Here is a 56,144-nt window from a genome sequence, read left to right as displayed (position 1 = left end):
AGAGGCTTGATTCACGTAGTAGAAATAGCATGCTTCTTCTGCCAGTGTGTAACCTTGCGGCCAAATGTACACCACGCGATCAACACCCGATTTATCTAAGAACTGATAATCAGGAATAGCGACAAAATGAGCACTGTTTGGGTGCTGCTGACCGATGATGCAAAAATCACTGCCTTTGCACGGCACGTCAATTTTCGAATAACCTCTGGCTGGTAGATCGATTTCTAACAAAGCTCGAATACTATCGGCACTCGCTTCTGGCATGCCTTTGCGTGTTTTGACATGTCGGCCAATGTAGTGAACGTGCTCTTGGCTGTAAGCGTTATCAATCACTGATTGAGCATGAAAGAATTTGAGAGCCGTACCCAAAGAAGACTGAGAACTGTGCAGCATCGCAGCGTATGCTTGGCGATGAATATCGAGTAATACTGGTAAAGCAGCTAATGCGATGAAAGCCAAAGTGGTAAGCACTATGGTGATTTCCATCAGCGTAAATCCCTTTGATTTCACGTTTCTTATCTCAACTAGCCCAAGACAATAGCCCCACATCCATGTGAGACCGAGCCAATATATCGCCAATTTCTTACGATTAAAGGCTTAAGGGGTAAGAAGAGACAAACACCACTCAAACTTGAGAACAGCAGCCAAAGAGCAGTGTAACAAAACGACGCTATGTGTCAGATATTAGACGGTTTTTTACTCTCTAGTTACTGAGTAAAGGCACATTATTTCGCACCAGACCACGACGAACATTCGTGCACATTTTGCCAAAACGACGAATCTCATCGAACTGCGGAACAATGCCGCGCTCCATGGCTGACTCCCAATAAGTGACTTCTGAATCGACCATTTCCAACAATTTCTTCGGACAGCCAATGCACTGCCCTTCTGGTCCACATACAAACGTTTCTGGTTCATAAATTGGTAGTTCCGCTTTTACTTGCTCGATGATGCTACGCATGGCGGTCATTCGATCTGGCTTTACCTTCATCATTCTGCTCCACGGATTAAGATGAAGCAGATTGTACCCACTGGTACGAAAATGTCCCTACCCAATTTAGGTATATTCTGTTTGAATCGATTTCTTTATCGTCAGATCCGGCTTTTTAACCACCAAATACACCGCCGTAGCTGCCAGTACGAAACCAGAAATCCCCATCCAATCAAATGACTCTCCAAACGCGAGCCAAGCCTGAATCGCCGTCGTTGGCGGCACCAGGTAGAATACAGAAGCTACGCTCGATGCAGCACCGTTCTTAACCATGTACAACAGCAGTAGAATAGCTACACAAGAGAGCACGACGACCAACCACAACACAGTCAAAATAAACTCCAGTTCCCACTGCACTTGCATGGTTTCAAACTGCATCGCAACGGGCAGAAACATGACGAGAGCGGCCAAATATTGCACCGTCGCACCACCCACCATATCCACTTGTTGGCAATGTTTTTTCTGATAAAGCGTCCCTAGCGTGATACCAACCAAAGCCAACAAACACAAACCAATGGCCAACACTTTATGCTGCTCGGATTGCCACTCCATTTTGCCCATCAACACCATAGCGATACCGACAAAACCAAGAGCCAAACCCAACCATTGCGAGGGTTTAAATTCCTCACGAACAAACGCCACCAGCAAAGCCGCGGTTAAAATCGGTTGAATACCCACCAGCAACGAACTCAACCCAGCAGGCATACCCAAGGCGATAGCGAAATAAGTACCGCCCAGATAGAAACCGTGGATCAACGCACCAACTACACAGCTGTGCCAAAAATCTTTTCCTGTCGGCAACCTTCTACGCAATACCGCCACAAGAACCAAAAACAATAAGACATTGAATGCCATACGGATAGAAAGTAGTGTCGCTGGCTCGGCATATTGCAAACCAAAACGCGCACCAACGAATCCAGAAGCCCAAAGGATGACAAATACAAAAGGGATGGCTCGGATTAACATGATCGCCTCACTCACGCTTGTTTTATGTTTTGAGATACTGCTAATGTAATTAGGTACAGTGTTTTCAAAAAGTGACAGATGGAAGTGTTTTTATGGGTACAGATTTATTGGGAAGCGGTGAAGGGAATAAGTACCTCGTGGTGGAAAAACACCTCAAACAAGCCATCAATGGTGGCGTTTATCAGGCGGATGATCGACTGCCCTCCATTCGCTCGTTGAGCCAAGAATTAAACGTCAGTAAAAATACCGTGATTCGTGCGTATCAAGAGCTGGAAGCACAAAACTTGGTTTACTCGGTTCCCAAATCGGGTTATCGAGTTAAAGTCGCCTTGCCGACCTCTCGCTCAATTCCGGATCCGACTCGCGTGGATTTGCTCTCGATCTGCAAAGAAATCCTCACGTACCCTGAATACCAAGAGCGTTTGCCTACCGGTTCTGCCCACCCAAACATTGACTCCCCCGCGATCAAAAGCTTGTACGCCGAGATCGGCCGCCACAGCCGCCAGCAAACGCATGTACCGAGCCATTACCAATTACCACCCGGTGATCACCTCTTAATCAAACAACTAGCGAAAATCACACAAGATTTGGGCACGCCAGCCAAGTTGGATGAGATCATGGTGACGCACGGCGCGCAACAAGCCATTAGCCTAGCGCTGCGCGCAACGACACAAAAAGGCGATATCGTCGCGGTGGAGTCCCCTTGCTATTTTGGCAACTTATTGATGCTAGAATCACTCGGCCTCAAAGTGGTGGAAATTCCGAGTTGCCCACGCGACGGTATGTGCCCCGAAGCCTTAGCAAAAGCAATGGCGACATGGGACATAAAAGCGATAATCGTAACGCCAAACTTCACCAACCCTACTGGTGCCATGATGCCGCTAGAAAAGCGCCAGCGATTGCTCTTGGCATCTGGCAATATTCCTATTATCGAAGACGATGTGTTTGGCGGGTTAAGCTATGACAAGCCGTTACCAAGCTTGAGATTGCTCGATGACAAGCAACGCGTAATTTACGTGAATTCGTTATCCAAAACGCTCGATTCGCGTTTGAGAATTGGTTGGATGTTGGCGGGGCGATATCGAGATCAGATTGAGCAATATCTACTGTGTGAGAACATGGGCAGTTTGAACCTGATGCAATCCGCCGTGGCAACGTTTCTAACGTCAGGCAAGTATCGAACGCATACTGCGCGAATGGGTCGGGTTTATCAAAACAACATGCGCCGATTTATCCAGATGCTTCATCAATACTTGGATGAATACGAACCTCTAAAAAATCGATACCAGATCAACGCCGTGCAAGGTTCGTTCTTGCTTTGGTTGCGACTGCCCGAAGACACGGACAGCTATGCGTTGTATCAAGCATGCAATAAGCACAGAATCAGCCTACTTCCCGGCACCGTATTTGGCACTCAAGGGCAATATCGGCATTGCGTACGCCTCAGCGTGGCAAACTTTGGTCATGAAACCGATTGGGGTCACGCGATGCAAACACTGGCAAAATTGATAGCAAAGCATGCCTGTTAACTCGCTCTTACTAAATGAACTTATGCCGACACACGCAAACAGGTAACAACAAAAAACTCCACGCAAAGGTGGAGTTTTTCATATCGTCATCGCTTTCAGTGCGACTTAATTTGCCACATTCTCGCGACGTTTTCGGCTAAATTGGCAACGTTGACGTCGGCCTCTTTCATGGCCTCAGGTAAGCTCATCGCCCTTGGTACACAAGCAAACACCGCATCAATGCCGCACTCATAAACCGCCTGATAGTTGTCGCCCACACAGCCTGCTAATGCAATGACTGGTAAATTACACTGCTTGGCGACCTGAGCAACGCCCATCGGCGTTTTGCCATGTGCGGTTTGATGATCGATTCGACCCTCGCCTGTAAATACGATATCCGCATCCGCAACATGCTGAGCAAGTTTGACCGTTTCAAGCACAATCTCAATTCCCGGTTGCAAACGTGCTGGCGTGTACCCGAGCAAGGCCGCGCCCATACCACCAGCAGCACCCGCCCCTTCACGAGTCAGTACATGCTTACCCGTCGCTTGTTCCGTCAACTCGCCAAACTTGCGCAATGCGTTATCGAGCAGAGTGACGTCTGATACGGTCGCTCCCTTTTGAGGGCCAAAGATAGCCGACGCGCCTTTGTCACCACAGAGTGGGTTATCAACATCGCACGCTACCAACATTTCGCAAGTTGCTAAACGAGGGTCAAGACCAGAAATATCGATGGACGCAAGCGCCGCTAACCCGCCTCCATTTGGGGTAATTGCATGACCAGATTCATCAAGAAACGCCACCCCCAACGCGGTCAACATGCCCACGCCACCATCATTGGTAGCGCTGCCGCCCAAACCAATGATTAAGCGTTGAATACCTCTATCTAGCGCGTGTTTGATCAGCTGTCCAGTACCAATGCTGCTGGTCAGTTTTGGGTCGCGAGCATCACTCGGCACAAGGTGCAGACCACTGGCCTCCGCCATTTCAATAACCGCGGTTTCGCCGTCGCCGAGGATGCCATAAAACGCTTCAACATCATTCCCTAATGGCGCGGTCACCGTTGTGAAGACTTGTTCGCCTTGAGTTGCATCTATCAAAGATTGAACCGTGCCTTCGCCACCGTCTGCGACCGGAACCGTAACAAACTCAGCATCATGCCATACGCGAGCAAGACCTGTTTTGATCGCCTCGCTCACTTGTTTGGCGGTTAAGCTTTCTTTAAATGAATCAGGTGCAATTACCACTTTCATACGTATTTCCAGAGACTTATAAGAGAACGAGGCTCAAAATGTACACCAATGCCATTGCCGTGACACCTTGAACGAGCGTAGCCATGGTTTGCGCGCGGTACGCTAGGCCCACCGACATTCGACTAAACTGCGAAACTACCCAGAAGAAACTGTCGTTTGCATGAGAAACCGTCATCGCACCTGCACCGATCGCCATCACCGTTAATACGCGGCCCATTTCTGAATCGAGCCCCAATTGCGTGAGCATAGGCGCAACCAAAGCCGATGTGGTCACCAATGCAACCGTTGATGATCCTTGCGCCGACTTTAGCGCAGCCGCAACGATAAATGGCATGAAAATACCCACACCCAGCGCCGATAGCGTTGTACCTAAGTATTCACCTAGCGGCGTGGCTTTTAATACCGCGCCAAATGCGCCACCCGCACCGGTAATCAAAAGAATAGGCGCAGCAGCCGTAATACCTTGGCTGATTCGCTCGCCAAATTCTTCAATCTTGTTGTCTGATTTGAGTAGGCGAACAGAAAGGAACAGGCCAATCACTAATGCCGTTAGTGGCTGTCCTAAGAAAGTCAGAACATCAAACACAAAACCTTCGCCCAGCGGTAGGCTTGGGAATTTCGCGATAGAGCCAAAACAGATCAATAAGATAGGAACAAAAATAGGAGCGAATGCTTGGTTCGCCGTTGGCAATTTGCCGTAAGACGCTTTGAGTGCTTGCCAGTCTTGCTGAATTTCTTCTACGGCTTCAATGCCATCTGGTTCAACATGTTGGAATCGGTTCGCCCACAACATACCCGCTAACGCCGCAACCGCTGCAACAAACACACCCACACCAATCACTAAACCAAGGTTAGATTCCAGGCCTAAGTTACCCGCAGCGGCAATCGGGCCAGGAGTTGGCGGCACAAACGTGTGCGTTGCGTATAAGCCAGTTGCCAACGCCACACTCATCGCAACGCTTGAGGTTTTTAAACGCTTCGCGAGTGATTCTTTGAGCGAGTTCAGAATGACAAAGCCTGAATCACAAAATACCGGAACAGAAACGATGTAACCTATGATGCTCATAGTCAATGTTGGGAAACGCTCACCCAACACTTTGATGACCGTATCGGCCATGGTGATCGCCGCACCACTTTTTTCCAAAATAACACCGATGATGGTACCTAAAACGATAACCAAACCAATGTAACCAAGGATGCCGCCAAAGCCAGAAGCAATGGTTTTGGCAATGCTATCTGCCGGTAAGCCGTAAGCAAATGCCGCAAGGAACGCCGCGATGATCAGCGCTAAAAAGGGATGTAATTTGAATTTGGTGGTCGTGAGCACAATAAATGCGATCACCCCAAGCAGGATTAATATAAGGTTCATGATAACTCCATTTATTCTTATTTTGCTGAGCGAGTCCGTGTTGGCTCACTCAACATGTAGGGACGCATGAATTATTAATCGTTTGCTTTCGAATTCCTTTAGGCGGAGTGACAAATGATGTGGTCAAAAAATAACGCGTATTGTGCAAATGCACAACATCACGACATTTTTGAGAGCCGAGTCGCAATATAAAGCTCCGCTAACCCCACAAAATTGGTGGTTGGTAGCCCTGTTATCTCGGTGATTTTCTCTAACCGATAGCGCAGAGTGTTCCGGTGAATAAACAGCATTTTAGAGCATTCTGTTACATTGCCATTGCATTCAAACAGTGCATCTAGGGTTTTCAGTAATTGCCCAGATTTGTCTTTCTCTTTCAACCGTTTCACACCATCAATAATTTGTTCACCTTGCCAAATATCCGCCAACGGCGCTAACAAAACAGGCAAACGAAGTTCATCGAACAGGTACTTACGTTTCTCTGGGTAGAACTGCTTGCCAATAGCTAATACCTGCTTCGCACTTTGGTATGACAACGCGACATCTTTAGGCTCATTAAACAGCTGCCCTAGCGCAATGTGAAACGTATGCGAATCGTGATCGCTTAAACGCGACATCAACTTATCAATGCGCTCACTTTCAACTTGGCTATCCCACTGCTTGGCGGAATGACACGGTTTCAACACCACAATTTCATTCACTGAGACAATCGCAACTAGGTTGTTACGCTCTGGGTATTCAAGCAGCTCAACAATATTGCGCACACTCTTCATGCTTTTCGAGGCCGACGGCGTCGAGACTTCAATCACCGTTGCCACCCGTGGTTGAGTAACATCGATAGAAAGACGCATCGCCCAATCTTTCAGCTCTTCATCGGTCAATTTGCCATTGATCCAAGCCAGAATAAACTCTTCACGATGACGTCTGTCCCACTGAAATTTTTCCACCAGCGCAGCTTGCTCGATTGTTAGTTCAGCGGTCATTTTAACCAGTTTTGCAAAATCTCGGATTTTCTCCGGCTCTCCTGTGACGCCAACAATACCGACCACGTCGCCATGTAATTTCAACAACATATTGATACCGGGTTTGACACCCTGCAACGTCAAACATTGCTGCTCATTAAGCTCTAGCGAATCGCCATGATTCAGCGCCAGTACCGCGCCATCATGCACTTGCCCAACACGTTTAGAGTCGCCACTGCCAATGATTATACCTGCCGAGTTCATCACATTCACATTGTGACCAATGATGGACATGGTTCGATCAACAATTTGTTGTGCTAAAGCGTGGTCGAGAATCACCATTTCGAGTTTCCAAATTGACCGTTTAATCACTCAATAAATCACAAATGGCAAACTATCGCGATGCTGCGGCTCTAAATAACGGAAGCAGCTCAAAGCATTATCCAATTACCCACACTTAAAAAGAGTATTAAACCTTCATTTTTAGCAGAGGGTTATATACTTAGAACAAAGGTTACCAATGCATTCTTCACTGTGCATTGATGCCACTCGTCTACCTACAGAGGAGAGATCAACATGGAGTTACGGAATAAATCGGGGGAAGTTGCAAATATTGCTGATAACCTCACTTTGAAGGAAATCACAGAAATGGGCTACACCGTAGATTTATGCGATGAAGCATTTGCTCCTGGAGAGCATTGGAAAGCGGAAGGTAAAACGCAAGGTATGGGCGAGTATCCAGAGGAGTAAACGTCCTGACGAGCCAGCGCACAAAAGCGTTCCACAAACAGAAAAACCGAGCGACTTAACGCTCGGTTTTTTACTTTTGAACTTCTTGAATAAACAAGCTCATCTCTTCTAGATAATTGCCGTTTGAGCATCCCCAGTCGGTGACCTCAATCAACTCAGTAACTAACTGTCCAGACTCATCATCTTGCACTCTCTGCACAAACGCTTCAAAATGTTCCAGTTGCGCCTGACTCTTAACGCCATGCACGGCATATTCTACAAGCAAGCCGTTGTACGTCTGCCAGCGCTGATCGCCCGCAACATCATTGCTTAAAATCACAGAACACTTTTGTTGAATGCTTTCAACCGCATCATTTCTTGGTGGCGCGACTGTGGAACATCCAACTAAAATCGTACCTACCGCCAATAACGTAACTTTTGTCTTATTTATCATATCGTTTCCAACTGTATCGCCACGATATGGAAATCTTATTACACCTGATAAGGATCATCGATAGCGCACCGCAGATTAATTACTTAATAAACTGTAAACTCCATACCAGTCTTAACACTGCAAGCTCATAACTCCTATTAACTCACCCAAATGTAAACAAATAGTAAAATCACCTTTACGCGATGCAAAATCGACAAATGAGATTAGCGTTCCTTTCTCGCGACCAAGCGTGCAATAATCAACTGTCTACATAACGAAACCATTTGAAGGATCAAAATGACCGCAACGGATTACCTCAACGACCTCAATCAACGTTACCTTGCGATTCACCGCACCAAAGAAGATTTCTTTTGGGAAACTTACATGGGGATCAGCGATGACCATGATGGCTCGACGCAAGCACAAACGGCATGGACAAGCTTTTTAAGCAACGCCGAGCAAATTACTGACATCAAACAACAGATTGAAGCCGCGGACTCAATTACCGACCCACAAGAGAAACAACAAACCATTACGGGTCTATCTGGTTGGCTGGCGATGTTTGAATCTCACGCTATCGAGGGCGAAAAAGCACAAGCGTTGAAAAATCAGCTCATTGCCTTTGAAGCTGAGCTCTTCGAGAAAAAACAGAACCACGTACAAACATTTACCGATGAGAACGGCGAGCAAGTAGAAGGTTCACTTCCAGTATTAAGCTCAACCATTCGCACCAGCAATCATGAAGAAGTTCGCCAATCGGCTCATCAAGCGTTGCTGAACCTTGAACAATGGCTACTGCAAAACGGCTTTATTGAACTGATCAAACTGCGCAACCAGTTCGCTCGCTCACTGGGTTATGCGACTTTCTTTGATTACTCCGTGCAAAAAACGGAAAACATGAGCACTGAGCAGCTATTCGAGATTTTGGAAGATTTCGAACAACGCACGCGAGATGCGCACCTCAACAGCTTAGAAAACTTGGCGAAAGAGAAAGGCGCAAGCGCACTCACCGGCTTCAACTTTGTTTACTCGTTCGCGGGTGACGTCATGCGTGACCTTGACCCATACGTGCCGTTCTCTAAATCTCTGAGACGCTGGGTAGAATCGTTTGGTCGTCTGAATATTGATTACTCTGGCGCGACGCTAACGCTGGATTTGTTAGACCGCAAAGGTAAGTACCCGAACGGGTTCTGCCACGGCCCTATCCCTTCATTCTACAATCAAGGCGAATGGGTCGCAGCACAGGTGAACTTCACCAGCAATGCCAAACCAGACCAAGTGGGCAGCGGCTACGATGGCATAAACACGCTGTTCCACGAAGGTGGTCACGCAGCACACTTTGCGAACGTAAAAATGAACGCGCCTTGTTTTTCGCAGGAGTTTGCGCCGACGTCGATGGCTTATGCAGAAACTCAGTCGATGTTCTGTGACAGCCTGTTAACCGATGCCGATTGGCTAAAACAGTACGCACTGGATGATGAAGGGAATTCGGTTCCTAATGAGATCATTCAAGCGATGATCAACAGTCGTCAGCCATTCAAAGCTTATGAAGAACGTAGCATCTTGGTTGTGCCATATTTTGAGCGCGCGTTGTATCAATTGAGCGATGACGAGTTAACGCCAGAGCGCATCACTAAGCTCGCTCGCGATTGTGAAAAACAGATCCTTGGTTTGGAATGCAGCCCTCGCCCACTGATGGCGATTCCACATTTGCTATCCGACGAAGCAGCTTGTGCGTATCAAGGTTATCTACTCGCGCACATGGCGGTGTATCAGACCCGTGCATACTTCCTTGAGAAGTTTGGTTACCTGACGGATAACCCAGAAATTGGCCCACTGCTGGCAAAACACTACTGGCACGCAGGCAATCACTTGTCGCACAACGAAACCATTGTCAGCCTGACTGGCGAAGGCTTCAATGCCAAATACCTTGCAGACGTGTGTAACCTGTCGCCAGAACAGGCATGGGAAGTGCAGCAGAAGAAAATCGACTCACTTGCGACGCGAGAGCGAGCATCAGTCGCTTCACTGAACGCCGCGATTAAAGTCGTCGACGGCAGTAAAGAGCTGGCAAGCAACACCATCTCTGACGAACAAATGTGTGACGATTTTGAACGTTACATCGTAGAGACTTACGGTCGATAACACGCAGAAAGCCAGGAGCTCGCCTTCTGGCTTTTTATTCTTTAGCTAATGCAATAGGAAGGAAGATCCATGTACCAAGAAGTCATCAAATTTTGGTTCGAGGAGCTATCGCCCCAAAATTGGTTTGAAAACAACCCAGAACTGGACAAGCGTATTGCATCGCGATTTGCCTCGGTATTAGAACAAGCCGCTCGTTGTGAACTGTTTAATTGGCGTAACAGCGCACAAGGACGATTGGCCGAAATCATCGTCCTCGACCAGTTTTCACGTAATGTGTATCGCAACACCCCAAAAGCGTTTGCACAAGACCCACTCGCATTAGCATTGGCTCAAGAGGCAATTCGGTTAGGTCACGACAAAGAATTAGCGCCTGAGCAGCTAAGTTTTTTGTACATGCCATTTATGCATAGCGAATCTCGCCTCATTCATGTCGAAGCTGAAAAATTGTTTCGCGCATCAGGGCTTGAAAATAACTACGATTTTGAGCTAAAACACAAAGCCATCATCGACCAGTTTGGGCGCTATCCTCATCGCAATGCGATACTGGGAAGAAAGAGCACTCCCGAAGAGTTAGCGTTTTTGCAACAACCTGGGTCAAGTTTCTAAATAACAATGAATAATGAGTTAACCATGAGAGACCACGCAGTATGCTGGCCATGCTTGCTAAAACTAGACGGCGACGATGAGCTGATCTACACGCATTCCCAGTCCGACTTAGACTCTGAATGCGAAGCCCTCATTTTTGGGCAAGATGATTACGTTATTGACTCAAATGGCAACACGTTCGAATTGAAAAACAATGGTTCGAACACCACTCTTTTACACCCAAAAGAACGAACGCTGTCCGTAGAAGAGGTTACGTCATTAATCCAATCGCATGAATTCAGCCTCGCGCAACGGTGCATTATCAAGATTCATTTCACCTCGGTGAGGCAAGCTGTTGAGGCCTTAGCTCACTAAATCAATCCCAATACGCACATCATTAAATAAAATTATCATTTTTATAATTTATGATAATTTCATGTAATCAATATCACGCCATATACTCTCCCACATCGAAACAAGACAACGTTCAAACACACATGTTGGGAGCAAACAAATGAAAATGAATCATGTCGGTATTATGGTCGGAGATATGGACAAAGCGGTTGAGTTTTACACGCAAGCGCTAGGTCTAAAAGTCGTTATGGGCAACACGAAAGTGATTGAAGAACGCGAAACGGCAATTGGCAGAATGTGTATTGCGGTCTTTGGGGAAGGCTTTAAAGGCTTCAACATTGCGCACCTTGTGACAAGTGATGGCATCGGCCTTGAGTTATTCGAAATGAAAGAGCGTCAAGAGCGCCATGAAGTGGATTTTTCTCGCATCGGTATCTTCCATTTCTGTTTGCAGACAAACGATTTTGAAGGTGCTATCAAACGCACCGAAGCACTAGGTGGCAAAGTTCGCATGGACATCATGCGTTACCACCCAGAAGACGATAATAAGCCTGCGAAAATGGTTTACCTAGAAGACCCATTCGGTAACCTATTCGAGCTTTACTCACACTCTTACGAAGAAACTTACGCTTCTGATTACGAGTAATAGCCCCATCCATATACCAAAAGGCTAGCAATACGCTAGCCTTTTTTGTTTGCTTTAAGTTGCAGTGTTTCTGCACTCGCTCTAGCAAAAAAACGTCTGGAATTTGATCATTTCTCTCACCACTTTTAAGGTCACTTTATACTTACCTCAACACAATGCAAAAAGGAGTGAAGCATGCCCACCAAAAATCCAATCGCCATCAAAGCGCTTGATCATGTTGTTTTAAGGACCTGTAACCTCGATGCTATGTTGCATTTCTATCGAGACATTTTGGGCTGCCCTGTCGAGCGCCAAGTAACGGAACTTGGTTTAACTCAACTTAGGGCAGGTAACGCATTGATTGATGTAGTGACGGTAGACAGCGAATTGGGTCAACTCGGCGGAAAGCCACCAGTTCAAAATGGTCGTAATATTGATCATTTTTGCCTGCAATTGGCGCCTTTTTCCGAGGATGAATTACTGGAATATCTGCGTTCGAACGGCATTGAAACCGAAGAGTTTGCGAAACGCTACGGCGCACAAGGATTCGGTCGCTCACTCTATATTCATGATCCGGAAGGAAATATCGTCGAGTTAAAACCTCAAGTGATTGATGAGTAAGCGAGTAAAAAAACCTTGTTATATTCTGAAAATAACAAGGTTAACTTCTAAAATAATTATTGAAGTAAGAACATATTATTAAGTCAAAATTCTAGCTGGCTCACCTGTTTCTTTTTCTCGCCACCATTGTTTATTTATCTGTTTTTTATGAACGAAAAAACTCTCCCCCGGCATTGGCGTCAGCAGCGTTATATGTTCTTTTTGACAATGGGCAAGCAAATCTAAAATCGGTTCGTCCCAGCGGTGAGTAAACAGCTCGTATGTAGCCCAATGTACTGGCAACAGTTTTTTCGCATTTAAATCGCGAAACGCTTGCACGGTATGATGAGCCTGCATGTGCCCCCAGTTTTCGACCGGATAACCTTGGCCTTTCACATCGGCAGCCACTTCCAAACAGGCAATGTCGATTGGTCCACATCGCTGTGCTATCTCGGAAAAATGCGAATCGTAAGCTGAATCGCCACTAAAATAGAGCGTCTCTTCTTTTCCTTTGATGACCCAAGAAGCCCACAGGGTCGCGTTTTTATCGAAATAAGTACGACCCGAATTATGGTTAGCAGGCGTACAAATCAGTTCGATTCCGGCATAGTGCACGCTATCCCACCAATCGAATTCCACGATGTTGTCTGCGCAAACGCCCCACTTTATCAGATGCTTGCCAACCCCTAAGGGCACATAAAACGTCACGGATTTATCAGCGTAGAAACGTATGGTCGATGCTTCTAAATGGTCGTAATGATCGTGCGAAATCACGATAATTTCAGGAATCGGCAAACAATCTCTGGCGTAGGTATTGGGAATATTGCGTTCAAACCACGCTTTTGCGACGAACGGAGAAGCGTAATCAAATACCGGATCAGTCAGAATTCGAATGCCATCGACCTCCACCAGCATGGTGGAATGGCCCAGCCAAGTAACGCGCATCGATTCACTTCGCTGCGCAAACTGCGTAGGTTGAATTGGGAAATGTGGCAGATGTTCGTTAGGACTCAATGGCGTTCTACCACCAAGATAGCTCCAACACACCTGCCAGAATGATTGCGGGCTAGGGACATTTGGCATCTCGTTTTTAACTCGGCCGTTTTCAAATTGAGGCGAGTGGTGAACACGGTGCGCCAACTGCGCATCGTAGGTTTGAGGGGAAATCAGTGAACTTGGCTTTTGTGTCTTTTGTTCACTTGTTAGGTATGTGCGCTTAAGTATCGTCTCAGACATATCGTAGTTTTGTCTCGCTTGTGAACGCTCAACAGTAGGTTTATTAAAACGTGCGTGTATGTCTATTTCGTGACCAAAATGAGGTGTAAGATGAAGATTCAGTTTCAATCAAACGTCTCCTATTTAAGGATACGGTTCTCAAACCTTCTGAATACTGCGTCGGTTTGAAAGGAGAAAACTATGGTGACTTGCAGCCAATACGATTTTATTGAAATCGCCTGTATGTTTAAGCTCCCTATCGAGATCACACTAAAAAATGGTGAAACTCATCAGGGCAACGCGTTCGACACAGGCTACGACATGCAGCGACAAGAGTGCTTGTTTTTAGATATGGATGGTGAGCACACCGCTTTCCCGACTGAACAATTAGTCGCAATGCGCGCGCTCAAAACCAATCCGCATTTTGACGAAGTGACGTTTGAGTAAACGTCCTTCTTTCACTGGCACTGTCCAATAAAAAACGCCTCTCAAGCTGACACAACTTGAGAGGCGTTCTCTTACACTATTCACCGGAACTTCATGTTATTCACGCGACCGAATGAAAACCAGCATCGGCATCATGATCACGAACATCACTCCCACAAGCTGGAAGGTGTGCACAAACGCGACCATTTGCGATTGCTGCTGCAACATCTGTTGGTATTGGTCTAACGCAACCGGGTCGGTAATAGAAAGCCCCTGATTGGCCGCCCAGTCATGCAAGTTAGGATTATAAGGATTAATACCCTCTCCCAGTGCATGCCATTGCTGCTGACTATCACGATATTGGAACGTGGTGGCGATAGAAATACCAAACGAGCTACCAATGGTACGGAACAGATTGTAAATACTCGCCGCCGCAACAGATTGCTCTTTCGGAATCGTTAAATACGCCAAGGTGGATAGCGTCGAGAAGGTTAAACCAAGCCCCATCCCCTGAATCATACTCGGCATCACAATCCAAAATGTATCGATCTGCAGTGAGTATTGCGTCATCAAATAACTACCAATCCCGATGCAGCTTAAGCCAAAGACTATTTTGATTCTGGGATCGAATTGCGGATTGAGCTTAATCACCAAAATCAACATCGCCGCTGACGCCAACCCACGCGGTGCCATTAATAAACCAGTGGTTGAGACCGGATAATCCAGCAAGCTTTCCAACAGCATTGGTTGTTGAGTCGTCAGACCAAACATCGCCATCGACACCACGGCAATCATCAATGACGAGACCATAAGGTTTCGGTCTTTCAGTAGCCACAATGGCGCTATTGGACTTTTGGTTTTCCAACTGCGATAGATCCACATCACCAATCCCATGACTGCGAGCAATATCGCGGTCTGAATCATACGTGAGTCGAGCCAGTCATCTTCATTCCCTTTATCCAACACAAACTGCAACGCGCCCACACCTAACGCCATGTAACCGATGATCCACCAGTCAAAGTTAGGTTTGGATTTGTTGTCGATATGGATATAGCGATAAATCAAAGAGGTACAGATCAAACCGAATGGCAAGTTGATGTAAAAAATCCAGCGCCAGTTAATGTTGTCGGTGATCACACCACCTACAACTGGGCCCAAAATAGGACCAAGCAAAATGCCGATGGAGAAAATCGCCATCGCTTTGCCTTTTTGCTCATACGGATAGATCTGCACTAACGTCGACTGCGCCAATGGAATCACCGACGCGCCGAAAGCGCCTTGGATAATGCGAAATAGCACCATCTCTTCAAGAGACTGTGCTTGCCCACAAAGCGCACTGGCAATCACAAAACCGATCACAGCAACCAACATGACTTTGCGTTCACCAAAACGCGACACCCAGAAACTGGTCATCGGAATGAAGATCGCTTCCGCCATGCTGTAACCCGTCAACACCCACGTAATTTGGTCTGCCGTTGCGCCCAACGCGCCCATCATGTGCGATAGCGACACGTTCGCAACGGTCATATCGATTAACACCATGATGGCAGAAAGCATCACGGCGACGGTGGCAATCCCCCGTTTGTCTGCCGTAATTTGATGGCTCATTGCACGCTACTTTGCAAATCAATGGTGACTTCTGAGCTCGCACCCACGCGAAGTTGCGGCGCATCGGCCGGTACTTCTAATGCCAAACGTACAGGGAAACGCTGTTTGATTTTAACCCAGTTACCCGTTGCGTTTTCTGGTGGCATCAAGGAGAACGATGTACCACTCGCAGGCGATAGTTGTTCTACCGTTGCTTTCCACACCACGTCTGGGTACATATCAATCACCACATCCGCATGCATGCCAGGTTTAATATGAGTAAGATCGGTTTCTTTAAAGTTCGCGCGTACCCAATAGCTGTCTTTTAAAATCACAGGGAACAACGTTTGACCCACGCTAACGACCGAGCCTACGTGCGTATTGATCTCACCGGCAATGCCATCCACTGGTGACGTAATGTCGGTGTAGCTCAAGTTCAGCTCTGCTTGCGCTAACTGTGCTCCCGCTTGTTGAACAACCGCAGCCTCTGCGCCTTCTTCACCACGGTTCGCAATGGCTTTTTCTACCGTCGCGCGCGCTTGCTCCAGGCTCGCTTGGGCATTGGCTAGTTTGTTTTTTGCCGTATCTAAATCTTGGTCCGACGCCAGTTTGCGTTTCACCAAGGAATCCGTACGTTTGTACTCCACTTGCGCTTCTGTCAGGTTAGAGCGCGCCGCATCTAAGCCCGCAACGGCTTCAGTTACCTGCTTATCGGCAACGTCATGTTGCTGGACCGCCAATTGGTATGCCGCTTTTGCTTGCTTCACTGCCAACAAATATGGGCGTGAATCTATCTTCAGCAGTAGGTCACCTTTGTTAACGGATTGGAAATCTTTAACATCCACAGAAACCACTTGGCCTTTTACCTGAGGCGCTACCGACAAAATTTTTGCCCTAACGTAGGCATCTTCCGTGCTTGGATGACTGTCAGAATACTGCCAAGACCAATACATCGCACTAAATGCAATAACACAGAGAGTGAAGAAAAGAGTTTTTACCAACTTAGATCTGGAGGAAGAATGCTTTGCGATGTCGTCGCTCATTTATATTGTCCACTTGTTCAATTATGTGATCAGTGTAGGACTTTTCGATCTTCCGACAATAAAATGATCTGCAAGGTAAAGATCCAATTTTGCATGTTGCTAAGTGGAGTAAATGATGTGCAATCAAAACGAGGATAAAAAAGAGGGGCAGTCCCCGTAACCACCCCCAAAGTCATGCCAATAATAGTAATGTGCGTGTAACTACTGGTTTTTCTTAGAACTTGTAACCGCCGCTGATCATAAATACCCAAGGGTTAATTTTGACGTCGGTTTTTTGCTTCACTCCACTTGCTTTATAAGTTGCTTCTGTCTCAATGTTTGCGTACCACGCAGCGGCGTTGAGGAACCATTGATCGTTGATCATATAATCCACACCAATATTCGCTGCTAGACCGAATGAATCATCTAATTTCAAATCTGACAGGTCAGCGCCTTTACCCGTACTATTGAAATCTTCATCAAAGAATATGGTGTAGTTCAGACCTGCACCAACGTATGGACGGAACTTACTTTGAGACTCGCCAAAATAGTACTGCACCATTAGCGTTGGTGGTAAATGTTTGGTTTTCGCGATATCACTACCAACCAAATCTGTCGAAATGTCGTGGCTGAATGGTGTTGCTGCTAGAAGCTCTAAACTGATGTTGTCTGTGAACATGTAGCCAAACGTCAAACCAAGCTGCGTATTTGAGTCAACTTCTAACTCTTCTTGAGAACCAAGAATCTTATCACTGCTGTCATTTGGAACGACAGACGCCGCACCAACACGAAGAACGAAGTCACCTTGTTTATGAGCGAAAACACTTGGTGACACGAGTGCAGCAACCACTGCTAGACTGCAGATTGTTTTTTTCATTTTTATTTCCTTTCGTAGGGCTTCGTTATGTCGTACCCAAAGGGGTGCCTACTAACTGATCTGAGATTTCAAGTAAACTCAGCGCCTTGAAGCACACGGGTATCTATATCTTTTTGAGCTGTGCGCAATCTAGCACATAGAAACCCTACTATTTTGATGGAAATCAATTTGTGAAAAATATAGGTTTTTTGTATAGAGAAACGCCATACCGATCAACAAATTATGCAAATCGGATACAATTCTGTAATGCAAACTGTGCGTGTGAGAAGCTATGCATGCTCAAAAACACGAATCCTCTCGCTAAGGTCCGTAGCCAGCAAAAACTTTTTTCTTCCTCTACGTCTTCTATTTTCAAAAAACAACCCACTTAAAACGCTCGTTTGACCCCTTAAAATCGCGATTTGAGGGGTTTGTAAAACACTGAAATACAAGAAGTTATTTTTCTGGAAAATCAGTCACTTGGAGTGCTAGTCTGCTCGCAGCTAAGGAGAAGACATGTTAAAAACCGATCTCATTTTTGAACGAGAAAACTTTTCTCATCACGATTTTCAGAATGCTACCTTTAAAAACTGCCACTTTTATATGTGCTGTTTCGACCATGCCGATCTGCGCGATGCTAAGTTCATCGACTGTCGCTTTATCGAATCCAAAGCGCTAGAAGGGTGTAGTTTTCGCTTCGCGAACTTAAAAGACGCTAGCTTTACGAACTGCATGTTGGCGATGAGCCTGTTTAACGGCGCAAATTGTATGGGCTTGGAGCTGCGTAAGTGCGATCTCAAAGGGGCAAACTTCCAAGGTGCGAACTTTGCTAATCGCGTCAGCAATACCATGTTTTTCTGTTCTGCTTTTATTACTGGCTGCAACCTCACCTACTGTAACTTCGAACGAGTGTTACTAGAAAAATGTGACCTCTTTGAAAACCGTTGGAACGGTGCGAACCTCGCAGGGGCAACTCTCAAAGGCTCGGATTTATCTCGCTGCGAATTCTCGCCAGAACAATGGGGAACCTTTAACGTTGAGCAGTGTGATCTGACTCATGTCGAACTAGACGGGCTAGATGTTCGCCGCGTTTCTCTGTTTGGTGTTAAAATTTGTGATTGGCAACAAGAGCAATTGCTTGCGCCTTTTGGACTGATCATTCTCTAAGGAAAGGCCATGAACCTGTTTAAAGACTTACCGAATAACCTCGACGAGGAAGTGTTCGAAGACCTGCTGACCCACAAAAACCTGCGTATAGAACGCATTGTCTCAACGGGGCAAACCTCGCCCGAAAGTGGCTGGTACGATCAAGAAGAACATGAATGGGTCTTGGTTCTTAAAGGAGCTGGAGAGCTGACTTTTGAATCAGGTGTCGTGCAACGACTTGAGGCAGGCGATCACGTTACGATTCCAGCTCATACCAAACACAAAGTGAGCTGGACTGACCCAACGCAAGAAACCATCTGGTTGGCGGTGTTTTATCAATAAACACAAAACGATCTTAAACCAAAAAATAGGCGCTGAGTTTGCTCGATACTACTAAGCCGTCACTGGCACTGTTTGATTTTGATGGCACCATCACCCGAGAGGATATGTTTAGCCTTTTCCTCCACTATTCTGCTTATGGCCTGCGCAAACGAGTGGGAAAGGTCGCTATCATGCCATTTTATGCGCTGTACAAACTCGGAGTGTTACCCGCTCGTGTTATGCGTCCTCTCAGCAGTTTTATTGCATTTTCAGGGAAAGAAACGCAGAAAATTGAAGCGATTGGCGCTCAGTTTGCCCACGAAGTGATCCCGCTGTACTTACGGCCAGAAGCGATGGAAAGGTTGGCGTGGCATCAGCACAGAGGCGATACCATTGTGGTGGTGTCGGCATCACTCAATGCGTATCTCAAGCCTTGGTGTGAAGCGAACGGTTACCACTTGCTGTGCAGTGAACTGATCTCAGAACAGCCAAAACTGAGTGGCTTTTACCAGCAAGGTGATTGCAGTTTAGAAAAAAAAGTCTCGCGCGTTAGGGCCACGTTTTCGCTCGACGAATTTGCGTCTGTTTATGCCTACGGTGATACGCACGAAGACATTCCGATGCTCAAACTGGCAGACTACGCGATGCTCAACTGGAACGAGTGGAGAGCAAGCGAATAACGATATGTGCTCTGATTTTCAAGACAACCACTCGACCAAAGTGGTCGTTTTAGACTGAAAAAACAAACCCTTCTCACATGAGAAGGGTTTTATTGTTCAGAGCCAGAATAAATGGCTTAACGCCATACACCCCATTGACCCGTTGTGCCAGGTTCCTCACCAGACGTCCACCACTGGGCAGTCCATTCTTTGCCGTTGTGCGTCACCACATCACCTTGGTTGTAAACGGCTGTCTTGTCCCACAAATTGGTTGGTTCAACTGGTGGCGTGACATCCGCTTTGAGCAGTGACAACGCATAACTGAAGTCTGCACTTGGCGCTAATACTTGATTCGCATTCACGTTGTTACTGTCGAACATGTAGTGATTCATCTCTTGATGCCAAATACCCACATACCAATCGCCCGTTTGCTGCGCGTTAAATTGATCAGCAATTTCTGCCGCCCAAGTCGTCGTATTGTTTGCGCTGATTGGCAGTGAAATATCGACAATTTCATTGCCTGTCGCATTAAACGTACGGAAACGAATGGTGTCACCCGCTTCTACTGGTCCGAAACCTTGCTGAACAAAGTAGCCTAGAGATGTCAGATTATTGCCCGGTTCGGTTGGATCAACGGGGTCAGTCGGCGGCGTCGTACCTGTTCCGTTTAACGTAATGTCACTACAGTTGTAGAAACCTTCACCAGCCACATCAATGCGCTGCCAACGAGTATAAAGCACTGCATCGCCGGAACGATCAGCAGGGAAAGTCACCTGAATACGGTAGCGTTTTTCCGCATCAACATACACGTCACCTGCGGTGTCGATCAGCTCTAAATCACTCCAAGTAAGCGGTTTTGAATCATCATAAGTCGGCTTGGTGAGATAGAATTCCCAGTACGATGGGTTGTGCGGCGCCTTGCCGTAAAACACCAATTCAATCTGGTTGTTTGCATCTGGCGTAACATTGGTGCGCTGCCAGTTTGGAGAAGGAATGTTCAAACCTTTCTTAGCGGCATCGCCGGCAGAACACAGTTCGCCGTCACGGACTACGGCTTTAACATGCTCCATATCTCGGTAATTTGGTACGTTTGCTGCAATTTCACTGCGTTGCACAAACGGGTAAGCACCAGATTCTTCAAAAGCCGCTTTACACGCTTGGTTGGGGATCTCATTGGTCCAAAAACCACCGTCTAAATAACACGTATTCTGACGAGCACTTGGAAATTCTACCCAGCCGTGGGCGTTGACGTTAAATGAGCTCAATGCGGCAACAGCGCTTAAGCTCAAAAGAGGAAGTGTTACATGTGATTTCATCGTTCATCCTTAAATTTGCTGACTCGCCGCTCATGAACACAAGCGGTTTAAGCAAAACTAGCAGGATGAGATTATTTCGAAGGTGAGAATAAAGGTGGAAATTGTAAGAGTGCCATCTGCTTTCCAGCATTTGTTGTGTACTTATCTCATACTCGACTGACTCTTTCGAGTCACTTCAAATTCATGTGCCACAAAAACTGTCACTCTCGTTTGGCTATCGCTCGTCTTTTGGTGTGTCCATCACCACCATCGTTGTAATCGACTTGACGTGTTCGCACTCACCCAACACATCAGCATGGAACGCTTTATAAGCGGCGAGATCTTGCGTCTCTACGCGTATGAGATATTCGTTAGATCCCGTAATGTTGTGACATTCCACCACCTCGTTTACAAAACGCACATGCTCTTCGAAACCCAGCTGCGCCTGCTTAGAGTGCGAGGCCAAACCAATCGACACATAAGCGACAAAACCCACGCCAAGTTGCTGATTATCCAGTACTGCTCGGTAGCCTTTGATCACGCCTTTACGCTCTAAATCTTGCACTCGGCGTAAGGTTGCAGATGGAGATAAACCAACGCGTTCCGACAGCTCTACATTGGAGATTCTTCCATCTCGTTTGAGCACTTGCAATATTCTTTCGTCAAATCTATCCATGATGATGTTTTATTGCTTATTTAGTTTCTAATCATCAAATAAAAGCACAATATTGACCTCAGTTCTACTTATAGTTGTTCTCAACTTATCGAGAACTGATTCAAGGAACAATCTATGGAATATCATCAACTGGGTGCTTTGGCGTTGTTCGCTTTTGTCTCCACTTTTACGCCGGGTCCCAATAACATTATGTTGATGACCTCAGGGGCAAATGTCGGCTTTAAACGCACTATCCCACACATGTTGGGCATTACCTTCGGCTTTGGTGCCATGCTAATTTTGGTGGGTATTGGCTTGATGAGCCTGTTCCATGCCTACCCGCTAACCCACTCCATTTTGAAAGTATTGAGCTTGAGTTATTTGCTGTACTTGACGTACAAAATCGCCACCAGCGACAAAACCGAAGCAAAACACGATTTTCGCCCAATGTCTTTTTTAGGGGCTGTCGCATTCCAATGGGTGAACCCGAAGGGTTGGTCGATGGCGTTGACGGCCATTACGGTATACAGCAGTGGCGGTGCATGGCTCGAACTGACTTTTATCGCCGGTATCTTCTGTTTAGCTAACTTGCCATCGGTGACATTTTGGACGGCGGCAGGTATGCAATTGCAGCGTTGGTTGACCACCGATAAACGCGTTAAGGGGTTCAACTACAGTATGGCTGCGCTGTTGCTTTTGTCTACGATTCCAATGATATAAGTCCATTTATGGTTAAAAAACGACTCACTTTACGTGGTTAGAGAAAGGATAGAGGTAATATTTTTCTTGAGGCTTTGGCGTTAATTCACAGTGTAAATTTGTTTAAAGACGCTACCCTCTTGTTAGGGAACTTGATAATCTTTAAATGAGAAAGAGAATAATTATCGAGTAAAGTAACAATGAAAAAGAAGCCTCAACCTAAAACGCTTGTTGTCACAGACACAGAAACCATCACTCCAAACATGCAGCGCATTACCTTGCAAGGTGAGGCGCTGAGCCACTTTCCTCGTGACTGCGAAGGCAGTTACATCAAATTACTGTTTAACGATATGGGCGGCGCGGATCTGAGCATCCTGTCAGAAGACGACCGACCAATCATGCGCACCTACACTATTCGACGCTTTCATCCAGAAACCAGTTCAATCGAAGTGGATTTCGTCCGACACGTAACGCAAGATCTGCAATGCGGATTTGCAGCGCGTTGGGCAATGGCCGCGCAAAAAGGCGACACGATCAGCATTGTTGGGCCAGGTAGCATCTCCAACTTAAATACTGAGGCGGATTGGTTCTTCATGGCTGCCGATATGACAGCACTTCCAGCACTTTCTGCGAAAATTCGTACGCTGCCAGAAGAGGCCAAAGGCTACGCTGTGATCAGCGTGATGTCTCCAGCCGACATTCAACCCCTAAACACGCCAGCCGGTATGGAGTTGATTTGGCTAACCGAACAGCAAACCTTGGCTGATAGCGTTCGCGAACTCGAGTGGTTAGATGGTAACGCTTCGGTATGGTGTGCGTGTGAGTTCGATTCAATGCGTGCGCTGCGCCAATATTTCCGCAACGAAAAAGAAGTCGATCGCGAGAATATCTACATCAGCAGCTATTGGAAGCAAGGCGTATCTGAAGATGGGCACAAAGTGATTAAACGTGAAGACGCGGAATCCAACCAATAGTGATTCATGTCTTTTCGATTCCAGCTCTCATCCTAATAAAAACGCCCGGCATCACCGGGCGTTTTAGCAACTTCAGTTGTATTAAAGTTCATGAAAACTCTAATCCGCTAGTTCCTGCGCTAAAAAGTCGATCAACAACCTCACTTTGGGCGATAAATTTCGGCTTTGTGGATACAGTGCCCAAATGCCTTCACGGTCGTCTCGGTAATCGGTCAGCACCTCGACTAGCTCACCGTTATCTAGAGCTTCTTGAACGTAATAGTCCGGCAACTGCACTAAACCCAAACCACGTTTGGCGGCGCCCATTAGCGCAAAACCACTATTGCATTTAATTCTCCCCGATACGCGCAAAGACTTATCACGTTTATTTTCCTTAAAATGCCAATAATCGACCGAACCAACTAGGCACTGATGTCGAGCCAGTTCGGATAATGTGTGAGGCTCGCCAAATCGCTCCAAATACATAGGGCTAGCACACACGTAATTTTGACGCGACGAAAGACGCTTTGCGATCATGCTGGAATCTTGCAGGCGGCCAAGACGAATCGCCACGTCTACCCCTTGCTCTATCAAATCCAGTTTTTGATTGGTCAGCACTAAATCGAGGTCCACACGCGGGTACTTCTCCAAAAACTGATGCAAGAGCGGCGCGAGGTTCATTTCCCCATAGGTCACAGGCGCTGTCACACGCAGCAAACCTCGCGGTTCGGTCTGCATTTGCGTTACAGCAAGCTCAGCCAGTTCTAGCCCTTCGACCAAATGTTTGCACTGCTGATAATAAAGCTGTCCAGCTTCAGACAGAGAAACTTTTCGCGTCGTGCGATGCAGTAACTTAACCGCAAGACGCTCTTCAAGTGCCGATACGCGGCGACTGATTTGTGCCACTGACGTTTTCAGTTTAGCCGCGGCAGCTGTAAAGCTGTTAGTTTCCGCTACGGCAACAAACTCGCTGACTCCTTCCCAATTCGCCATGCTGTATTCCTGTCGACCTCTTCTAGACAAATAGTGATTACATTGTTCTCGTCGCGCTACGCTTTGAAAACTGGAGAACTTTACGCGTCAGGTAACGGACGAAGATCGTCGTATTGCGCATCAAGCTCAATACCAAAATATTCTTTCAACGCATCCAGGTAGGTTTGACCTGGCTCTAGCTCTATTTCTGTTAGCTCTTCATGATTGGTGCATCTGAGTGTGTAGTTAAGCAGCGTCACCAACCCACTTTCTGTCGCTCTAGCAGCGACTCTTGCGCTAGTAAAACGCGAATTAGGCGAAGTCGAGGTAAAGAAGTTGCTACATGCAATGTCACCAGCACACACGAACTCTAGGTCAAAGCTGTATAGATTGTTCCACACGTCCGTTCCATCGGTTGAAAGCACTTGGAGGAAATAACCAAACTGAGCATCTTTGACAAAACGGAAGGTTTGTAAATCCGTCTGAATCACTTGGTCAAGGATAAATGGCAATGGCGCTCGAGGGGTATTGGAGCCAAAACCCACATCGACAATCCATGTTTGTTCCTCTAACGTCACTAACGTGATTTGATGACTACGACCTGTTGGTGTACCAGACACATGTACACGCCCTAGCAAACTTCGCGCTTCAAACCCAAGAGTGTTGAGCACATCAAGCATTAAACCATTTAATTCAAAGCAGTAACCACCGCGAGAGTGGTACACGGTTTTTTGAATAATATCTTCAATCTCAACAGAAACGCCTCGCTGCAATGCGATGTCAAAATTCTCAAACGGCAGGCAACGATGCTGCGCCACGTGAACTCTGTGCAATGACTCCAAATCGGCGGGCAATTCACTAGGCAAGCCTAGCTTGGTTAAATAGGCACTCAGATCCGTCTTATTCATAATGACTCTTACTTAGCTGATGGTTTGACTGTTTTCTACTTTAGCCCCTCTATCTAACTTCAGGTCAATCACCTTTTCCATTTCCCTTCCGCTTTAAGGAGGCATAGCACTCTTTTTACATGCTCACCTTATCATTATTACGCATATGTAAAAATCATTTTCAAAATGGACGGATTATCATTTTTACTGAAACACCTAAAATGAGCACCAACAAAACGACGCAGCGCGGTAAGCAAACCTTAACTACGCTTATTACGTCACTCCATATACTGAAAATATAAAGGAAACATCCAATGTCGCTTGAAATCAAACCTGGTCAAACTCACATAAAATCAAAAGCAATGGTCGCTTGGGCTGCAGGTGAGCCGCTTAAAATGGAAGAAGTTGATGTACAACTTCCAAAAGCCGGCGAAGTGCTAGTACGCATCGTAGCAACTGGTGTTTGTCACACTGACGCATTCACACTATCAGGTGACGATCCAGAAGGTATCTTCCCTTCAATCCTTGGTCACGAAGGTGGCGGCATCGTTGAAATGGTTGGCGAAGGCGTAACAAGCGTTGAAGTTGGCGACCACGTTATCCCACTTTACACTGCTGAATGTGGTGAGTGTAAGTTCTGTAAATCTGGCAAAACGAACCTATGTCAGGCCGTTCGTGAAACGCAAGGTAAAGGCCTAATGCCAGATGGCACAAGCCGATTCTCTATCAACGGCGAAACTATCTTCCACTACATGGGTTGTTCTACTTTCTCTGAGTACACGGTTCTTCCAGAAATCTCACTAGCGAAAGTAAACAAAGAAGCACCACTTGAAGAAGTTTGTCTTCTAGGTTGTGGCGTAACCACTGGTATGGGTGCGGTATTAAACACAGCTAAAGTTGAAAAAGGCGACACAGTGGCAATCTTTGGTCTAGGCGGTATCGGTCTTTCTGCAATCATCGGTGCTCGCATGGCTGGTGCCAGCCGCATCATCGGTGTAGACATCAACGAAAGCAAATTCGACCTAGCGAAACAACTTGGTGCAACTGATTGCATCAACCCACAAAAATTCGACAAGCCAATTCAAGAAGTGATTGTTGAAATGACAGACGGTGGTGTTGACTACTCATTCGAATGTATCGGTAACGTAAACGTGATGCGCCAAGCACTTGAGTGCTGTCACAAAGGTTGGGGTGAGTCAGTCATCATTGGTGTTGCTGGTGCAGGTCAAGAGATCTCAACTCGTCCATTCCAACTGGTAACTGGTCGTGTATGGCGTGGCAGCGCTTTCGGTGGCGTTAAAGGTCGCTCTGAGCTTCCAGAAATCGTAAACCGTTACATGGCTGGTGAATTCGGCTTACAGGAGTTCATTACCCACACAATGGGATTAGCAGACGTCAACAAAGCGTTTGATCTGATGCATGAAGGTAAGAGCATCCGAACAGTTATCCATATGGATCAATAATGCTGCCTCAGGCTCTCCTTTTGGGGAGCCTGAATTCCTTCTGCTAATTAGAGAGTTTATTCATGACCATTGAAAATGTAAGCCAAGCCAAAGTGTTTGGCGGTTGGCACAAGCAATATACACACGAATCCAATGCCCTAAACTGCACCATGCGCTTCGCGATATTCTTGCCACCTAACGCAACGAAATCAAATCCCGTACCCGCGCTATACTGGCTCTCTGGTTTAACGTGTACCGATGAGAACTTTATGCAGAAAGCGGGCGCATTTCGTATGGCGGCCGAGCTTGGCATTGCGATCATTGCACCAGACACAAGTCCGAGAGGCGAAGGTATCGCTGACGACGAAAGCTATGACCTAGGAAAAGGAGCTGGCTTTTACCTTAATGCGACGCAAGCACCTTGGTCACTGCATTACTGTATGTACGACTATGTGACTGAGGAGTTGCCTGCGATCATCGAAAGTAACTTCCCAGTCTCTGACGTGAAGTCAATTTCCGGTCACAGTATGGGCGGCCACGGAGCGCTCACCATTGGTCTGAAAAATTCAGAACAGTACCGTTCTATTTCAGCGTTCAGTCCAATCAGTAACCCAATGCAATGCCCTTGGGGACAAAAAGCCTTTACTGCTTACTTAGGCAAGGAGCTTGAAAGCTGGAAGCAATACGATGCAAGTGAACTTCTAAAACAACAACAATCACCATTACCAATTTTGGTTGATCAAGGTGATGCTGATGGCTTCTTAAATGAGCAGCTTAGACCGGAAGCGCTGATTGCTGCGGCAAAAATACACGATTCAAACCTAACCTTGAGAATGCAACCTGGCTATGACCATAGCTATTACTTCATCTCAAGCTTTATTGAAGAGCACCTCAACTTCCATGCAAAATATTTGTTTGCATAGTTAATTTAAGTAAGCTCATGAAATAAAAAATAAAGTCACCAAAACTAGGTGACTTTATTTTCTTTACGTACTAACAAATACATATCTGAATATCTATGATTTAAATATGTAAAATAATGTAACTTAAGAGCAAATTCGACATCCATTTCTCGCCTTATTAAATTCTCATTTCCGACACAGTATCTTTATTAAAAATGACACAAAGTTGCACTAAAAACCAATTAAATACCGCGAAATCATTACGAAACTCTACCATCATCCCAATACTCTGAGCTTTTAATTAAGAAGCAACTTAATAACCTTGACGTGACGTAAACCGACAGTTATTTTTGAAACATAACGTATTATAAAATCTCATCCGGTTGGCTCTATAATTATAAATAAATTACCGCTAGCACCTTTGTCCTAGCTAAGAAAAAAGAATAAAACTCAAAAGGGCATATGATGAAAAAGATAGTCGCGCTAGGTCTGTTTTTTGTTGCGCCATTCTTGTCTGCAAATACGATCGTATTTAGTAGTAGCCAGCAGCCTAGTGTCATACTGGAACTGGAAGAGATCCAAGCTTTACCTACCACTAGCTACACGATGACATTGCCTTGGCTTCCTGCTTCGTCAGAGTTTTTAGGCGTTAAACTCAGCACGCTTCTTACACACGTCTACGGAAAGGTACCAGAGCAGGTTGATATCAGCAGCTTAAACGACTATCACTCGACATTGTCCCGACAAGATATTCTTCGATATCAACCAATACTGGCTTATCAACAAGATCAGAATTACATAAAAGTCAGGAATAAAGGCCCTTTCTGGGTGATATATCCAATCAATCTCTATCCAGAGCTAAACTACAATAAATATCATGCGCAAATGGTATGGCAAGTAAATGAAATAAAAGAAAAATAATAAGAATGAAGTTATCAGAACCCTATTCTAAGAAACAAAGAATATTGCAATATTCTACCACCAGCAAAATGCTGCTGGTGGTGTTTGCCGTTTCTTTGCTCCTCGCGAATGTCGTGCTTTTACAGCAAACACGTTCACTCTCACAAAATTTTAATAACGAACAAAAACAAGCGACTTGGTTTTTATTCCAACTCTCCAAAGAACTATCAGAACTTGTCGGCGAGGCCAGACGGTTAGATGAAAACGTATTGAATATTGATGGTGCAGAGCTTCAATACGAGTTAGCGTGGAGTCGCTTTGACTTATTGACCAGTAGCACGAAAGCCAATAAGTTCTTTTCTCGGAACAACATGCACCTTTACTTCATTAATCTTTTTGAAGAGTTCAAAGAGCTAGAAAAACAACTAGTAGAAGCTAGAACAGGTGACAGCCAAGCTGCTGCTGCATTTTATCGTTCAACTCAAACACTATATTTAGGCTTAATAGACTTCGTTAATCAAAACTTCCGTCTAAGCAGTAAAGCTTATGAAGCACAAAAAGGTCAAACCCAGCGCTTAATGCAAGCACAATATATGTTGTTTGCGACGTTCGTTTTGTCGATTATCTCTCTAACTTATTTCTTTTATCGTGAATCCCATTTTCATAGAAAATTGGCGCTAAGCGACCCTTTGACGAACCTAGGGAACCGCAATGCACTATTCATAACCCTAAACAAATTTACTCAAGAAAAAAGGCCCTTTTCTCTCTGGATTCTAGATTTAAATGGTTTTAAAGAAGTCAACGACACACACGGACACCAAGTTGGCGACACTGTACTGCGGGAAATCGCTAGGCGGCTTAATTCTATGGCACTCAATGATTTTACTGTTTATCGCATGGGAGGAGATGAGTTCGCGGTTATCCTTGAAGGTGAATATCTCAATGAAGAGAACGTACGTGAGCAGATAAATACCGTCTTTGATGCACAAATATTAAACTCCGATAAAGTCTCAACACTTTCAACAAGCATGGGCTTAGCGCAATACCCTAAAGACAGTGACAATGTTGACTTTCTTATCAGCATAGCGGATAAGCGCATGTACAAAATGAAATTTCAACGTTAAACGGTATATATGATGAGAAAGTTCATGCAAGTACTGCTTCTACTGGCAGTCATTGCGGCAGGTGTGTTGGCTTGGGTATTTATTCCATCGCACGAAACCATCGGGCAAAAAACGCTTGAGCAGGCACTCAACGACGACTACAGCCTCGTTGGACATCGAATCTACTCAACCGATCCGGATGCTGGCAACCGATTCGGCTACTTCGTATTAGCAACGGGCCAGAGCATTGAAGAGCAAGAGCCGTTTTTGGTCACTTCGGATCAGTTTATTCGCATGGAGAAAACGGGTGATAATACCTTGTCTGTGACCGTCAATGGCCGTATTTACCATTATCATAACGACTTGTGGGTGCCAAAATCAGACGGGAAATTGCAGCACTTTTTAGTCAGCGCAACCGCCAAGTACGTACGCTAAAACGGGAACCTTACTCCCCCCAAAAAAACAAAGCCCCGCATACACTGCGGGGCTTTTTACGTGAAGAAGAAAATAACATCGAAAGAATGAGCGTTACTTCGCTAATACTTTCTCTTTAATCACTTTGAGTACCCCAGCCTCTTGGTTGCTTGGCGCAGAATAACGAGCAATTTTCTTAATCTCTTCGTGCGCGTTGGCAACCGCGTACGAATGCTCACTGACTTGCAGCATTTCGAGGTCATTGAGGTAGTCACCAAACGTCATAGTTTCTGCCGGAGTAAAATTCATCGTCTCTTGAAGATGCTGAATGGCCGCACCTTTAGAGGCCTCGGCATTCATCACATCCAGCCAGATTTTTGCACTCACCACGACTTTATGCGTTGCGCCAAACTTTGCGTTCATGGTCGGGAACAGGAGCTCTTCCGAACCATCAAAGTGACAAATTGCTACCTTAATAAACTCGTCTTCGACCTCAAGCAAATCCGGCACATATTCACAGCGGTGGTAGTACTTTTGAAATTCTTCCAGCGATTGCTGATCATGCGTTTCGATGTACGCCGAGCGCTTGCCACACAATACGATGTTCGCCCCGTCAATCTCACGAGCCGCTTTCACAATCTCCAACACTTCCGCTTTAGGAATGGTACAACTGTAGAGCTCATTGTCTTGGTACATCACTAAGGTGCCGTTTTCAGCCACATACAACAGTCTGTCTTTGATTGGCGCGAACGTGTCTCGCAGACTGTAATACTGACGACCAGACGCAGCGGAGAACAAAATACCTTGCTCTTCCAGTTGCAAAAACAGATCGAAAAACTCTGGATCCAAACGACCGTATTGGTCAAGCAATGTGCCATCCATATCGGAAGCAATAAATTTGATGCGAACTTGTGACATTAACTAAAACTCTAAATGACGCTGCGAAAATATATCCATGTAAGGTACAGGATCTTGTATGAATCTCAAGTCGGGATGACGACGCCTTTCGCTATTACCAAGGATGCTGTTTAAAGTAATCTTCACTGTGATCGATGAAAGCTCTCACCGCAGGAGACAAGTGTTTACGTGATGAATACAGCGCGTAAATGTTGAGATCATTTGGCTTCCAATCCGGCAACACCGACTCAAGCTGACCCGATTTGAGATAGATATTGCTCAAATAGGTTGGCAGCATCGAAATACCCATGCCTTGCAAAGCGCCATGCAATAACGCCGTGGCCTCATTGCTGGTTAGGCGACACTCAATTCCCACCGATTCGAACTGGTCGCCCTGAGACAAATGCCATACGTGACGCTCAAAGTTTTTGTAACCCAAACAGTCGTGTGAAGATAAATCTCGGGGATGCGCGATCGCGTGGTGAGTTTGTAAATATTGCGGTGATGCTACCAACACCGATTCGCACACCGCAATCGGCTTACCAATCAAAGAAGGATCGGGATCTGACGCAATTCGGATCGCCAGATCGATACGTTGTTCGGTTAGATCACTCACTGAATCTTGCAGATCTATGTCGATATACACTTTGGGGTGCTTTTGCATAAAACTGTTTACTACGGGGATCAACTGTGAGAATCCAAATGAAGTACTAGACGCAAGACGGATTTTTCCGGACAGCTCACCATCAGCGGCAATGTTCGACGTCAACGTATCGGCCTGTTTTAACCAGCGCTCAATCTGAGGCAAGCTGCGCTCCCCTGCGGTGGTGAGTGACACCTTGCGCGTAGTGCGGTGCAACAAACGAGTTTGTAGCCAGTTCTCCATCGACTCTACATAACGAGTCACCATTGGCCGAGACATGTCTAACCGCTCGGCGGTAGCGGTAAAACTGCCAGAATACACCACATCTACAAATACTTTTGCTGCCGTTACTCTATCCATACATTTGCTCGAAATAAGAAATAGTGATGCACATTATTGTGTATTTTTTCGAGCGTATCAATTTCCTAATATAGCTCCCGTTCCCAAGCCATCGTCGCTTGGCCCCAAATTCTTTAGGAGCTTATTATGAAAAAATTCACTTTGATTGCTGCATCCATTTTAATGGCAAGCCCTGTTCTAGCGGCAAACCACTCTCCCCTTACTCTTGAGGTTTACAACGCCGACGGTAACAGCTTCCACGTAAACTCAACCTTGGTATACGGTGAGACTGACGCCATGGTTATCGACACTGGCTTCACCAAAGCTGACGCGATGCGCATTGCCGCTAAAGTGCTGGACTCAGGCAAAACGCTTAAAACCATTTTTATCAGCCAAGCGGACCCAGATTACTACTTTGGCGCAGAGGCCTTACACCAACAGTTCCCTGATGCGCAGATCATCACAACGCCAGCGGTTCAAAAAATTATTAAAGAGAAATTGGCTGGAAAGCTGGCGTACTGGGGGCCAAAGCTTGGCGCAAACGCACCGGTAAAACCAGTGATCCCTGTCGCGTACGATAAAGCATCATTAGAGCTAGAAGGTCATAAGATTGAAATCCGTGGTAACCATGGCACATCAGCACACCGCCCTTACCTATGGATTCCAGATAACAAAGCGATTCTAGGTAACGTAGCCGTGTACTCAAACGTACATTTGTGGATGGCCGATGCCGCTGACCAAACCGCTATCAATGCTTGGGAGCAACAACTTAGCGAGATGCTTGCGCTTAAACCTCAAGTGGTCATTCCTGGTCACATGAAAGCAGGCACAAAGCTGAACGCAGACACCATTCGCTACTCGCAACAATACTTGCAGGATTTTCAGCAAGCGAAAAAACACAGCAATAACAGCGTTCAACTCATTGACACCATGTCAGCGAAATACCCAGAAGCTCAATTGCCAATCGCGCTAGAAATCGGTGCTAAAGTGCATACTGGTGAAATGTCATGGTAACCGTGCATTACTTCTTCGATCCCATGTGTGGTTGGTGCTACGGGGCATCACCACTCATCGAAGCCTTGATGGACACCTCTCAATTTAAGGTAGAGCTTCATCCCGGCGGTATGATTGAGAAACGCGCGATTGAATCTGAATTTCGTCAGCACATCATCAACAGTGACGCTCGTATCGCAACCGAAACCGGAGCAACGTTTGGTGAAGCATATCTGCAACGCGTGAAAAGCGAAGATGCGTTTGTTCTTGATTCTTATCTACCCACACAAGCGATCTTGAGTGCGGAGAAAATGGGGCTGAATCCATGGCACATGCTAAAGGCCATCCAATCTGCGCATTATCAGCTCGGGTTAAAAGTGAATGAAGCATCGACGCTCAAAGCCATTGCAGAATCGCTAGGTTTAACAAGTGATGCGTGGGAGCAAAACATGGCGTTAAGCGAAGCCGAACTAGATGAGAGAATTCGCTCTAGCCGACAATTGATGCGACAGTTACACGTTGGTGGTTATCCAACCCTGATTGCAGAAGTAAATGGCGAGTACTTGACCTTGCCGCACTCGACCTACTACGACAAACCGGCACAGTGGAAGCTTGCATTACAAAAACTGCAATAAGCTCTTCCCCACTCGCTCTTGTTCTTAATCCAAGAGCGAGTGCCAACACCGACATGGCAATCCTGACTCAAACAGGTACAATCCTCGCTCGATTTTTTACTCGCGCGGATACCCACCATGCACTCGCCTGAACATTGTTTTACTCGTTTTACTGCTGATATTTCTGGCTATGAATTGCCAACGCAGTTTACGTTTCCGTTCTACTACACGCCGCATCCTCTTTGCGTTATGGCCGCAAAGCAATTGCAACAGCACTTATTAGCGCAAACCGACTTCGAACACGATTTTGGTTTGGTTAATGAAGAAACGGGGCGAGGCAAAATGTTTGGCGTATTGCTGGTAGAAAACCCTCAAGGCGAACTCGGATTTTTAAGTGCGTTTTCTGGCAAAATTGCTGACCAAAACTTGATTCCAGGGTTTGTCCCTCCTGTGTATGACATGCTGACCGATGAAGGTTTCTTCCGCGCAGAAACGGATGCCATCAACGCCGCCAATGCGGAGTACAAAACCTGTGCCGCGAATCCGGAATTGGCAGATCTTAAAGCGCAAATACAAGCCGACCGAGCCGCTTATCAACAAGAAGAGCAAACACAGCGCCAAGTGATGATTGACGGCCGCGCCGCACGCAAACGACAGCGTCAACAGGGCGAGCAAACACTCAATGCCGATGACCTCAAAATCTTATTGGATGAGTTGGGTAAGCAAAGTGTCGCCGAGAAAAACGTTCTCAAATACTTAAAGCAAGCGTGGGATGAAAAGCTTGCAATCAAAGAAGCGCGCTTGGCTGAGTTAGAGCAGCAACTTGCTCACCTGAAAGAGCAGCGCAAAACGCTCTCCAACGCTTTGCAGCACAAATTGCATAAACAATACCGCTTTCTAAACAACCATGGCAAAACACGCGACTTGGTGGACATTTTTGCGGACACCACAAACCCAGTTCCACCAGCAGGTGCGGGGGAATGTGCTGCGCCAAAACTGCTTCAATACGCGTTTAAACACGGATTCAAACCGCTGGCGCTGGCAGAATTTTGGTGGGGTGTGTCGCCAAAGTCTGAAGTTCGCCAACACAAAAAATTCTACCCATCGTGCAACAGCAAATGTCAGCCGATTTTGGGCCATATGATGCAAGGGCTGGATGTCGAACCTAATCCATTGGCGGAGAATTGGGCAGAAGACAAAGAACTAGAGATAATCTACCAAGACGACGCTATGGTCGTCGTCAACAAGCCCTCGGGCTTACTTTCAGTGCCTGGTAAAACTATCAAGGACTCTGCTTATACGCGCCTACAAGCGATGTACCCTGATGTGGAAGGGCCGTTTGTGATTCATCGTCTCGACATGGCGACCTCTGGCATTTTGGTGTTTGCCTTAACTAAGCGCGCGAACAAAAGTCTGCAAAAACAGTTTATGGCTCGCGGCGTACAAAAACGTTATATGGCACTGCTCGAAGGCGTATTAAACGAGCCTGAAGGGGAAATTTCACTGCCAATGCGTGGTGACCCAGACGACCGCCCACGTCAACTGGTGTGTTTTGAACACGGGAAACATGCAGAAACCTACTGGCAACTGATTGAAGTCAAAGATGGACGCAGCAAGGTATACATGTATCCGAAAACCGGGCGAACTCACCAACTACGTGTACACAGTGCTCATCACATGGGGTTAAACATGCCGATGGTTGGTGATGGTTTATACGGCGAAAAATCGAATCGCTTACACCTGCATGCTGAGATGCTAGAGCTGGATCATCCATACAGCAAAGAGCGTATGGTGTTCCAAGCTGAGTGCGAATTCTAACGTCTTCCCGATTTTAAATAACAAAAAGGCACTGACTATCAGTGCCTTTTTTTGTTTTCTAACAACAGAATAAGCGTGATGCGCGATACCGAAAACCGTTAGCTCACCTTAAACTTGGTCCACACCTGAGAGCGCCAACGTCTTGCCATGATGATACCACGTACCCATTCATCGAGAGCGATTGCCATCCAAGCCCCTAAAACGCCATAACCCAAGTGGATGCCAAAGATGTAAGAGAAAAGCACGCCTAGTCCCCACATACTCAAAATCCCCATTTGCACTGGGAACTTGATGTCACCCGCGCCTTTGAGCCCCGCGATAAAAATCAGGTTAAACACACGTCCGGCCTCGAGCAAAATTGAGCCCATGACTAACGAACCTGCCAATGCGAGTATCTCTGGTTGATCGGTAAATACGCGCAGAATCTCTTCTCTAAACAGGTAAATCAGTGTGGTTGCCGCCGTTGATGCCACAAACCCCACTAAGAAGTAGATTTGTACGCGTTTTAAAATGCTACTCACCCAACCTTTACCGATGTAGTAACCGGTCTGAATTTGCGCAGCCTGACCAATTGCCAGCGCGAAAGCAAACGAGAAACGGGCAATGTTTTGCGCATAAGTGAAAGCCGCTAACGATGCCGTCCCCATTTGCACCACAAAGTACACAATGCAGATTTGCGCCACGTTGTAAGACAGCACTTCACCCGCGTTCATACCGCCGATTTTTAAGATTTTTTTGTAAATCTCTGCCGGTACTTGTTTCATAGTCGACATTGGTAGTTCAATGCTACTGCGAGCGAGAATAAACCATAACATTAACGTACCGATGACTTGGCTGACGACGGTTGCTATTGCCACGCCTTGCACACCATACACAGGTAAACCGAATGGCTGGTAAAGCGCAATATAGTTACCAATGATGTTGAACACACCCGAGATCAAATTCACCACCATTGGGGAACGTGAATAACCATGACTACGCAGAATAGTTGTAAAAACAACGCCAATCGTAACGTTAAACGTCATCGCACCGCTTATCAGCAGATATTCATGAGCGTACTGCTCAACTTGCGCTTCCAAGCCGTAATACGGGAGTAGATATATCGCACCAAGCACGGCAATCACACTCAATAGCACACCGACGAGCACAGACAACGCAATACTCGCAACACCAACGCTCACTGACTCTTGCTCGCGTCCAGCGCCATTGTATTGGGCAATCAAAATCCCCGTACCGCTACTGACAAACGTCGAAACGATGATTAAAAAGAAGGTAATCTGCGTGATCACACCAACAGCGGATACGGCTTTGTCTGAGTAGCCACTCAGCATGAACACGTCACTGGTTCCTAAAGCCGTCCGTAGCAAAATTTCGACAAGAATTGGCCAAGCTAATGCCACGATGGACATTCGTTGGTTGATGTTTTGGCTTTTAGGCATGCTTGTAACCTTTCCTACAACTAAAAACTGCCTCACAATTTTGTGAAGCAGTTTAAAAATAGTGACTCGAACGAAGCTCGATATGAGGTTGTGATTTAGCGCGGATTCTAGTCGCATATTGGTCATAACGACAACAATATTTCGCCCTGTTTCGGAAAAATATTTCTAATGCATTTTCGAAACGACATATGCCTTGACGATACGTAGAGCAGAGATTGGTGAACAATACTCTCAATCAACGAGCACCGAACAGAATTAGGATAATCAATATAAATGCGTCTAACTAGATACATTACTTTGAGTTATCAGTCCAACCATATAGAGCTATGAAGAACCGTCATGAAAACCTGCATGCGCCACCATTCCTCTTTGAACACTCGCACCAAATCACACTGATGGCTTTGCACTAAAAATGACTGATATCACATTTGGAAACTTTGTTGTTCTATTTATCGCGAAAATACCGCCTAGAATAAGCGTACACGTTAATTAAGCAAGGATACGTAATGTCGACATTGGCTGGGGCGCGCTTAGAAGAAATGGCGGACATCCGTTCAACAAGAAAAAAGAAAATTGTCTTTTTATGCTCCAGTATCGCCGCTGCCTGTTTAACTTATGGTTTCATTGCTCAATCACTTGAGAATAACTGGGGTTTAAGCTTTTTCCATGCTTTGTGTGCCTTGGCATGCTTAGCAATCAGTTATGTAATAAAAGTCCAGCGGCACCATCAATACGCCGACTTATGGCTAAGTGCTGTCTTAATGTTCGAAGGGTTATTGTTACTTCTGTATAACGACGCTCCGTCAGGCAAGATGCTATGGCTATATCCTATTGTCGCCACTCTGGTATTAATTAATGAGTTTAAGGTCGGTCTGTTGTTCAGTGGCACCTACATTTTACTGATCTTTTTTGGGGTCGCTTTTTTAGATCGACTGCCAACAGCCACAGAAATCATAGAGCGGAGATTGATGCTGACCCTGATAGCGACCGCGTTTGTGTGTCACACGTTCTCGTATTACTACACGAAAGTCCTCAATTACATTCAAACACTGTATCGTGAGGGGATTGAGGAGTTAGCATATTTTGACCAGCTCACTGGGCTTGCCAATCGCTGGAGCTTTGAGACTTGGGCGCGCGCAAAGCTCGATGAAATCAAGCACTCATCTGATGACAGCATCACCGCATTGGTCTTTCTCGATATCGATAACTTCAAGCACATCAACGACACCTACGGGCACGATATTGGTGACCAAGTACTTCAAGCCTTCGCCACTCGATTAAAAAATAACATTCGCAACAAAGACAGAAAAACCGATAAACATGACTACTCCATCGCTCGATTTGCGGGCGACGAGTTTGTAATCATGCTTTACGATGTAAAAAGTAAAGATGACCTCGACAGCATCCTAAAACGGATCGTGAATCTGTTTCCGACAGGTTACCGAAGCTACGATATGATTAACGAGTTAACGATGAGTGTAGGTGCTGCTATCTATAAGCAAGATGCAAAGGATTTGTCTGAATTGACTCGATGTGCAGATAAAGCAATGTACGCAGCTAAACATACTGGTAAAAACCAGTACGCCTTTTATGAGCACTGCAATACGGAAGAACAGTCAACATCTGATGCACCAGCGGTACCAGAAGCTTGCTAATGACTAAGCGAACACATGCATCACCCAAAGCCCCACAACGAGGAATACGATTAACCACACTACTTGCAACGTTCTGTTCGGCTTGTCTTGCTGACGAGTGGGGTGATCTTTAAACGCACGGCCCTTCATTTTGCCCATTAAGCTCTTTCCTAGAGCACGTCGATAAAATTCACGTCTCTTATGAGCGGCATTGGCAACTTCGGTAAAGCGCTGTCTTTGCTCATTGGTGAGATCTTTGTCCTCGTAACGAGGAGGGAGATCAGAATGCTTGCGTTGTACTGCCATCACTTCCTCCCTGGTCGATGGGTACATTTTTATTAAGTATATACCCAAATAACCAAAAAGATGCGTTATAAGTGAAGCACATAGACGAAAAAACCACCCGAAGGTGGTTTTATGACGAGCAACAAATGAACGCTAGAAGTACTCACATAAATACGCAGTCGCTTCTTTCACTTGAAGCTCAAATGAAGAATTACCTTCCACTTCAAAAAACTCACCACTTTGATAAGTCGTCCAATCGCTCTCGCCAACACGCTTGACCACAAGCGCACCTTTTACAACCGTCATACGCTCTGGTGCTTGAGTACCAAACGTGTACTCACCAGGAAGCATCACACCAACGCTAACATCCTGATCTTTCTGGTTAAAGCCTAGTGATTTTACACTACCAGCAAAATAGCTATTTTCCTTAATATTCATTATTGGTTTCCTTATCAAAAGTCCGCTCTTTTTTACCTTGTTTCTTTCCGTTACTCAAGCTTTGAAAGCCATTAAACTCAACGTAGTAACGCACATCCTTTGCTACTGAGCGAGAACCTCTTTTCGCGAGGATTAATCAGGCGACCTAAACCGAGCAAGAAAAACTGCGAAGTAATGAATGTGAGCAAACAACAAAACCATCAATAAGATGTGTATCTGAATGTAAAAGTGGACATTAGATCATAGTTTCGTCGTCTCAATGGCGGGATTGTTTGTTTTTAAAAAGGAAGGTTTCCACCATGTTAAAAAAGTGGAGAAAATTAGATCTATGACGGACTCGACTCGCCGAAGGCGAAAAGCACGACAAGAACCAAAACTTTCATTTTTGGCTCGCCACCAATCCAAAATCCTCAAGAGTACATTTGTCTGCTTCGGGATGGGTCTGTTGACGTTTTTTGGCTATCAAATCCACCTCTCCTATCAAGACCACATTGATCCGGAAAAGGTGTACGGCGAATGGATTGAGATTGGCGCGCCACCCTACCAAACAGAACGTCTCGTTTTCACTGAAGATGGGGTATACCGAAACCATCGACTTATTACGACGGAATTTGAATTCGATGGCAAGGTCATCACGTTGAATACCGGATTAGGAAAGACCGCGTATCAGATCTCGGGCTCTCATCTTTCACCTCAAATACGCCGTATTGAGCCTCTTATTCCAGATCAGCGATTCATTCGTAAAGGATTTGAGCATACCGTTCAGGGCTCAGAAACCGGCGCAGCCTCTAAACGTCGCGCCGCGTTGAGTGAACACTTCAGCCGTGACTAATACGTCTTCACGGCTATTTTTCCTTTCAATTCTCTTTCTATATCAATGAAACAAAACCTTAATAAACAACAAAATAAGGCCTTCATCGCATTTAACTAACTCGTTACTGAGTAAACAATAATTTTAGTTTCTGCTGAGATTTTATAAATTATTGACTCAGTCTGACACTTTCTGTGTAACAGAGTGCGAGTTTTAGTTAAGTTCTCTCAAGTGCCTCGAAAACCGTCTTAATTTTTTTTGACGAAAAAAAACTCTCTGAAATGCTGAGTGTGATGCTTTTGCACGTGGAGTAAATCCAATCATCTTATCTGGTGCAAGAGCAGCCTATGTTCTAGGTAGAACATGAATCCAAGGATTGAGAGAGAAGTTATGATTCGATTTAACCTATGTGCAGCTGGAGTTGCTTTAGCGCTATCAGGTGCTGCAGTTGCGGCTCCAACCGCACCAAGTATCGATATGTACGGTTCCAACAACCTTCAGTTTTCTAAAATTGAACTCGCGATGGAAACCACGTCAGGCTACTACGACATGGTGAAATACCATGAGCAAGCGAAGATCACTGTTAAATTTAACCAGTGGAGTGGCACACCTGGTGACACTTACAACGTCTATTTTGATGGTGTAAAAGTAGCAAGCGGCCCTATCACTGGTAGCCAAACGACAGCTTCGTTTGAATACGGCCAAGGTGGCTTATACCAAATGGAAATCGAAGCATGTGATGCGACAGGTTGTGCGAAAAGCGCACCAGCTGAAATCACGATTGCAGATACCGATGGTTCTCACCTGAAGCCACTAACGATGAATGTTGATCCAAACAACAAAACCTACAATACCGATCCAAGCGTCGTGATGGGTACGTATTTTGTTGAATGGGGCATCTATGGCCGTGACTACACCGTCGATAATATGCCGGTCGACAACTTGACTCACATCCTTTACGGTTTTATCCCAATTTGTGGCCCAAATGAGTCTGTGAAGTCTGTTGGCGGCAACAGTTTCAATGCGCTACAAACTGCTTGTACAGGTGTGCCTGATTATGAAGTCGTTATCCATGACCCTTGGGCTGCTTATCAGAAGAGCTTCCCACAAGCTGGTCATGAATACAGCACGCCTATCAAGGGTAACTACGCAATGCTAATGGCATTGAAACAACGTAACCCTGATCTAAAAATCATCCCATCGATCGGTGGTTGGACACTGTCTGACCCATTCTTCGATTTCGTGGACAAGAAAAACCGAGACACATTCGTCGCATCAGTTAAGAAGTTCCTGAAAACTTGGAAATTCTACGACGGTGTTGATATCGACTGGGAATTCCCTGGCGGCGGCGGTGCAGCAGCCGATAAGGGCGACCCTGTAAACGATGGCCCAGCATACATCGCACTGATGCGTGAACTGCGCGTAATGCTTGATGAATTAGAAGCTGAGACAGGCCGTACTTACGAGCTAACGTCCGCTATCGGTGTCGGTTACGACAAGATTGAAGACGTAGACTACGCAGATGCGGTGCAGTACATGGATTACATCTTCGCAATGACTTACGACTTCTACGGCGGTTGGAACAACGTTCCTGGTCACCAGACTGCGCTTTACTGTGGTTCATTCATGCGTCCTGGTCAGTGTGACGGTAGTGGCGTTGATGAGAACGGCGAACCGTACAAAGGTCCTGCTTACACAGCAGATAACGGCATCCAACTTCTTCTTGCTCAAGGCGTTCCTGCAAACAAGCTAGTACTTGGTACAGCAATGTACGGTCGTGGCTGGGAAGGCGTAACTCCAGATACACTCACAGATCCAAACGACCCAATGACAGGTACTGCTACAGGTAAACTGAAGGGCAGCACAGCGCAAGGTGTTTGGGAAGATGGCGTAATTGACTACAAAGGCATTAAGTCATTCATGTTAGGTGCAAACAACACTGGCATTAACGGCTTCGAGTACGGCTACGATGCACAAGCAGAAGCACCATGGGTATGGAACCGTACAACGGGTGAGTTGATCACATTTGATGACCACCGTTCAGTGCTAGCAAAAGGTAGCTACGCGAAGTCTCTTGGTCTTGCTGGTCTATTCTCTTGGGAAATTGACGCGGATAACGGTGACATTCTAAACGCGATGCACGAAGGTATGGCTGGTGGTGTGGTTCCTCAACCAAACCGTAAGCCAACCGCAGCCGCTGGCGCAGATCAATCGGTAACAGGTCCTGCAAATGTGGTTCTAGATGGCAGCCTGTCAAAAGACTCTGACGGCACCATCGTAAGCTACGCTTGGGAACAAGTATCTGGCACAGCAGTGGCACTAACAGGTGCAAACTCAGCGAAAGCAAGCTTTGATGCAGCAGAAGTTACTGTTGAAGAGCAATTAACTTTCAAGCTGACGGTGTCTGATAACGAAGGTGCAACGGCATCTGACCTCGTTGTAGTAACAGTGAAACCAGCAGGTGTTGTTGACCCAGTGAACAGCGCACCAATAGCGCAAGTTGTTGCTCCAGCAACAGCAAACGCTGGTGACGTTGTGGTTGTAGATGCATCTGCGTCTAGCGATGCAGACAACGATACCCTGACATTCAACTGGACTCTACCTCAAGGTCTGAATGCAACGGTTGAAGGCTCCAAAGTCACGTTCACTGCTGCGGAATACCCGCAAGACACAAGCTTAAGCTTCACTGTAAGTGTGAGCGACGGTAAAGCGTCTTCATCGGCAAGCGCGACAGTGGTTGTTGCACAGCACACAACCGATCCGAACCCTGGTACTTGTGACAACGCATGGGATGCGAGCGCAGTGTACACAGGTGGTAACCAAGTGACTCACGCAGGTAAAACGTGGGAAGCGAAATGGTGGACTCAGGGTGACGATCCTAGCCAATCTGGCGAATGGGGCGTTTGGAAAGAAGTTGGCGTAGCTAACTGTAACTAATTTCAGCCTTGCAGACTTTCTGCTAAATAAACAAAGGACAGCTTCGGCTGTCCTTTTTGGATTTAACCTCTTAACGAGGAGAGCAACACCAGAGACGAAAAAATCTGAGGTGTTACTTTCAAATCGAATTAGCGCAAAACGGAGCGAGTCAATCAGTAAAAGTAAGGGTTACCAAGCACTATCGAGCAAACGGTCAAAACTACTGAAGACTTGCTCACACTTCATCACTCGACCATGCCCCTGACCTTGTGTTGTCACTAACTCAACGTTTTTAATCTCTTCAGCCGCTTTTGCCGAGACACTGTATTTGGTGAACTTGTCTTGCTCATCATGAATAATAATGGTGTGAGACGGACGCTCAGACAAACGCTTCATCGGATCAATGGACTGTAACGGATAACCAAATTGGTCTTCAACTTCTGAAACCACAGCATTAAAAAGCTTCATCGAGTAACCGGAACGCGCAATGCTACCGAATAAGTTCTCTACGTAATTTAATACCGGAGCAATAAGCAGCAAAGGCTTGTTTTCTAATTTACTGTGCCTACACTCAAGAGCAGAAGCGGTGCCCATGCTGTGCCCAACTAGGCCAACAATATCCTCGACCGTATCCAACACATCTTCTAATCCTCTGACAAACCCCGGAATGTGCCCATACTGCCCCTCACTCTCACCATGTGCCGGATGATCGTACGCCAAAGCAGTAAACCCTTTCGACGCAATATGTTCCATCAGTGGATAAAACTGACTTGCCGTTCCAGACCAACCATGAGTTAGCACCCAAATAGGTCCAGAGCCCAAAGTATAGGTTTTGATGATGCCTGCATGCCCTTTAATTTCACCTTTGATAAGCCCTTGAGGCTCAATATTTTTAGGTTGCGTACGAGCAGGTGTCAGAAGAAGCTTGCGCGCGGTCTTCTTTGCATGTGACGGGGCCAGTGTATGGTGTAACCGAGTACTAATGTTCACCAAACTGCGCTTAATACTGAAACGTTGCGATGTATTAAAGTAAATTTTTTCACTCATAATCATGTCCTTAACTATCAGCTTTGCACAAAATAGAACGGTCGTGCTTTTTACGCTGATAAGAAAGAGCGAACTCAGCCGCTCTTTGTGATTTTATGTCTACGAATCTGGGAAGCGAATAACCGATATTAGCCTTTCCAGCGAGAAAATAAGTTGTCGATCCCTTGCCAAAACAGACGCAAGCTTTCTTGCTCACCTTTAATTGAGTAAAAAACATGCGCACTCAAATAGAGACCGTACAAATCAAACGTTGCTTGGCGTGTATCTAAGTCTGCTGCAAATTCTTGCTTCTCTTTGCCTTTCGTTATTTGGATCTCCAAATAGCTCAGCCAAGTGTCTATGGATTTACGCAGTCCGGCCTGAAGCGGGCAATCTTTATCTGCCGTATCATTCCAAGCGTCAAGAAACATACAACTTCCTTGGAATGCGTGATTCCAAGTCATCCAAGAGTCGAGCAACCCTCGAATTTTACGCTCGATATTGCCATCCCCGAGTTCTCGAGCAGGCTCAATAACCCGATCAGCGAACACTTTATTGGCGTGATCAAGCACCGATAGCTGTAAATTCAACTTCGAATTAAAGTGGGCAAACAGACCACTTTTCGACATACCGCATTGCTTGGCTAACTCTCCAATCGTAAGACTTTCTAATCCGTCTTCGCTGGCGATCTCAAAAGCCCGCTGCAGAATAAACTCTTTTGTCACTTTTCCTTTTTGCATAATCTTATTTTTAGCACGATCGTTCTTTTTTGCAATCTCGAGTTAACTGGTCTAACCATTATTCAGTACTATTTTCGACTCACGAATCAGGTATTGATTGCGTTAATAGGTTAATAATTAAGAAGTTTGAAGTAAGTCTTAATTTTCGAAACAGCTTCAATGTAAGCGCAAGTCTGTTGACTTTTTCACGTATTACTTCAACAACAACCTGCTATTTTCACCTAAGTTTTTTATTTAGGTAAACAATGTAATGGCAAAGAAACAAAAAATAGCCAGCTTAGAGTTTGCACGTATCATTGCAATGCTTGCGATTGTGGGTTTGCATTGCCAGATGGCACTGACGTACTGGCAGTGGGATGGGATACCATGGGTTGGCTATATGCTCAACCAACTGGCTCGTTTTGCTGTTCCGCTGTTCTTTCTCATCTCGGGTTATCTAATCCAGCCGAAGTTGAGTCATTCACCTATCGATACTCTTAAGAACTACGCCAAACCGTTAATGAAGGTTTGGCTCATTTGGAGCATGATCAGTTTACTGATGCCATTCCAATGGCAGACGGTCGCTGAGGCAGGGTATCTCGCAGAAAGGCAAGGTTATTGGGGGTACTTAATGTCAACCCCGATCAATTCACTCATCGAAGGCGGACTCGTTCATCTGTGGTTTATTCCGGCTCTGGTCATTGCCGTAGCGTTAATTGCCTTTCTCGTGCATATCAATATGGTGCAACTGATACTGCCAACTGCAGTATTGCTATACATATACGGGGTCTTTGCTGGCAGTTACGCGACCATTACCGACCTGCCAGCGCCTTTCTTTACTCGTAATGGGCCTTTTTTCAGCACGTTGCTAGTTGTTCTGGGTTATTTCGCACGAGAAGCGCAGTGGCGGTGGTCGCGAAACAATACGGTTCGATGCATTATTCTTGGCATGGCACTGCATTTTGGTGAAGCTTACTGGCTGATGCAACATGACATCGCTTTCAACTCGCACGACTTCCTATTCGGTACCGTTATCTGGGCTGTAGGTGTCTTTATGTGGCTTTTGGCTCACCCTCATTTTGGCGGCATGCCTTGGGTCTTCAAACTATCTCCTAGCGTGTTAGGGATATATGTTAGCCATCTGCTTATCATAATTGTCATGATGAATGTCGCTGGATTTATCGGGCTGCAACACCTCGCGAAAGATGTGTTTATTTATCCTGCAACGATTGTTGCAACCATACTGCTTGTGAAAGCAATCGACGCTTCACCGTTGAAAAAATGGCTCCTACGCTAAATGCATTCAGCTCTAGATATAGCTAGCTTTAACTCAAAAGGGTTAGAGCTAGCCAGTTAAAAATGAGATTTCTCTCTCACTGACCAATTTTTGACTTTCTAATCCTTCAGAATTTGCTTTCACTCACAAAAAACATTGTTCATTTCCTTTAAATTGGCTCGACTATTACAACATTGCTCATTAAACGGAGGCTGTATGTGGGCAGGTCAAGGACTCGTTCCTTTTTTAGAGATTAGTCACTGGTTAACTTACGGTTTATATGCCGCTGCGGTTTTATTCGGCGCAGCAAGCATTGCGTCACTCAGAAAATAGTGGCGCACACTATCATTTCCTAACTCCTACTGTTAATTCGAGCTCTCTCACAACTAACTCATTCATTTGTGGCTAATATTTCTCCAACCAGACAAAGGAGAAATGTCTATGCCAATCTATCCAATTGTGGCTTTCTGCTGTTTGTTGTTATCTAGCGCCACCTTTGCTGCATCAACCAATGAACTGAACCTTGTTAATTCTGGTGTCGGTTACGCGGCTCTGATTATCTTTTCGATCGCTTACATACTGGTTATGTTGGAAGAGTATCTGAAAATGAGAAAATCCAAGCCAGTGCTGCTCGCTGCAGGGTTAATTTGGATTCTGATTGGCTACACCTTTGCTCAGCACAACCAGCCTGAAATCGCCAAATCCGCACTAGAACATAACTTGTTGGAATATGCCGAGTTGCTGCTGTTTTTGCTCGTGGCGATGACCTACATCAACGCAATGGAAGAACGCAAACTCTTCGATGCCTTACAGGCGTGGATGGTTGGTAAAGGTTTTGGATTCAAAAAGTTGTTCTGGCTGACGGGGTTTCTCGCTTTTGTCATTTCACCGATTGCCGATAACTTAACTACGGCCCTTTTGATGTGCGCTGTAGTGATGAAAGTCTCTGGTGATAATCCTAAGTTCGTCAATCTTGCTTGTATCAACATTGTTATCGCAGCCAATGCTGGCGGTGCATTCAGCCCATTTGGTGATATTACAACCCTGATGGTGTGGCAGGCCGGTCATGTCAGCTTTGCTGAGTTCACTCCGTTGTTTGTACCGTCATTGGTGAACTACTTGGTTCCCGCATTTTTGATGTCACTTTTTGTTCCAAACACAAAACCGAATACGATTCACCAACACGTTGAGCTAAAACGCGGGGCAAGGCGTATTGTCGCGTTGTTCATTTTGACGATTGCCACCGCAGTCTCTTTCCATGCTGTGCTGCACTTCCCACCCGTTATGGGCATGATGATGGGCTTGGCGTACTTACAGTTTTTCGGATATTTTTTGCGCCAAACTCTCAAACACTCACTCGCAAAAAAAGCAGCTATGGCAATTGCCAATGGCGATGATCAGGCATTGAAGCGCTTAGGCTCAGTGGTTCCGTTTGATGTGTTTCATCGTGTGTCTCGAGCCGAATGGGACACCTTGTTGTTCTTCTATGGTGTTGTGATGTGTGTTGGCGGTTTAAGTTTACTTGGCTACCTCGAACTGGTTTCAAACGTCATGTACACGCAATGGAACCCAGTCTGGGCAAACGTAATGGTTGGTGTCCTATCTGCAATCGTCGATAACATTCCGGTTATGTTTGCTGTACTGACTATGGAACCAAACATGTCGATGGGCAACTGGCTACTGGTCACATTAACCGCAGGTGTCGGGGGCAGTTTGCTTTCCATCGGATCCGCGGCAGGCGTCGCTTTAATGGGAGCCGCGCGTGGGCAATACACCTTCTTTGGCCACTTAAAGTGGGCTCCCGTCATCGCCTTGGGTTATGCCGCCAGTATTGCGGTACACTTGTGGATGAATAGCGGTTTATTTACTTAAAAGCACCGACAATCAGGTACTTAACTTGCAACACAACCTAGCGGTCGGATGGATGGTTAACGCCATCCATCACTTCAATCGCTCCCAACTCATATGGGTTGACGCCCTCTAAGCAGCCGACATTATAGCCATACTCACTCGGGTCAGAACGACGCTGATGGTGCGTATAAATACCGCACTCGCCACAGAAAAAGTGCTTCGCAGTGTGTGTATTAAATTGATACTGCTTCAAGACGTCTTCGCCTTGCACAATACGAATACCGTTCAAAGGTACAGATGCGACAATCGCGCCACGACGTCGACACATAGAACAGTCACACCGTCTCGGTTTCTCAATACCATTGGGTAACGCCAGTTCCAACTCAACTTTTCCACAGTGACAACTCAGTCGATGTAATGTGTTGATTTGGGTGTTGCCAACTTTCTTAATCATAACTTTTCCTTGTTGTTTTTCTATCTGTGTACATTATGTTAAACAGGTTAATATCATCATAATCTCGTCCAAAAACTCGACATCCATCACTTTTCGCGACATTTTATTTGCCGATTTGTTAGTTGCTATTTTGGCGACTGTCTATCGCGTCCGTGAGACGTGTTATCTCCGGCGCGTTTTTTAAACCAAGGAAATTAATTTATGGACAAAGATCATAGCCTAAGAGAGAACCTCTTGGCTCTGACGCTCGGCAGTGCGTTAGTGTCACTTGGAGTGATATTTTTTAGCAAAGTAGGATTGCTCACTGGCGGTACGGCTGGCTTGGCGATCTTCCTAACCAAAGTGAGTGACTTCAGTTTTGGTCAGATATTTTTCGCTCTTAACCTCCCTTTTTATATTTTATCTGTGATGCGCATGGGTTGGCGCTTCACTATCAATACCTTTATTGCGGTTTCGATTGTCTCTTTTGCGGTCGATCATCTGCATCATGTGATTGAGATTTCACGAATCGAACCTTTCTATGCGGCACTTTTGGGTGGTGGGCTGATTGGAATCGGTATGTTGGTAATTTTCCGTCACAAAATGAGTTTGGGTGGCTTTAACATTCTAGCGTTGTACCTTCAGGAACGTTTTGGAGTTCGAGCGGGTAAAGTTCAAATGGCGTTAGATTGTGCCATCGTGGTGATGTCACTGTTCATTGTAGATGTGCACCTTATCGCTCTATCTGTTCTAGGTGCCATCGCAACGAACTTGATTTTGGCGATGAACCATAAACCAGGACGATACCAAGCAAAAGCGCAAGCAGCATAATCATCGCTGCATAGTCAACAACCCTAAAGCCCCCAGCCAGTCACTCGGGGCTTTTTTCATTCAACGCTAAGATCACGTCAACGAGCTCGTTTTGCAGTGCTGCTGCATCTCTTCATCCAATTTAGCTTTATATTTCTGACTAAGATGGAAGTGTACTTGCATCAACAAGTCATGTGCGTGGAACAGCTCAAACGCGTCGCTACCATTTTGCTGACAAATAGCCTCACAGCGCTCAGCATGCACTTTGGCTTCTTGCGGTTTATCCGCTTTAAGCAAGCTCATCGCTAAGCGATACTCTGCGCGCTCTTCTTGCATCCAACCCCCTGCCACTTTCCAATAGTCTAGCGCGAGTGTCGCTGCTTCTAACATCTTCGATTTTTCCATGCACGTGCGCTCAGCCAGCGCTTCGTACTGACATGCTAAGTTGTTCGCAGTGATCGCGATAGCGCGCGCTAATGGCCCTTCTGCATCGTTCGGCGTCGTTCCTAACGCTGCCTTCACCAACCATTGACTCGCCAGTTCAAGCTGAACAAGTGCAGAAAGTTCATTCGAAATCAAAGCGTAAACTCGGCGTTGTTCTTGCTCTTCCAATAATTCCATATTGTCAGTGCCATCTACGAAATAGCGCGCAACGGCAATACTGCGTTGAAATGCAAAACTCTCGGCAACCTTGCGTTCATCAAAGTGCTCTAAACAAGTAAGAAACTGTTCTGGGCACTGGAGATGCCCAATAGCGGTATGCAGCATCAATGCGAATATTCGCTCGATTTGGGTAACGTCTTCCACCTCGCTCAGAGCCGTTTCTAGCTGAGCATAAACTTGTTCGGGATTTTCCTCGTGATGCTGCCAACACTCACTCATGAAGGCATCAAAATCCGTTTTGAAAGGCATGTCCTTATTGTCCTTCTTCTATTCGTATAACGATTATGAAACTCTACACTATCGTTACCCCTGTGTAGCACGCTTAATCCCAATACGAGAATCGCCTCACTTAAAGCGGTGTACCTTGCTCCAACGCGAGCAAACGTTGCTTGCGCTCCACTCCACCTGCATACCCAGTCAGTTTTCCGCTTTTGCCAATAACGCGATGACAAGGCACCACGATAGAAATCGGATTCTTCCCGTTTGCTAACCCAACAGCACGCACAGCTTTAGGGTTACCTATCGCATTCGCGAGATCTTGATAGCTCCACGTTTCCCCATATGGAATGGTCGTTAGTGCCTGCCAAACTTGATTTTGAAAATCAGTGCCTGTCGCTGCAAGGGGCAAATCGAATTCGTTGCGCAGACCAGCAAAGTATTCATCCAGTTGGGTGACAGCTTGGCGCAAGACCGGATGCTGCTCGTCTCGCACTCCCAGCTCACTCGGCTTAGTGGTGCATGTTTCAAACCAAATGCCAAGTAAGCCCTCAGCGTTCGATTGGATAGTCACCGTTCCTAGTGGACTCGGCATTTCGGTATAAAATGTTTTCATGATTGATTCCATAAGTGAAACGTCGCGTAGCTTCCCCAAGGGGCCGCAGTGTGCGTATTCAGTGATGGGTAACGCTGCATCGCCTTTTTCACCACTAAGTCTTTATCTAAAAAGCAATCGGGTTGAGATTGCCCTCGCAGTTGAGCATAACTGACGGTCCAAGGTCCAATGCCTTTCAAAGTTAGCCACTGCTGGGGGTCAGCTTCTGAGTTGTCCTGCATAAACTGGGCGAAGCGCACTAGCGTCTCTTTACGGCTTTGCGGCATGCGCAAAAAGCTCACGTCGGCGTTTGCAATATCACTGGGAGTCGGGAAAAAACGTTTTTCTGACTCTCCACTAAGTGTGGCCACCAATAAGTTAAGTTGACCAATCGCCGCTTTAACCGACACCTGCTGGCCTAAAATCGCTCTAACCCCTGCTTCCCATGCATTCCATACACCAGGAATACGAATACCTTTACTCGACACGAGCCCAGGCGCGACATACTCCAAATGCTGCTCAACAGTACAAATATCAGTGTCAAGATCGAACATACGACGAATGTCAGACACCAAGTTTTGCAGCTTCGTTACGTCTTCAATTTCAAACGCCAGTTCTAAGTATCCTTCACCTTTTGTCGCTTTAAACCAGGCTTTGCTGTTATCCAAAAAAACGTTGCGCTGATAACTCTCATCCCTCACCAGCTCAACCCCCTCAACCGCTCGCAAACGATAGAAGTCCAACATGTGCGACCAATTCAACTCACCTCGATAAGGTAAGGCAATTCGATTGCAACCCGCACCATCAAACTCTTTACGGCGTACTTGAGAAGGCGTTAGTTTGAGAAACTTTTGAAAAGCATCGTTGAAGCGGCGCGTACTGTTAAAACCGGACGCAAACCCCACGTCGGTGACCGACATAGAGCTGAAGTGAAGCAACTGTTTGGCAAACATTAGTTGCTGATATTGCGCATACTGCTTGGGTGACATACCTAGATACTGCTCAAATAACATACGTAAGTAACGGTCAGAAATCCCAACACGCTCAGCCAACTCAGACACCGAATGGTGATGCAACTCCCCTCTATCAATTAACGAAATCGCTCGTTGAAAGGTCGTCTCGACACCTTTCCATGCCCAAGATCCAGGAGCGCTATCAGGTCGACAGCGTAAACACGGACGGTACCCTGCTTGAAGGGCTTGCGTCTTATCAGCGAAATACTCAACATTTTCTTCTTTAGGCAAATTTGCCGGGCAAATCGGACGACAAAAGATTCCCGTTGTTTTTACCGCCACATAAAATCGCCCATCAAAACGACTGTCTCGCGCGACTCGCGCCTTGTGACACTGCTCAAAGGTCAGTGAGGTATGGGGGTGAATAAACATAGTGCTTTCCTTGCTCATGCCTTTTGTCATTTATTGTTCATAGGCATCGTTCAATATAGTGTTATTGTAGCTTGCTTAAGCGCCCATAATTAGCCATTTTCGGAACTCAATATTGAGATTTATTGGCATTAGCGCTTTTGTACACTAAAGTTAGATCCAGAACATCACAACAACGTCGGCTAAAGGGAATTGGCATGGACTTACATACTTGCGTAATTGTATTAAGAAACCAAAAGGTTATTACCAGTAAATCCGTAGATCATTCTATTGGAATCATCGAACGAGACTCAGATAACGAGATCTCAGAAATTCAGATTAATGCGACGGATGGACGTAATATTCGAACTTATCACTACAACAATGTAGAGGAGTCATTAGAGAGCTTAATGAACCTCTGACGGTTTTCTTTAACGCACCTTTCTCCCTTGTTAAAAGCGAAAGCAATAGAGCACAGTACATGTGCTCTTTTTTTGTTTAACAGAAAAAATGTTTATCGAAAATAATGACAGACCTTGATTTAAAACAGACAATAATCGGCAAATTAAAACCCAAAAAACATTTCAAGATATTGATTTAAAATAACAAAAACCTCTCATTCGATTTTTTAGAACGAGTTTATCAAAATCCTCCCGTTATTTTTATGTTCGCCTCTACCTAAACTGTTCTCAACAGCACGGGAGCACACGCTTCCCACTCATTGAAAAGAGTCAGAGGACAGAATCATGAAAGCACTATTACAGAAAATTACCACGTCAAACGCAGGTTACAGCGCACTATCACTTCGCGTTCCAATCGGCATTATCTTTATGGCGCACGGCGCACAAAAACTGTTTGGCTGGTTTGGTGGCTACGGCCTAGAAGGCACAGGTCAGTGGATGGCATCTATCGGTTTAGGTCCTGGCGTACTCATGGCGTTACTTGCGGGCAGCGCAGAGTTCTTTGGCGGCTTGTTCATTTTACTTGGTCTGCTAACTCGACCAGCAGCGGTTGCTTTGGCGTTCACGATGGTGGTAGCGATATTCTCTGTCCACTTTGAGAATGGCCTGTTCATGGCAAACAACGGTTACGAGTTTGGCTTGGCATTACTGGCAGCGAGCGTTTCTCTGGCGTTCTCTGGCGCAGGTAAAGCAGCGTTAGATAACTTTTTAAACAAAAAGCTCTCTTAAGGAGGCCTTATGATTACGGTAAGACATGCAGCAGACCGAGGTCGAGCAAACTTTGGCTGGCTTGATAGCAAACATACGTTTTCTTTTGGTAGCTACTACGATCCTCAACATATGGGCTTTTCTGAGCTGAGAGTCATTAATGACGATGTAGTCAAGCCTGGCGCGGGTTTTGATACACATGGCCACCGTGATATGGAGATCATCAGCTATGTGTTGGAAGGTGTTATCGCACACAAAGACAGTGAAGGTAACGTCAAAACACTACCTGCAGGTGAATTCCAACTCATGTCGGCAGGGAAAGGGATTTACCACAGTGAGTACAATGCGTCGAACCAAGATACGCTGCGGTTTCTACAGATTTGGATTCAACCGAACACATTTGGAACCAAACCAGGTTATCAGCAAAAAGATTTTGGTCGCAATCCTGGGTTAACGACTATCGCTACTCCAACTGGAGAAAACGGCACGCTACTTATTAAGCAAGATGCGACTTTGCATCAGTTAATTCTTGAGCCAAGTAGCGAACTAAACTTTGAGATTGAGTCGGGCCGAAATCTATTCATCCATCAAGTGACAGGCAGCCTTAGTGTCGACAATACCACTTTGACGGCTGGCGACGGCGCGAAGATTGAACACCAAAGTAAGGTTGTTTTGCGCAATACATCAAACGAAAGCACAACAGCCCTGTTGTTTGACTTACCATAACTATCGATTCATCGAGATAAAAACAAAGCCGCCTTAATTTCTCAAGGCGGCTTTTTCGTTTTTCTGGCTTTGCATTCAACGCTATTCGTCGGAAGTGCCAGAACCAATTTGCTGAAAACTGTAAGCGGTCAGTGGATCGATCTCTTTGACAATTTCTTCCACTTGCTTAATCGCGTCTACAGACGAGCTAGCTTTACGATAGCTCAAATAGATAGGGCGACACCAATCTTCTACTCCAGACACCTTGTGAAGCTGCCCATTAGCGATAAATGGCTCCACGAGAGAGATTGGTAAGTACGCGGCTCCACCCTTCTCTAAAATAAAGTCCAATGCGATACGCGCTGTTGAAGTGCGTAAATATGGAGCTGGAATCTTAGGGTGACGCTCAGAATGCTCTGAGGAGAAACGCGTCCCCCAGTCAACGTACACATATTTGTTTTCGAAAACGGTGTCTAAAGAATCTTTCTCAGTTGATACCAGAACGAGAACAACATCCGCCACTTTTTTACAGTTAAGCTCATCAGCTTTGATCTGATCGAACGCAAATGCCATATCTAACGTGCGCTCTAGCAAGCTACGACTGAGCATCTCACGTCCCATCACTTCTGCCATGAAGCCATAACCACCAAACGAATCTGTGACGACACTTAAACAATTCTGTAAATAAGCGTCCCAAATGTTTGGCGTGCCACCTAACGTTAGTTGCAGCGCTTTGCCATCTTCAAGCGATAATTCTAGCTTCGCTTGTTGCAATGTAGTGACCATTACCTCGGCATAGCTGATTAAGCGCTCACCTGCAGAGGTCAACTTTATGTTATTTCGATCACGAATAAACAATTGCGTATCGAAGTAACTTTCCAATTGTTTGATACGTGCGCTCACAGCGGCTTGGGTAATATAAAGGTTCTCAGCAGCACGTCCGAAGTGACGAACTCTTGCCAGCTCTAAAAATGTTCGAAAGACTTTTACATCCATAAACCATCTCCTGGTTAATATAAAACCAGATTAACAACTAATTAAAATCATGACGACAAAAAAGTTTTGTTTTTCTTTTGTTAGATTTAAGCCTAATTTTCGCCGTAAGTTCACTACATTCATCAATAACGGTTACAGAGGCTGTTGACATGTCTGACACTGAATTCCGTCATGGCAAAAAACGTTTTTACGATAACGTAAAATTCCCACGCGGCTTTGCAAAGTCTGGCGATTTTACTCTTTCAGAAGAGGAAATCCTAACAATTTATGGGGATACAATGCTTGGCTTAGAGTCAGGCGAATTAACACCTGAAAACAGCGAAGAGAAACACTTCATCAAGGTGTTAGAAAACCCGGGCAAAGCAAAAACAAAACTTGAGCGTACGTGGCTAAAGTACACCCAACTTGCTCGTGGTCGCAAGCGCTTCCATACGCTAAATGGTCGTAACAAGCCTGACGCCACAGAAGAATACATTGAAGAGAGTTTGGTTGAAGACGATTAATAACCAATAACCTAGTTCTCGCCTTTTTCTAGCAGTAGGCGAAAGCTCGTTTGACTTTACTGAGCGAGCAAGACAAGCTCATTTCTTCTCCTAAAGCCCAAGGGGGCATTCTCCCAAGGGCTTTTTTAATATTTGGGTGATGACCGTTTACTTGGCGAGCGTCGCAATCTTTTTCAGAAAGCTCTCTTTCAAATGCTCTTGGTCATATTCCAAGTGATAGGTGTTGTGGAAGCCAATTTTTAGCTCAACACCATTCCCTCTCAAGAAAACGTTGTACCCATCGTAGTCAGAAAACGCTTCTACACCTTCATACATTTTACCAAATTCGGTTGGCGTACCGTTGTTCATCACACATTCGTAAGCCTGTAGTACTTTGCTCGGATCTAACTCATTTTTCATACCGAATTCCTCACTGGTTTACACATTTCAATTATGGTTAAAGAATGAGCGCCATGCCATATCTAACCCATAATATTTGAAGTTCGTGTGCGATTTCGCACTCTGTAGGTTGTTAAAAAACAAGGTTAAGTGCGAAGGCAGAACTTAATTTAGATCATAAATTTTATCTATTGATTCGTCAGTTTCATAATGCAATTTCTTTGTAAAAAATCGTCTTATAAAAGCATTTAGATATAAAAATCGTCGACAAAACCAACATTGGTTAAAGAAAAAGCAAAATTTTGACCTAAAACAATAGCAGTTCGCCATTACTTATTTTATAATGCGAATTAATGTTTCAGTACATCGTCAATTCCAATAACTAGGGGCACAAAATGAGACTTATCCCGTTAACTCGAGCAGCACAAGTAGGTAAGTGGGCAGCTGCGCATATCGCTAAGCGTATCAACGACTTTAAACCTACTGCTGAGCGTCCATTCGTTCTGGGTCTACCAACTGGTGGCACTCCTCTAGCAACCTACAAAGCCCTAATCGAGCTTTACCAAGCCGGCGAAGTCAGCTTCAAAAACGTCGTGACTTTTAACATGGATGAGTACATTGGCATCCCTGCGGATCACCCAGAAT

At 45.7% G+C, this 56,144-nt stretch carries 59 protein-coding genes and 1 pseudogene (1 of these 60 only partly in view); 32 read left to right on the top strand and 28 right to left on the bottom strand.

The window, feature by feature from the left end; all coding sequences use genetic code 11:
- From IQP38_RS18130 to IQP38_RS18120, 3 genes are all read right to left on the bottom strand, one after another.
- A protein-coding gene (locus IQP38_RS18130) for a type II secretion system protein (RefSeq protein ID WP_228010105.1) crosses the window boundary here: on the bottom strand, window positions 1–549 show its 5' portion. Its footprint begins 42 nt before the window's first position; only the first 549 of its 591 coding nucleotides appear in the window; it begins with the start codon at window positions 547–549; the stop codon falls past the left edge of the window.
- 154 nt (window positions 550–703) lie between these two features.
- A complete protein-coding gene (locus tag IQP38_RS18125) occupies window positions 704–991 on the bottom strand; it encodes a hypothetical protein (RefSeq protein ID WP_005374318.1) in 288 nt (95 codons plus the stop codon).
- Between the two features lie 66 nt (window positions 992–1,057).
- Window positions 1,058–1,957 (bottom strand): DMT family transporter, encoded by a 900-nt coding sequence (locus IQP38_RS18120; RefSeq protein WP_017634359.1) that lies wholly within the window; start codon window positions 1,955–1,957, stop codon window positions 1,058–1,060.
- A 92-nt stretch (window positions 1,958–2,049) separates the two neighbouring features.
- On the opposite strand from IQP38_RS18120, the gene IQP38_RS18115 reads away from it, so the two are divergent.
- A complete protein-coding gene (locus tag IQP38_RS18115; RefSeq protein ID WP_193837832.1) occupies window positions 2,050–3,486 on the top strand; it encodes a PLP-dependent aminotransferase family protein in 1,437 nt (478 codons plus the stop codon).
- 95 nt (window positions 3,487–3,581) lie between these two features.
- On the opposite strand, the gene IQP38_RS18110 is transcribed toward IQP38_RS18115, so the two are convergent.
- The 3 genes from IQP38_RS18110 to IQP38_RS18100 all read right to left on the bottom strand — a co-directional run bounded on the left by IQP38_RS18110 (window position 3,582) and on the right by IQP38_RS18100 (window position 7,388).
- Window positions 3,582–4,718 (bottom strand): glycerate kinase, encoded by a 1,137-nt coding sequence (locus tag IQP38_RS18110; RefSeq protein WP_054576490.1) that lies wholly within the window; start codon window positions 4,716–4,718, stop codon window positions 3,582–3,584.
- A 16-nt stretch (window positions 4,719–4,734) separates the two neighbouring features.
- Window positions 4,735–6,087, bottom strand: a complete 1,353-nt coding sequence (locus IQP38_RS18105) for a GntP family permease (RefSeq protein WP_193837831.1) — start codon at window positions 6,085–6,087, stop codon at window positions 4,735–4,737.
- A gap of 158 nt (window positions 6,088–6,245) precedes the next feature.
- A complete protein-coding gene (locus IQP38_RS18100; RefSeq protein WP_193837830.1) occupies window positions 6,246–7,388 on the bottom strand; it encodes a sugar diacid recognition domain-containing protein in 1,143 nt (380 codons plus the stop codon).
- Window positions 7,389–7,622: 234 nt separating this feature from the next.
- Between IQP38_RS18100 and IQP38_RS18095 the strand changes: the two genes are divergently transcribed.
- On the top strand, window positions 7,623–7,796 hold the full coding sequence (locus tag IQP38_RS18095) for a hypothetical protein (protein WP_005374332.1): 174 nt from the start codon (window positions 7,623–7,625) through the stop codon (window positions 7,794–7,796).
- A 70-nt stretch (window positions 7,797–7,866) separates the two neighbouring features.
- Here IQP38_RS18095 and IQP38_RS18090 read toward each other — a convergent pair whose 3' ends face one another.
- Entirely contained in the window at window positions 7,867–8,229 is a 363-nt protein-coding gene (locus IQP38_RS18090; RefSeq protein WP_054575251.1) for a hypothetical protein, read from the bottom strand.
- A gap of 276 nt (window positions 8,230–8,505) precedes the next feature.
- Here IQP38_RS18090 and IQP38_RS18085 point away from each other — a divergent pair, with 276 nt between their 5' ends.
- The 5 genes from IQP38_RS18085 (at window position 8,506) to IQP38_RS18065 (ending at window position 12,538) form a co-directional block, all read left to right on the top strand.
- Complete coding sequence (locus IQP38_RS18085; RefSeq protein ID WP_193837829.1) at window positions 8,506–10,353, top strand: M3 family metallopeptidase; 1,848 nt, start codon at window positions 8,506–8,508, stop codon at window positions 10,351–10,353.
- 69 nt (window positions 10,354–10,422) lie between these two features.
- Window positions 10,423–10,959, top strand: coding sequence for a DUF924 family protein (locus IQP38_RS18080; protein ID WP_191116161.1), 537 nt, complete (start codon window positions 10,423–10,425; stop codon window positions 10,957–10,959).
- A gap of 24 nt (window positions 10,960–10,983) precedes the next feature.
- Window positions 10,984–11,313: a DUF4144 domain-containing protein gene (locus IQP38_RS18075; protein WP_033907198.1), complete on the top strand. Its 330-nt coding sequence runs from the start codon at window positions 10,984–10,986 to the stop codon at window positions 11,311–11,313.
- A gap of 139 nt (window positions 11,314–11,452) precedes the next feature.
- Window positions 11,453–11,938: a VOC family protein gene (locus tag IQP38_RS18070; RefSeq protein ID WP_193837828.1), complete on the top strand. Its 486-nt coding sequence runs from the start codon at window positions 11,453–11,455 to the stop codon at window positions 11,936–11,938.
- A gap of 174 nt (window positions 11,939–12,112) precedes the next feature.
- The gene (locus IQP38_RS18065; RefSeq protein ID WP_054578555.1) at window positions 12,113–12,538 is read left to right on the top strand and encodes a VOC family protein; all 426 of its coding nucleotides are present in this window, start codon (window positions 12,113–12,115) and stop codon (window positions 12,536–12,538) included.
- A 78-nt stretch (window positions 12,539–12,616) separates the two neighbouring features.
- Here IQP38_RS18065 and IQP38_RS18060 read toward each other — a convergent pair whose 3' ends face one another.
- Complete coding sequence (locus tag IQP38_RS18060; protein ID WP_193837847.1) at window positions 12,617–13,753, bottom strand: MBL fold metallo-hydrolase; 1,137 nt, start codon at window positions 13,751–13,753, stop codon at window positions 12,617–12,619.
- 180 nt (window positions 13,754–13,933) lie between these two features.
- Between IQP38_RS18060 and IQP38_RS18055 the strand changes: the two genes are divergently transcribed.
- Window positions 13,934–14,179: a Rho-binding antiterminator gene (locus tag IQP38_RS18055; RefSeq protein ID WP_005374351.1), complete on the top strand. Its 246-nt coding sequence runs from the start codon at window positions 13,934–13,936 to the stop codon at window positions 14,177–14,179.
- A 96-nt stretch (window positions 14,180–14,275) separates the two neighbouring features.
- On the opposite strand, the gene IQP38_RS18050 is transcribed toward IQP38_RS18055, so the two are convergent.
- From IQP38_RS18050 to ompW, 3 genes are all read right to left on the bottom strand, one after another.
- The gene (locus IQP38_RS18050; protein WP_005383288.1) at window positions 14,276–15,766 is read right to left on the bottom strand and encodes an MDR family MFS transporter; all 1,491 of its coding nucleotides are present in this window, start codon (window positions 15,764–15,766) and stop codon (window positions 14,276–14,278) included.
- Window positions 15,763–16,788, bottom strand: coding sequence for an HlyD family secretion protein (locus IQP38_RS18045; protein ID WP_064369525.1), 1,026 nt, complete (start codon window positions 16,786–16,788; stop codon window positions 15,763–15,765). The genes IQP38_RS18050 and IQP38_RS18045 overlap by 4 nt, the downstream gene beginning before the upstream one ends.
- A gap of 214 nt (window positions 16,789–17,002) precedes the next feature.
- Window positions 17,003–17,644 carry an outer membrane protein OmpW gene (gene ompW, locus IQP38_RS18040; protein WP_064369526.1) on the bottom strand — a complete coding sequence of 214 codons (642 nt, stop codon included), beginning with the start codon at window positions 17,642–17,644 and terminating at the stop codon, window positions 17,003–17,005.
- Window positions 17,645–18,139: 495 nt separating this feature from the next.
- On the opposite strand from ompW, the gene IQP38_RS18035 reads away from it, so the two are divergent.
- The 3 genes from IQP38_RS18035 to IQP38_RS18025 are packed head-to-tail and all read left to right on the top strand — an operon-like array spanning window position 18,140 to window position 19,770.
- The gene (locus IQP38_RS18035) at window positions 18,140–18,790 is read left to right on the top strand and encodes a Qnr family pentapeptide repeat protein (RefSeq protein ID WP_005374358.1); all 651 of its coding nucleotides are present in this window, start codon (window positions 18,140–18,142) and stop codon (window positions 18,788–18,790) included.
- Between the two features lie 9 nt (window positions 18,791–18,799).
- Window positions 18,800–19,111, top strand: a complete 312-nt coding sequence (locus IQP38_RS18030) for a cupin domain-containing protein (protein WP_005383281.1) — start codon at window positions 18,800–18,802, stop codon at window positions 19,109–19,111.
- Between the two features lie 38 nt (window positions 19,112–19,149).
- Window positions 19,150–19,770, top strand: a complete 621-nt coding sequence (locus IQP38_RS18025; protein WP_031778857.1) for an HAD-IB family hydrolase — start codon at window positions 19,150–19,152, stop codon at window positions 19,768–19,770.
- Between the two features lie 116 nt (window positions 19,771–19,886).
- Here IQP38_RS18025 and IQP38_RS18020 read toward each other — a convergent pair whose 3' ends face one another.
- Both IQP38_RS18020 and IQP38_RS18015 read right to left on the bottom strand, forming a co-directional pair.
- A complete protein-coding gene (locus tag IQP38_RS18020) occupies window positions 19,887–21,065 on the bottom strand; it encodes a lytic polysaccharide monooxygenase (protein WP_054578559.1) in 1,179 nt (392 codons plus the stop codon).
- Window positions 21,066–21,279: 214 nt separating this feature from the next.
- Window positions 21,280–21,720 (bottom strand): Lrp/AsnC family transcriptional regulator, encoded by a 441-nt coding sequence (locus IQP38_RS18015; protein ID WP_005374369.1) that lies wholly within the window; start codon window positions 21,718–21,720, stop codon window positions 21,280–21,282.
- Window positions 21,721–21,834: 114 nt separating this feature from the next.
- Here IQP38_RS18015 and IQP38_RS18010 point away from each other — a divergent pair, with 114 nt between their 5' ends.
- Both IQP38_RS18010 and IQP38_RS18005 read left to right on the top strand, forming a co-directional pair.
- Window positions 21,835–22,419 (top strand): LysE family translocator, encoded by a 585-nt coding sequence (locus tag IQP38_RS18010; protein ID WP_054578560.1) that lies wholly within the window; start codon window positions 21,835–21,837, stop codon window positions 22,417–22,419.
- A gap of 179 nt (window positions 22,420–22,598) precedes the next feature.
- The gene (locus IQP38_RS18005; protein ID WP_053303996.1) at window positions 22,599–23,372 is read left to right on the top strand and encodes a siderophore-interacting protein; all 774 of its coding nucleotides are present in this window, start codon (window positions 22,599–22,601) and stop codon (window positions 23,370–23,372) included.
- 99 nt (window positions 23,373–23,471) lie between these two features.
- On the opposite strand, the gene IQP38_RS18000 is transcribed toward IQP38_RS18005, so the two are convergent.
- Together IQP38_RS18000 and IQP38_RS17995 are read right to left on the bottom strand one after the other, a co-directional pair.
- Window positions 23,472–24,344: a LysR family transcriptional regulator gene (locus IQP38_RS18000; protein ID WP_017633836.1), complete on the bottom strand. Its 873-nt coding sequence runs from the start codon at window positions 24,342–24,344 to the stop codon at window positions 23,472–23,474.
- A gap of 80 nt (window positions 24,345–24,424) precedes the next feature.
- The gene (locus IQP38_RS17995) at window positions 24,425–25,231 is read right to left on the bottom strand and encodes an arylamine N-acetyltransferase family protein (protein WP_005383272.1); all 807 of its coding nucleotides are present in this window, start codon (window positions 25,229–25,231) and stop codon (window positions 24,425–24,427) included.
- Between the two features lie 293 nt (window positions 25,232–25,524).
- Here IQP38_RS17995 and IQP38_RS17990 point away from each other — a divergent pair, with 293 nt between their 5' ends.
- The 5 genes from IQP38_RS17990 to IQP38_RS17970 all read left to right on the top strand — a co-directional run bounded on the left by IQP38_RS17990 (window position 25,525) and on the right by IQP38_RS17970 (window position 29,992).
- Window positions 25,525–26,673, top strand: a complete 1,149-nt coding sequence (locus tag IQP38_RS17990; protein ID WP_017821027.1) for an S-(hydroxymethyl)glutathione dehydrogenase/class III alcohol dehydrogenase — start codon at window positions 25,525–25,527, stop codon at window positions 26,671–26,673.
- 62 nt (window positions 26,674–26,735) lie between these two features.
- On the top strand, window positions 26,736–27,575 hold the full coding sequence (gene fghA, locus IQP38_RS17985; protein WP_005374382.1) for an S-formylglutathione hydrolase: 840 nt from the start codon (window positions 26,736–26,738) through the stop codon (window positions 27,573–27,575).
- 444 nt (window positions 27,576–28,019) lie between these two features.
- Entirely contained in the window at window positions 28,020–28,475 is a 456-nt protein-coding gene (locus IQP38_RS17980) for an oxidoreductase (protein ID WP_193837827.1), read from the top strand.
- 5 nt (window positions 28,476–28,480) lie between these two features.
- Window positions 28,481–29,578: a GGDEF domain-containing protein gene (locus IQP38_RS17975; RefSeq protein WP_054576500.1), complete on the top strand. Its 1,098-nt coding sequence runs from the start codon at window positions 28,481–28,483 to the stop codon at window positions 29,576–29,578.
- Between the two features lie 24 nt (window positions 29,579–29,602).
- Window positions 29,603–29,992 carry a hypothetical protein gene (locus IQP38_RS17970; protein ID WP_005374387.1) on the top strand — a complete coding sequence of 130 codons (390 nt, stop codon included), beginning with the start codon at window positions 29,603–29,605 and terminating at the stop codon, window positions 29,990–29,992.
- A gap of 93 nt (window positions 29,993–30,085) precedes the next feature.
- Here the strand turns inward: IQP38_RS17970 and IQP38_RS17965 are convergent, their stop codons facing one another.
- Entirely contained in the window at window positions 30,086–30,889 is an 804-nt protein-coding gene (locus IQP38_RS17965) for a Cof-type HAD-IIB family hydrolase (RefSeq protein WP_017633831.1), read from the bottom strand.
- Between the two features lie 94 nt (window positions 30,890–30,983).
- Window positions 30,984–31,871, bottom strand: a complete 888-nt coding sequence (locus tag IQP38_RS17960; RefSeq protein ID WP_054575261.1) for a LysR family transcriptional regulator — start codon at window positions 31,869–31,871, stop codon at window positions 30,984–30,986.
- Between the two features lie 126 nt (window positions 31,872–31,997).
- On the opposite strand from IQP38_RS17960, the gene IQP38_RS17955 reads away from it, so the two are divergent.
- From IQP38_RS17955 to IQP38_RS17945, 3 genes are all read left to right on the top strand, one after another.
- Complete coding sequence (locus IQP38_RS17955; RefSeq protein ID WP_017633829.1) at window positions 31,998–32,864, top strand: MBL fold metallo-hydrolase; 867 nt, start codon at window positions 31,998–32,000, stop codon at window positions 32,862–32,864.
- Window positions 32,858–33,478 (top strand): DsbA family protein, encoded by a 621-nt coding sequence (locus IQP38_RS17950; RefSeq protein ID WP_104980307.1) that lies wholly within the window; start codon window positions 32,858–32,860, stop codon window positions 33,476–33,478. Before IQP38_RS17955 ends, IQP38_RS17950 begins: the two co-directional genes overlap by 7 nt.
- Window positions 33,479–33,595: 117 nt before the next feature.
- Window positions 33,596–35,275 carry an RluA family pseudouridine synthase gene (locus tag IQP38_RS17945; RefSeq protein ID WP_054575263.1) on the top strand — a complete coding sequence of 560 codons (1,680 nt, stop codon included), beginning with the start codon at window positions 33,596–33,598 and terminating at the stop codon, window positions 35,273–35,275.
- A 98-nt stretch (window positions 35,276–35,373) separates the two neighbouring features.
- Here the strand turns inward: IQP38_RS17945 and IQP38_RS17940 are convergent, their stop codons facing one another.
- A complete protein-coding gene (locus IQP38_RS17940; RefSeq protein ID WP_025768746.1) occupies window positions 35,374–36,714 on the bottom strand; it encodes an MATE family efflux transporter in 1,341 nt (446 codons plus the stop codon).
- Window positions 36,715–37,220: 506 nt separating this feature from the next.
- Here IQP38_RS17940 and IQP38_RS17935 point away from each other — a divergent pair.
- Window positions 37,221–38,369, top strand: a complete 1,149-nt coding sequence (locus IQP38_RS17935) for a GGDEF domain-containing protein (protein WP_054700526.1) — start codon at window positions 37,221–37,223, stop codon at window positions 38,367–38,369.
- 3 nt (window positions 38,370–38,372) lie between these two features.
- Here the strand turns inward: IQP38_RS17935 and IQP38_RS17930 are convergent, their stop codons facing one another.
- Together IQP38_RS17930 and IQP38_RS17925 are read right to left on the bottom strand one after the other, a co-directional pair.
- On the bottom strand, window positions 38,373–38,654 hold the full coding sequence (locus tag IQP38_RS17930) for a hypothetical protein (protein ID WP_005374405.1): 282 nt from the start codon (window positions 38,652–38,654) through the stop codon (window positions 38,373–38,375).
- A gap of 132 nt (window positions 38,655–38,786) precedes the next feature.
- Window positions 38,787–39,071 (bottom strand): pyrimidine/purine nucleoside phosphorylase, encoded by a 285-nt coding sequence (locus IQP38_RS17925; protein WP_005383244.1) that lies wholly within the window; start codon window positions 39,069–39,071, stop codon window positions 38,787–38,789.
- Window positions 39,072–39,399: 328 nt separating this feature from the next.
- Between IQP38_RS17925 and IQP38_RS17920 the strand changes: the two genes are divergently transcribed.
- Both IQP38_RS17920 and IQP38_RS17915 read left to right on the top strand, forming a co-directional pair.
- Entirely contained in the window at window positions 39,400–39,903 is a 504-nt protein-coding gene (locus IQP38_RS17920) for a DUF2850 domain-containing protein (protein ID WP_005374408.1), read from the top strand.
- Between the two features lie 369 nt (window positions 39,904–40,272).
- Window positions 40,273–42,819, top strand: coding sequence for a glycosyl hydrolase family 18 protein (locus tag IQP38_RS17915; RefSeq protein ID WP_193837826.1), 2,547 nt, complete (start codon window positions 40,273–40,275; stop codon window positions 42,817–42,819).
- 168 nt (window positions 42,820–42,987) lie between these two features.
- Here IQP38_RS17915 and IQP38_RS17910 read toward each other — a convergent pair whose 3' ends face one another.
- A complete protein-coding gene (locus IQP38_RS17910; protein ID WP_017633823.1) occupies window positions 42,988–43,845 on the bottom strand; it encodes an alpha/beta hydrolase in 858 nt (285 codons plus the stop codon).
- 128 nt (window positions 43,846–43,973) lie between these two features.
- Complete coding sequence (locus IQP38_RS17905; RefSeq protein ID WP_047102492.1) at window positions 43,974–44,564, bottom strand: TetR/AcrR family transcriptional regulator; 591 nt, start codon at window positions 44,562–44,564, stop codon at window positions 43,974–43,976.
- 250 nt (window positions 44,565–44,814) lie between these two features.
- Here IQP38_RS17905 and IQP38_RS17900 point away from each other — a divergent pair, with 250 nt between their 5' ends.
- A complete protein-coding gene (locus IQP38_RS17900; protein ID WP_193837825.1) occupies window positions 44,815–45,840 on the top strand; it encodes an acyltransferase in 1,026 nt (341 codons plus the stop codon).
- A gap of 420 nt (window positions 45,841–46,260) precedes the next feature.
- Window positions 46,261–47,691, top strand: a complete 1,431-nt coding sequence (nhaD, locus tag IQP38_RS17895; RefSeq protein ID WP_065275582.1) for a sodium:proton antiporter NhaD — start codon at window positions 46,261–46,263, stop codon at window positions 47,689–47,691.
- A gap of 37 nt (window positions 47,692–47,728) precedes the next feature.
- Here nhaD and IQP38_RS17890 read toward each other — a convergent pair whose 3' ends face one another.
- A complete protein-coding gene (locus IQP38_RS17890; protein ID WP_017821038.1) occupies window positions 47,729–48,124 on the bottom strand; it encodes a GFA family protein in 396 nt (131 codons plus the stop codon).
- Between the two features lie 201 nt (window positions 48,125–48,325).
- Between IQP38_RS17890 and IQP38_RS17885 the strand changes: the two genes are divergently transcribed.
- The gene (locus IQP38_RS17885) at window positions 48,326–48,934 is read left to right on the top strand and encodes a YitT family protein (RefSeq protein ID WP_005374427.1); all 609 of its coding nucleotides are present in this window, start codon (window positions 48,326–48,328) and stop codon (window positions 48,932–48,934) included.
- Between the two features lie 72 nt (window positions 48,935–49,006).
- Here IQP38_RS17885 and IQP38_RS17880 read toward each other — a convergent pair whose 3' ends face one another.
- From IQP38_RS17880 to IQP38_RS17870, 3 genes are all read right to left on the bottom strand, one after another.
- Window positions 49,007–49,825, bottom strand: coding sequence for a hypothetical protein (locus IQP38_RS17880; protein ID WP_053350106.1), 819 nt, complete (start codon window positions 49,823–49,825; stop codon window positions 49,007–49,009).
- 100 nt (window positions 49,826–49,925) lie between these two features.
- Complete coding sequence (locus tag IQP38_RS17875) at window positions 49,926–50,408, bottom strand: methylated-DNA--[protein]-cysteine S-methyltransferase (RefSeq protein ID WP_005374431.1); 483 nt, start codon at window positions 50,406–50,408, stop codon at window positions 49,926–49,928.
- Window positions 50,405–51,772: an Ada metal-binding domain-containing protein gene (locus tag IQP38_RS17870; protein ID WP_193837824.1), complete on the bottom strand. Its 1,368-nt coding sequence runs from the start codon at window positions 51,770–51,772 to the stop codon at window positions 50,405–50,407. The genes IQP38_RS17875 and IQP38_RS17870 overlap by 4 nt, the downstream gene beginning before the upstream one ends.
- 194 nt (window positions 51,773–51,966) lie before the next feature.
- Here IQP38_RS17870 and IQP38_RS17865 point away from each other — a divergent pair, with 194 nt between their 5' ends.
- The 3 genes from IQP38_RS17865 (at window position 51,967) to IQP38_RS17855 (ending at window position 53,643) form a co-directional block, all read left to right on the top strand.
- A complete protein-coding gene (locus tag IQP38_RS17865) occupies window positions 51,967–52,170 on the top strand; it encodes a hypothetical protein (protein ID WP_017633816.1) in 204 nt (67 codons plus the stop codon).
- Between the two features lie 324 nt (window positions 52,171–52,494).
- Entirely contained in the window at window positions 52,495–52,938 is a 444-nt protein-coding gene (locus IQP38_RS17860; protein WP_005374434.1) for a DoxX family protein, read from the top strand.
- Window positions 52,939–52,947: 9 nt separating this feature from the next.
- Window positions 52,948–53,643 (top strand): pirin family protein, encoded by a 696-nt coding sequence (locus IQP38_RS17855; protein WP_005383228.1) that lies wholly within the window; start codon window positions 52,948–52,950, stop codon window positions 53,641–53,643.
- Between the two features lie 81 nt (window positions 53,644–53,724).
- Here the strand turns inward: IQP38_RS17855 and IQP38_RS17850 are convergent, their stop codons facing one another.
- Complete coding sequence (locus tag IQP38_RS17850; RefSeq protein ID WP_005374436.1) at window positions 53,725–54,618, bottom strand: LysR family transcriptional regulator; 894 nt, start codon at window positions 54,616–54,618, stop codon at window positions 53,725–53,727.
- Window positions 54,619–54,767: 149 nt separating this feature from the next.
- On the opposite strand from IQP38_RS17850, the gene IQP38_RS17845 reads away from it, so the two are divergent.
- Window positions 54,768–55,121 carry a DUF413 domain-containing protein gene (locus IQP38_RS17845; RefSeq protein ID WP_005374439.1) on the top strand — a complete coding sequence of 118 codons (354 nt, stop codon included), beginning with the start codon at window positions 54,768–54,770 and terminating at the stop codon, window positions 55,119–55,121.
- 147 nt (window positions 55,122–55,268) lie between these two features.
- Here the strand turns inward: IQP38_RS17845 and IQP38_RS17840 are convergent, their stop codons facing one another.
- Entirely contained in the window at window positions 55,269–55,520 is a 252-nt protein-coding gene (locus IQP38_RS17840) for a DUF3081 domain-containing protein (RefSeq protein ID WP_005374440.1), read from the bottom strand.
- Window positions 55,521–55,894: 374 nt separating this feature from the next.
- Here IQP38_RS17840 and nagB point away from each other — a divergent pair.
- Window positions 55,895–56,144: pseudogene (gene nagB, locus IQP38_RS26540) on the top strand (glucosamine-6-phosphate deaminase); the annotation flags it as partial.

The organism is Vibrio sp. OPT41 (genome assembly GCF_015163595.1).
GTDB lineage: Bacteria > Pseudomonadota > Gammaproteobacteria > Enterobacterales > Vibrionaceae > Vibrio > Vibrio alginolyticus.
The sequence above is the reverse complement of the archived record's forward strand: the minus strand, read 5'-3'. Positions and strand labels throughout refer to the sequence as shown.

Coding starts and splice junctions, on each gene's coding strand:
- IQP38_RS17945 (WP_054575263.1), top strand. CDS start 33,596: ATGCACTCGCCTGAACATTGTTTTACTCGTTTTACTGCTGATATTTCT.
- IQP38_RS18055 (WP_005374351.1), top strand. CDS start 13,934: ATGGTGACTTGCAGCCAATACGATTTTATTGAAATCGCCTGTATGTTT.
- IQP38_RS17960 (WP_054575261.1), bottom strand. CDS start 31,871: ATGGATAGAGTAACGGCAGCAAAAGTATTTGTAGATGTGGTGTATTCT.
- IQP38_RS17845 (WP_005374439.1), top strand. CDS start 54,768: ATGTCTGACACTGAATTCCGTCATGGCAAAAAACGTTTTTACGATAAC.
- IQP38_RS17850 (WP_005374436.1), bottom strand. CDS start 54,618: ATGGATGTAAAAGTCTTTCGAACATTTTTAGAGCTGGCAAGAGTTCGT.
- IQP38_RS17875 (WP_005374431.1), bottom strand. CDS start 50,408: ATGAAAACATTTTATACCGAAATGCCGAGTCCACTAGGAACGGTGACT.
- IQP38_RS18035 (WP_005374358.1), top strand. CDS start 18,140: ATGTTAAAAACCGATCTCATTTTTGAACGAGAAAACTTTTCTCATCAC.
- IQP38_RS18000 (WP_017633836.1), bottom strand. CDS start 24,344: ATGGCGAATTGGGAAGGAGTCAGCGAGTTTGTTGCCGTAGCGGAAACT.
- IQP38_RS18085 (WP_193837829.1), top strand. CDS start 8,506: ATGACCGCAACGGATTACCTCAACGACCTCAATCAACGTTACCTTGCG.
- IQP38_RS18070 (WP_193837828.1), top strand. CDS start 11,453: ATGAAAATGAATCATGTCGGTATTATGGTCGGAGATATGGACAAAGCG.
- IQP38_RS17955 (WP_017633829.1), top strand. CDS start 31,998: ATGAAAAAATTCACTTTGATTGCTGCATCCATTTTAATGGCAAGCCCT.
- IQP38_RS18010 (WP_054578560.1), top strand. CDS start 21,835: ATGGAATATCATCAACTGGGTGCTTTGGCGTTGTTCGCTTTTGTCTCC.
- IQP38_RS17860 (WP_005374434.1), top strand. CDS start 52,495: ATGAAAGCACTATTACAGAAAATTACCACGTCAAACGCAGGTTACAGC.
- IQP38_RS17915 (WP_193837826.1), top strand. CDS start 40,273: ATGATTCGATTTAACCTATGTGCAGCTGGAGTTGCTTTAGCGCTATCA.
- IQP38_RS17980 (WP_193837827.1), top strand. CDS start 28,020: ATGAAAAAGATAGTCGCGCTAGGTCTGTTTTTTGTTGCGCCATTCTTG.
- IQP38_RS17975 (WP_054576500.1), top strand. CDS start 28,481: ATGAAGTTATCAGAACCCTATTCTAAGAAACAAAGAATATTGCAATAT.
- IQP38_RS17925 (WP_005383244.1), bottom strand. CDS start 39,071: ATGAATATTAAGGAAAATAGCTATTTTGCTGGTAGTGTAAAATCACTA.
- IQP38_RS18015 (WP_005374369.1), bottom strand. CDS start 21,720: ATGGATAGATTTGACGAAAGAATATTGCAAGTGCTCAAACGAGATGGA.
- IQP38_RS18100 (WP_193837830.1), bottom strand. CDS start 7,388: ATGGTGATTCTCGACCACGCTTTAGCACAACAAATTGTTGATCGAACC.
- IQP38_RS17840 (WP_005374440.1), bottom strand. CDS start 55,520: ATGAAAAATGAGTTAGATCCGAGCAAAGTACTACAGGCTTACGAATGT.
- IQP38_RS18065 (WP_054578555.1), top strand. CDS start 12,113: ATGCCCACCAAAAATCCAATCGCCATCAAAGCGCTTGATCATGTTGTT.
- IQP38_RS18110 (WP_054576490.1), bottom strand. CDS start 4,718: ATGAAAGTGGTAATTGCACCTGATTCATTTAAAGAAAGCTTAACCGCC.
- IQP38_RS17965 (WP_017633831.1), bottom strand. CDS start 30,889: ATGTCACAAGTTCGCATCAAATTTATTGCTTCCGATATGGATGGCACA.
- IQP38_RS17930 (WP_005374405.1), bottom strand. CDS start 38,654: ATGGCAGTACAACGCAAGCATTCTGATCTCCCTCCTCGTTACGAGGAC.
- IQP38_RS18060 (WP_193837847.1), bottom strand. CDS start 13,753: ATGTCTGAGACGATACTTAAGCGCACATACCTAACAAGTGAACAAAAG.
- IQP38_RS18050 (WP_005383288.1), bottom strand. CDS start 15,766: ATGAGCCATCAAATTACGGCAGACAAACGGGGGATTGCCACCGTCGCC.
- IQP38_RS18075 (WP_033907198.1), top strand. CDS start 10,984: ATGAGAGACCACGCAGTATGCTGGCCATGCTTGCTAAAACTAGACGGC.
- IQP38_RS18125 (WP_005374318.1), bottom strand. CDS start 991: ATGAAGGTAAAGCCAGATCGAATGACCGCCATGCGTAGCATCATCGAG.
- IQP38_RS18030 (WP_005383281.1), top strand. CDS start 18,800: ATGAACCTGTTTAAAGACTTACCGAATAACCTCGACGAGGAAGTGTTC.
- IQP38_RS17865 (WP_017633816.1), top strand. CDS start 51,967: ATGGACTTACATACTTGCGTAATTGTATTAAGAAACCAAAAGGTTATT.
- IQP38_RS17990 (WP_017821027.1), top strand. CDS start 25,525: ATGTCGCTTGAAATCAAACCTGGTCAAACTCACATAAAATCAAAAGCA.
- IQP38_RS17855 (WP_005383228.1), top strand. CDS start 52,948: ATGATTACGGTAAGACATGCAGCAGACCGAGGTCGAGCAAACTTTGGC.
- IQP38_RS17970 (WP_005374387.1), top strand. CDS start 29,603: ATGCAAGTACTGCTTCTACTGGCAGTCATTGCGGCAGGTGTGTTGGCT.
- IQP38_RS17940 (WP_025768746.1), bottom strand. CDS start 36,714: ATGCCTAAAAGCCAAAACATCAACCAACGAATGTCCATCGTGGCATTA.
- IQP38_RS17920 (WP_005374408.1), top strand. CDS start 39,400: ATGACGGACTCGACTCGCCGAAGGCGAAAAGCACGACAAGAACCAAAA.
- IQP38_RS18020 (WP_054578559.1), bottom strand. CDS start 21,065: ATGAAATCACATGTAACACTTCCTCTTTTGAGCTTAAGCGCTGTTGCC.
- IQP38_RS17910 (WP_017633823.1), bottom strand. CDS start 43,845: ATGAGTGAAAAAATTTACTTTAATACATCGCAACGTTTCAGTATTAAG.
- IQP38_RS17880 (WP_053350106.1), bottom strand. CDS start 49,825: ATGCCTTTCAAAACGGATTTTGATGCCTTCATGAGTGAGTGTTGGCAG.
- IQP38_RS18080 (WP_191116161.1), top strand. CDS start 10,423: ATGTACCAAGAAGTCATCAAATTTTGGTTCGAGGAGCTATCGCCCCAA.
- IQP38_RS18045 (WP_064369525.1), bottom strand. CDS start 16,788: ATGAGCGACGACATCGCAAAGCATTCTTCCTCCAGATCTAAGTTGGTA.
- IQP38_RS17870 (WP_193837824.1), bottom strand. CDS start 51,772: ATGTTTATTCACCCCCATACCTCACTGACCTTTGAGCAGTGTCACAAG.
- IQP38_RS18005 (WP_053303996.1), top strand. CDS start 22,599: ATGAAAAAGAAGCCTCAACCTAAAACGCTTGTTGTCACAGACACAGAA.
- IQP38_RS17890 (WP_017821038.1), bottom strand. CDS start 48,124: ATGATTAAGAAAGTTGGCAACACCCAAATCAACACATTACATCGACTG.
- fghA (WP_005374382.1), top strand. CDS start 26,736: ATGACCATTGAAAATGTAAGCCAAGCCAAAGTGTTTGGCGGTTGGCAC.
- IQP38_RS18090 (WP_054575251.1), bottom strand. CDS start 8,229: ATGATAAATAAGACAAAAGTTACGTTATTGGCGGTAGGTACGATTTTA.
- ompW (WP_064369526.1), bottom strand. CDS start 17,644: ATGAAAAAAACAATCTGCAGTCTAGCAGTGGTTGCTGCACTCGTGTCA.
- IQP38_RS17885 (WP_005374427.1), top strand. CDS start 48,326: ATGGACAAAGATCATAGCCTAAGAGAGAACCTCTTGGCTCTGACGCTC.
- nhaD (WP_065275582.1), top strand. CDS start 46,261: ATGCCAATCTATCCAATTGTGGCTTTCTGCTGTTTGTTGTTATCTAGC.
- IQP38_RS18095 (WP_005374332.1), top strand. CDS start 7,623: ATGGAGTTACGGAATAAATCGGGGGAAGTTGCAAATATTGCTGATAAC.
- IQP38_RS17935 (WP_054700526.1), top strand. CDS start 37,221: ATGTCGACATTGGCTGGGGCGCGCTTAGAAGAAATGGCGGACATCCGT.
- IQP38_RS17950 (WP_104980307.1), top strand. CDS start 32,858: ATGGTAACCGTGCATTACTTCTTCGATCCCATGTGTGGTTGGTGCTAC.
- IQP38_RS17905 (WP_047102492.1), bottom strand. CDS start 44,564: ATGCAAAAAGGAAAAGTGACAAAAGAGTTTATTCTGCAGCGGGCTTTT.
- IQP38_RS18120 (WP_017634359.1), bottom strand. CDS start 1,957: ATGTTAATCCGAGCCATCCCTTTTGTATTTGTCATCCTTTGGGCTTCT.
- IQP38_RS18115 (WP_193837832.1), top strand. CDS start 2,050: ATGGGTACAGATTTATTGGGAAGCGGTGAAGGGAATAAGTACCTCGTG.
- IQP38_RS18105 (WP_193837831.1), bottom strand. CDS start 6,087: ATGAACCTTATATTAATCCTGCTTGGGGTGATCGCATTTATTGTGCTC.
- IQP38_RS17995 (WP_005383272.1), bottom strand. CDS start 25,231: ATGAATAAGACGGATCTGAGTGCCTATTTAACCAAGCTAGGCTTGCCT.
- IQP38_RS17900 (WP_193837825.1), top strand. CDS start 44,815: ATGGCAAAGAAACAAAAAATAGCCAGCTTAGAGTTTGCACGTATCATT.